45 protein-coding genes, 1 pseudogene and 2 riboswitches are annotated in these 57,671 nt (G+C 26.8%); of the genes and pseudogenes, 14 read left to right on the forward strand and 32 right to left on the reverse strand.

Annotated elements, in window-relative coordinates:
• The first annotated feature begins 892 nt into the window (after positions 1-892).
• The 6 genes from QP548_RS07370 (at position 893) to QP548_RS07390 (ending at position 6,203) form a co-directional block, all read left to right on the forward strand.
• Positions 893-1,582, forward strand: a complete 690-nt coding sequence (locus QP548_RS07370) for a glycosyltransferase family 2 protein (protein WP_061427311.1) — start codon at positions 893-895, stop codon at positions 1,580-1,582.
• A gap of 15 nt (positions 1,583-1,597) precedes the next feature.
• A complete protein-coding gene (locus tag QP548_RS17005) occupies positions 1,598-1,930 on the forward strand; it encodes a DUF2304 domain-containing protein (protein ID WP_081109937.1) in 333 nt (110 codons plus the stop codon).
• Positions 1,927-2,274, forward strand: coding sequence for an EamA family transporter (locus QP548_RS07375; RefSeq protein ID WP_011591352.1), 348 nt, complete (start codon positions 1,927-1,929; stop codon positions 2,272-2,274). The genes QP548_RS17005 and QP548_RS07375 overlap by 4 nt, the downstream gene beginning before the upstream one ends.
• Before the next feature lie 14 nt (positions 2,275-2,288).
• Positions 2,289-3,569, forward strand: a complete 1,281-nt coding sequence (locus QP548_RS07380) for an ArnT family glycosyltransferase (protein WP_061427307.1) — start codon at positions 2,289-2,291, stop codon at positions 3,567-3,569.
• A gap of 779 nt (positions 3,570-4,348) precedes the next feature.
• Positions 4,349-4,528: riboswitch (cobalamin riboswitch) on the reverse strand.
• A gap of 539 nt (positions 4,529-5,067) precedes the next feature.
• Positions 5,068-5,418, forward strand: a complete 351-nt coding sequence (locus tag QP548_RS07385; protein WP_061427305.1) for a hypothetical protein — start codon at positions 5,068-5,070, stop codon at positions 5,416-5,418.
• Between the two features lie 233 nt (positions 5,419-5,651).
• On the forward strand, positions 5,652-6,203 hold the full coding sequence (locus QP548_RS07390) for a hypothetical protein (protein WP_075808020.1): 552 nt from the start codon (positions 5,652-5,654) through the stop codon (positions 6,201-6,203).
• Between the two features lie 198 nt (positions 6,204-6,401).
• Here the strand turns inward: QP548_RS07390 and QP548_RS07395 are convergent, their stop codons facing one another.
• From QP548_RS07395 to QP548_RS07420, 6 genes are all read right to left on the reverse strand, one after another.
• The gene (locus QP548_RS07395) at positions 6,402-7,550 is read right to left on the reverse strand and encodes a hypothetical protein (RefSeq protein ID WP_061427300.1); all 1,149 of its coding nucleotides are present in this window, start codon (positions 7,548-7,550) and stop codon (positions 6,402-6,404) included.
• 34 nt (positions 7,551-7,584) lie between these two features.
• Positions 7,585-8,856, reverse strand: a complete 1,272-nt coding sequence (locus QP548_RS07400) for an ABC transporter permease subunit (RefSeq protein WP_061427296.1) — start codon at positions 8,854-8,856, stop codon at positions 7,585-7,587.
• A gap of 4 nt (positions 8,857-8,860) precedes the next feature.
• The gene (locus tag QP548_RS07405; protein ID WP_061427293.1) at positions 8,861-9,733 is read right to left on the reverse strand and encodes an ATP-binding cassette domain-containing protein; all 873 of its coding nucleotides are present in this window, start codon (positions 9,731-9,733) and stop codon (positions 8,861-8,863) included.
• Positions 9,727-10,509, reverse strand: a complete 783-nt coding sequence (locus QP548_RS07410; protein ID WP_061427291.1) for a hypothetical protein — start codon at positions 10,507-10,509, stop codon at positions 9,727-9,729. Before QP548_RS07410 ends, QP548_RS07405 begins: the two co-directional genes overlap by 7 nt.
• On the reverse strand, positions 10,484-11,086 hold the full coding sequence (locus QP548_RS07415; RefSeq protein ID WP_061427288.1) for an RNA polymerase sigma factor: 603 nt from the start codon (positions 11,084-11,086) through the stop codon (positions 10,484-10,486). Before QP548_RS07415 ends, QP548_RS07410 begins: the two co-directional genes overlap by 26 nt.
• 505 nt (positions 11,087-11,591) lie before the next feature.
• Positions 11,592-11,915, reverse strand: coding sequence for a hypothetical protein (locus QP548_RS07420; protein ID WP_061427284.1), 324 nt, complete (start codon positions 11,913-11,915; stop codon positions 11,592-11,594).
• Positions 11,916-12,220: 305 nt separating this feature from the next.
• Here QP548_RS07420 and QP548_RS07425 point away from each other — a divergent pair, with 305 nt between their 5' ends.
• The 3 genes from QP548_RS07425 (at position 12,221) to QP548_RS07435 (ending at position 13,513) form a co-directional block, all read left to right on the forward strand.
• Complete coding sequence (locus QP548_RS07425) at positions 12,221-12,520, forward strand: TIGR04104 family putative zinc finger protein (RefSeq protein WP_061427282.1); 300 nt, start codon at positions 12,221-12,223, stop codon at positions 12,518-12,520.
• A gap of 157 nt (positions 12,521-12,677) precedes the next feature.
• The gene (locus tag QP548_RS07430) at positions 12,678-13,277 is read left to right on the forward strand and encodes a YdcF family protein (protein WP_061427276.1); all 600 of its coding nucleotides are present in this window, start codon (positions 12,678-12,680) and stop codon (positions 13,275-13,277) included.
• 56 nt (positions 13,278-13,333) lie between these two features.
• Positions 13,334-13,513: a DUF6440 family protein gene (locus tag QP548_RS07435; protein WP_061427274.1), complete on the forward strand. Its 180-nt coding sequence runs from the start codon at positions 13,334-13,336 to the stop codon at positions 13,511-13,513.
• Positions 13,514-13,711: 198 nt separating this feature from the next.
• Here the strand turns inward: QP548_RS07435 and pulA are convergent, their stop codons facing one another.
• The 3 genes from pulA to QP548_RS07450 form a co-directional block, all read right to left on the reverse strand.
• A complete protein-coding gene (pulA, locus tag QP548_RS07440; RefSeq protein ID WP_061427273.1) occupies positions 13,712-21,631 on the reverse strand; it encodes a type I pullulanase in 7,920 nt (2,639 codons plus the stop codon).
• A 290-nt stretch (positions 21,632-21,921) separates the two neighbouring features.
• A complete protein-coding gene (locus QP548_RS07445) occupies positions 21,922-22,941 on the reverse strand; it encodes a radical SAM protein (protein WP_061427271.1) in 1,020 nt (339 codons plus the stop codon).
• A gap of 18 nt (positions 22,942-22,959) precedes the next feature.
• Positions 22,960-23,454 carry a hypothetical protein gene (locus QP548_RS07450; protein WP_061427269.1) on the reverse strand — a complete coding sequence of 165 codons (495 nt, stop codon included), beginning with the start codon at positions 23,452-23,454 and terminating at the stop codon, positions 22,960-22,962.
• 404 nt (positions 23,455-23,858) lie between these two features.
• On the opposite strand from QP548_RS07450, the gene QP548_RS07455 reads away from it, so the two are divergent.
• From QP548_RS07455 to QP548_RS07465, 3 genes are all read left to right on the forward strand, one after another.
• Positions 23,859-24,536: a hypothetical protein gene (locus QP548_RS07455; protein WP_061427267.1), complete on the forward strand. Its 678-nt coding sequence runs from the start codon at positions 23,859-23,861 to the stop codon at positions 24,534-24,536.
• A 25-nt stretch (positions 24,537-24,561) separates the two neighbouring features.
• Positions 24,562-24,864 (forward strand): hypothetical protein, encoded by a 303-nt coding sequence (locus QP548_RS07460; RefSeq protein WP_061427265.1) that lies wholly within the window; start codon positions 24,562-24,564, stop codon positions 24,862-24,864.
• 331 nt (positions 24,865-25,195) lie between these two features.
• Positions 25,196-25,495, forward strand: coding sequence for a hypothetical protein (locus QP548_RS07465; protein ID WP_061427263.1), 300 nt, complete (start codon positions 25,196-25,198; stop codon positions 25,493-25,495).
• A 252-nt stretch (positions 25,496-25,747) separates the two neighbouring features.
• On the opposite strand, the gene QP548_RS07470 is transcribed toward QP548_RS07465, so the two are convergent.
• From QP548_RS07470 to nagE, 9 genes and pseudogenes are all read right to left on the reverse strand, one after another.
• Positions 25,748-26,320, reverse strand: coding sequence for a hypothetical protein (locus QP548_RS07470; RefSeq protein WP_061427261.1), 573 nt, complete (start codon positions 26,318-26,320; stop codon positions 25,748-25,750).
• Position 26,321: 1 nt separating this feature from the next.
• The gene (locus QP548_RS07475) at positions 26,322-26,564 is read right to left on the reverse strand and encodes a hypothetical protein (protein WP_061427259.1); all 243 of its coding nucleotides are present in this window, start codon (positions 26,562-26,564) and stop codon (positions 26,322-26,324) included.
• A 462-nt stretch (positions 26,565-27,026) separates the two neighbouring features.
• Positions 27,027-28,460 carry an ABC transporter substrate-binding protein gene (locus tag QP548_RS07480; RefSeq protein WP_061427255.1) on the reverse strand — a complete coding sequence of 478 codons (1,434 nt, stop codon included), beginning with the start codon at positions 28,458-28,460 and terminating at the stop codon, positions 27,027-27,029.
• Positions 28,461-28,876: 416 nt separating this feature from the next.
• Positions 28,877-30,250, reverse strand: a pseudogene (locus QP548_RS07485) ([FeFe] hydrogenase, group A); the annotation flags it as partial.
• Positions 30,251-30,654: 404 nt separating this feature from the next.
• Positions 30,655-31,065: a DUF5412 family protein gene (locus QP548_RS07490; RefSeq protein ID WP_061427251.1), complete on the reverse strand. Its 411-nt coding sequence runs from the start codon at positions 31,063-31,065 to the stop codon at positions 30,655-30,657.
• Positions 31,066-32,083: 1,018 nt separating this feature from the next.
• Complete coding sequence (locus QP548_RS07495; RefSeq protein WP_061427247.1) at positions 32,084-38,554, reverse strand: NPCBM/NEW2 domain-containing protein; 6,471 nt, start codon at positions 38,552-38,554, stop codon at positions 32,084-32,086.
• A 199-nt stretch (positions 38,555-38,753) separates the two neighbouring features.
• Positions 38,754-38,838, reverse strand: a riboswitch (cyclic di-GMP riboswitch).
• 312 nt (positions 38,839-39,150) lie between these two features.
• Positions 39,151-39,540 (reverse strand): hypothetical protein, encoded by a 390-nt coding sequence (locus tag QP548_RS07500; RefSeq protein WP_061427245.1) that lies wholly within the window; start codon positions 39,538-39,540, stop codon positions 39,151-39,153.
• Positions 39,541-39,571: 31 nt separating this feature from the next.
• A complete protein-coding gene (locus tag QP548_RS07505) occupies positions 39,572-39,898 on the reverse strand; it encodes a DUF3784 domain-containing protein (protein ID WP_061427243.1) in 327 nt (108 codons plus the stop codon).
• Between the two features lie 276 nt (positions 39,899-40,174).
• The gene (nagE, locus tag QP548_RS07510; protein ID WP_061427241.1) at positions 40,175-41,626 is read right to left on the reverse strand and encodes an N-acetylglucosamine-specific PTS transporter subunit IIBC; all 1,452 of its coding nucleotides are present in this window, start codon (positions 41,624-41,626) and stop codon (positions 40,175-40,177) included.
• A gap of 651 nt (positions 41,627-42,277) precedes the next feature.
• Here nagE and QP548_RS07515 point away from each other — a divergent pair.
• A complete protein-coding gene (locus tag QP548_RS07515; protein ID WP_061427239.1) occupies positions 42,278-42,496 on the forward strand; it encodes a DUF4318 domain-containing protein in 219 nt (72 codons plus the stop codon).
• A gap of 173 nt (positions 42,497-42,669) precedes the next feature.
• Here QP548_RS07515 and QP548_RS07520 read toward each other — a convergent pair whose 3' ends face one another.
• The 9 genes from QP548_RS07520 to QP548_RS07560 all read right to left on the reverse strand — a co-directional run bounded on the left by QP548_RS07520 (position 42,670) and on the right by QP548_RS07560 (position 51,961).
• Positions 42,670-43,236 (reverse strand): manganese catalase family protein, encoded by a 567-nt coding sequence (locus QP548_RS07520; RefSeq protein WP_061427237.1) that lies wholly within the window; start codon positions 43,234-43,236, stop codon positions 42,670-42,672.
• Between the two features lie 12 nt (positions 43,237-43,248).
• The gene (locus QP548_RS07525) at positions 43,249-43,500 is read right to left on the reverse strand and encodes a spore coat protein CotJB (protein WP_061427235.1); all 252 of its coding nucleotides are present in this window, start codon (positions 43,498-43,500) and stop codon (positions 43,249-43,251) included.
• A gap of 12 nt (positions 43,501-43,512) precedes the next feature.
• A complete protein-coding gene (locus QP548_RS07530) occupies positions 43,513-43,671 on the reverse strand; it encodes a spore coat associated protein CotJA (RefSeq protein WP_075808072.1) in 159 nt (52 codons plus the stop codon).
• A gap of 389 nt (positions 43,672-44,060) precedes the next feature.
• Positions 44,061-44,408: a hypothetical protein gene (locus QP548_RS07535; RefSeq protein WP_061427233.1), complete on the reverse strand. Its 348-nt coding sequence runs from the start codon at positions 44,406-44,408 to the stop codon at positions 44,061-44,063.
• Between the two features lie 266 nt (positions 44,409-44,674).
• Positions 44,675-46,297, reverse strand: coding sequence for an EAL domain-containing protein (locus tag QP548_RS07540; RefSeq protein ID WP_061427231.1), 1,623 nt, complete (start codon positions 46,295-46,297; stop codon positions 44,675-44,677).
• A gap of 277 nt (positions 46,298-46,574) precedes the next feature.
• The gene (locus QP548_RS07545) at positions 46,575-49,562 is read right to left on the reverse strand and encodes an NPCBM/NEW2 domain-containing protein (RefSeq protein WP_061427229.1); all 2,988 of its coding nucleotides are present in this window, start codon (positions 49,560-49,562) and stop codon (positions 46,575-46,577) included.
• Positions 49,563-49,800: 238 nt separating this feature from the next.
• Complete coding sequence (locus tag QP548_RS07550; protein ID WP_075808073.1) at positions 49,801-50,637, reverse strand: carbon-nitrogen hydrolase family protein; 837 nt, start codon at positions 50,635-50,637, stop codon at positions 49,801-49,803.
• 78 nt (positions 50,638-50,715) lie between these two features.
• Positions 50,716-51,174 carry a GNAT family N-acetyltransferase gene (locus tag QP548_RS07555; RefSeq protein ID WP_061427226.1) on the reverse strand — a complete coding sequence of 153 codons (459 nt, stop codon included), beginning with the start codon at positions 51,172-51,174 and terminating at the stop codon, positions 50,716-50,718.
• Positions 51,175-51,352: 178 nt separating this feature from the next.
• The gene (locus tag QP548_RS07560; RefSeq protein ID WP_061427223.1) at positions 51,353-51,961 is read right to left on the reverse strand and encodes a phosphoglycerate mutase family protein; all 609 of its coding nucleotides are present in this window, start codon (positions 51,959-51,961) and stop codon (positions 51,353-51,355) included.
• 608 nt (positions 51,962-52,569) lie between these two features.
• On the opposite strand from QP548_RS07560, the gene QP548_RS07565 reads away from it, so the two are divergent.
• Positions 52,570-53,064, forward strand: coding sequence for a hypothetical protein (locus QP548_RS07565; protein WP_061427221.1), 495 nt, complete (start codon positions 52,570-52,572; stop codon positions 53,062-53,064).
• A gap of 58 nt (positions 53,065-53,122) precedes the next feature.
• Here the strand turns inward: QP548_RS07565 and QP548_RS07570 are convergent, their stop codons facing one another.
• The 5 genes from QP548_RS07570 to QP548_RS07590 form a co-directional block, all read right to left on the reverse strand.
• Positions 53,123-53,908, reverse strand: a complete 786-nt coding sequence (locus tag QP548_RS07570) for an HAD-IIB family hydrolase (RefSeq protein WP_061427219.1) — start codon at positions 53,906-53,908, stop codon at positions 53,123-53,125.
• A 133-nt stretch (positions 53,909-54,041) separates the two neighbouring features.
• Complete coding sequence (locus QP548_RS07575) at positions 54,042-55,298, reverse strand: sensor histidine kinase (RefSeq protein ID WP_003462180.1); 1,257 nt, start codon at positions 55,296-55,298, stop codon at positions 54,042-54,044.
• Entirely contained in the window at positions 55,291-55,971 is a 681-nt protein-coding gene (locus QP548_RS07580; RefSeq protein WP_061427217.1) for a response regulator transcription factor, read from the reverse strand. Before QP548_RS07580 ends, QP548_RS07575 begins: the two co-directional genes overlap by 8 nt.
• Positions 55,972-56,000: 29 nt before the next feature.
• Positions 56,001-56,549: a hypothetical protein gene (locus tag QP548_RS07585; protein WP_061427215.1), complete on the reverse strand. Its 549-nt coding sequence runs from the start codon at positions 56,547-56,549 to the stop codon at positions 56,001-56,003.
• A gap of 527 nt (positions 56,550-57,076) precedes the next feature.
• Positions 57,077-57,607, reverse strand: a complete 531-nt coding sequence (locus QP548_RS07590; protein ID WP_061427213.1) for a hypothetical protein — start codon at positions 57,605-57,607, stop codon at positions 57,077-57,079.
• Positions 57,608-57,671 lie beyond the last annotated feature (64 nt).

The raw sequence follows: 57,671 nt of genomic DNA on the forward strand, positions 1-57,671 counted from the left end.
ATTTATGCACTCTATTATCTAATTCGATTTCGGCAATTGAAATTGGTCATACCACCTTTCGAATAGCCATTTTATATATCTTTTTATTTTCTTAATTTATAAATAATCTATTTATTTACTAAATATTTTAAGATAAAAAATATTTAAAAATTTTCCTTTTTTATTTCTCTACTTTATTGTTCATTTGAACAAAGTATTATATTTTAAAATATTGCAACTTTTCGAAATACTATAGGGAATAAATTTATTAATTAATAATAAACATGAACTTTTCTTATAAATAAACTTAAAATAGAACTAAAAATATTTAATTTTTCATCTTTTTGCACAAGCTTGAAAATTTGATACTATCTATAAAGAAAATTATAATTAAATTGTTAATACTTAAAATAAAATATAGATTTAGGAGAGTGAGATATATGTTAGGTAACATAGTGATTTATCTTAATTATGTTATATTAGTAGCGATTATTGTGGGTGGTATAGCTTTAGTAGTTGCAAGCTCAAAAAAACATGAACATAAGTAAACATTTAAGTTTTGACGGAATCTCACATATAAAAATAATCTATGCATTTAAGTTTTGGCAGGAAAAAATCTCTAGTATAGCACTAGAGATTTTTTATTTTATATCACATTCAATTTCCATATTCTCTTCATATACATAATCCTTTTTACAATCTATGTTTAATACTAAATTTTATAGATATAAAAAACAAAATTTAACATATAATTTTATATAAATTAACCTTTTTTTATCAATTGTTACAATTTATTTAATACATATTTTAAAATTATTATAATTATATATATAACTTATTATATATTTTGCAAAATACTGTATATTATGTTAATATATATTAATATAGTAGTATAATTGAAAGGAGCTATTAAATGAAAATTTTAGTGATTATTCCTGCATATAATGAAGAAAAATCTATTTCTAAAGTTATTATGGATATCTATAATCAAAGAATAAAAGATTTAGATATCTTAGTAATAAATGATGCTTCTAGTGACAATACCAAATTTGAAGCTCAAAAATTGGGAGTTAATGTTGTAGACTTACCTATAAACTTAGGAATAGGAGGAGCAGTTCAAACAGGTTATATATATGCTTACAATAATAACTATGATATAGCCATTCAATTTGATGGAGATGGTCAACATATGGCAAAATATCTTAAGGATATGATAAAAGCCATAATCAATGAAAATTACGATATGATAGTAGGTTCTAGATTTATAAATAATAGTAATTATAAGCCTAGTATCTATAGAAAATTAGGAATAAACTTCTTTTCATCACTTGTTTCAATCTTAGGTAGAAAAAAAGTTTTTGATACTACATCAGGATATAGAGCTGTAAATAACTCCGTAATTAAGGAGTTTGTAGAATATTATCCTAAAGATTATCCAGAAGTAGAAACACTATCTTATATTATTAGAAAAGGTTTTAAAGTTAAAGAAATTCCTGTTGAAATGAACTATAGAGAATCTGGAAAATCTTCTATAACTCCACTAAAATCTATTTACTATATGCTAAAAGTAACTTTTGCAACTATAATTTCACCTGATAAATAAGAAAGGATCATTTTTATGTATTGGTATTGCGTTATAATAGCATTAATATTTTTAATTTTGACAATATTATTTATAAAAAAACGGTTATTAGACATAAGATACACTTTAGTTTGGTTTACTGCTGGAATAAGCATGCTTTTATTATCATTAAATAGTAGTATTTTAGATTATTTTTCAAAAATACTAAATATAATCTATCCACCATCATTGTTATTTTTAATTGGAATTTTATTTTGTTTTATATTAATTTTAAGTTTAATAGTTACAATAACATCCTTACAGATTAAACTCACTAGACTTACACAAGAAATTGCTTTACTAAAAAATGAAAAGGAGAACAAAGAATGATATATCCTTTACTTATATTAAATATTTTACTATTAGTATGTGGACAAACCTTATGGAAAATAGGGTTAAAAAATAAAACTTTAGCTTTTACATTTGATAGCATAATTAATTTAATATTTAACCCATATATTTTGTGTGGGGTACTGCTATACGGCGTAGCTACACTTATTTGGTTATATATACTTTCAAAATCAGATTTATCTTTAGTATATCCATTACAAAGTTTATGCTATGTTTTAGCTCTATTTGTTTCTATATTTATCTTGAATGAAAGTGTCCCTACCAATAGATGGATAGGTGTTGGTTTTATAATATTAGGTTCATTTTTTATTGGTATTAAGTAAGGGGGAGATTTACATTGTTTTATTTAAAAGAAGAAAGTAAGAAAACTAAATTGATATTATACACTATTATGTTCATATTTTTTATTATAGGAACTTATACTGTAATTAAATATGGAGATAATTATTTGTTAGGTAACTTTAATGAATGGAATAATGATGATGTAAAATATGTTAGAAGTGCATGGACCTTATTAGATAATGGTAAATTTACATATCATAACGTAAATGATGAAACAGTATTTATAATGCCTGGATTACCTTATACTATGGCATTCTTCATGAGTATATTTGGTAAATTTGGAGGTATAACTGCATTTAGAGTTTTTCAAGTAGTCCTTATGAGTTTAAGTTTTTCACTAATATTTTTTATTGGAAGATTTCTTTTTAATTCTAAAGTAGGTATTATAAGTTCAATATTAAGCATCCTATATCTACCTAATCTTTTCACACCAAATTTACTTCTAACAGAAGTTATATTTTATTTCTTAATATTACTATTGGTATATACCACATTAGTAGCAATAAAATCCCGGGAAATAAAACATTATATTATAGGCGGTATAGTATGGGGAATAGCAGCACTATTTAGACCTACAGTTGGGGCATATCCTATTGTAGTATTAATTTTATGGATATATAATAACTATAAATTTAAAGATATACTTAAGTTCACTATAATAGTGTCATCAGTATTTTGCTTAGTAATGAGCCCTTGGTGGATAAGAAATTATAAAGAATTCCATAGATTTATTCCTTTTACCTTGTCATCTGGAAATCCTATGATACAAGGTTCATATATAAATTATGATACTACTATAGATTTTCATCCTTGGGAGACAACTGACGATGTAATAAAACAAGAGGAATATTATAAGGATAATTTAGTATATAGATTTAAAAATTATATATTAAAGAAACCACTAACTTATGCAAAATGGTATTTAATAGATAAAACAGTTATTCTTTGGATAAGTCCATTCTACTGGAAACCAGTTTATAATATCCATATAGTTTTTGTTGCAATTTATCACTTACTATTATTAACTCTTGGATTTATAGGTATGTATTCAATACATAAAAAATCTAAAAATAACAAAGTTGATAAGACAGCAAGAATATTATTTGGGTTATTTATATACTACAGTGTAGTTCATATACCTTATATTACATTTAATAGGTATTCTTATCCTATGATATGGATCTTTGTTATATCTTCCGCATTTGTAATAAATAATATAATAACCCAAAAGCAAGAAAGATCAAAACAGATATTAAATACTAATAATCTAGAGTAGCTTTATAATTATCTTAATAAGTCTAAATTATATTTAAGGGGGATATTCTATGGCTTTATTCAGTATTTTTTCTATATTTTATTTAATCTTTATCTTAACTATTGGATTTTTAGGAATATATGCACTTATTTTATTGATAAAGGCTTTAAAAATTTATATTAAAAAGAATTCTTAATAATTTATATTAAAAAGGAATTATAAATTACCTTTTAAATGTTTTAAAGATAAAATAAAAAAGAGTTATATGATTTAAATTAAAAGTCTTTTTAAGTACAAGTTACTTTAACTTTTAATCTCTATATCATATAACTCTTAAACATTTTTAAGTTGTTTACTTTAGAGTATCCTACTCTCTTCACTAACCTCTTTGTTAGTGAGGCTTTTTATTTATATTAGCCTTTAAAACAACTTAATTAACTTTTGATTCCTCTTTGAACCTTGGTACTTCATAAAGCACCTTACTCACCATTGAGATTTTTACCTGTTTTGGATTTGCTTTCTGCTGTTATTTTTGAATAATCCTAGCTTAAATTACCCAAAAATAAAAGATAGATACTCACTTTGAATACCTATCTAGGAAAATCTCTACAAGTTAATTGATGAATCTCTATATTTTAATCATACTAATTCAAGCCACCTCATTGTAGCTTACCATTATCAACTTAAACCTAAATTTAAACAAACTAACTCATTGATAGTTAGAACTTTATTAATCTGGCTCTATCCCTCTTCAGTATGATAAAATTTCAATCACTTGCCTCTTTCCCCAGAAAGATAAACTGTTTTGCTTTGAATTAGGCAGGTCTCCTGGCTCATAACTATATCTTCTTAACACCTTCCCATGATTAATCACAGTGGCATATCGTTAAGTCGAAGTCATTTACAGTTGCTGGGGGCAGCTTTAGTTTTACACTAAATTCCCTATTAAGCATCACTGCGCCTATTTCAAAAGTAGATTTTAAATCTCTACTCAATTACATTATATAAATAAATTCTTTAATTATCAACACTTTTTCTTAATAGCAAAATTAATTAAACAAAAATTTACTAATTATAAATTATAATACAAATTTTTCATGTTATATTATTATTAAAACAGATAATATTGGAGGATTTTATGAAAGAAAGAATTAACTTTAAAATTCTTAACCAAGCTGCTTGACTAAGTTTAGTTTTAACATTTATAACTCCATATGAGTTAGATTCTTCTGGCTTTAAAACTTGGGGGTATCCAGTAAAATATTTCACGACATATGAATTTCCACAAGATAGTACCACGCTCCTCTCATCTACTTCAACTAGCATATTAGGATTAATATCAAACATCCTAATTATATATATTGTCATTAACATATTTATTCTTTTAAAAAAACGCTTTATAAAAGATAAAAGCTAACCCCCCATAAAAATATTTTTCTCAAAATCTTTATAAACAAATCTATTCTTTGTATTAAAAAACTTATAAAATAATATATTTTTATTAAAGGAGGAAATAATTATGTTAGAAATTAGTCCTTTAGAAGATGTTATGTCTTATTTTCATCTAATATTTTTTACTTATATTGTTCTACTTATTGTTATAGCTTTAAACTTTATTAAAGCTCTTTATATCAATAGAAAATTAAATCTTAATAAATCTAGTGGAAAATCCCTTCAATTAGCTGATTTAAGTATTAGTGTTTTTTGTGGTTTAGCAATGTTTACTGGCCATTTATTTCAAGGAGTACTAGCAGATAATAATGCTTTAGGATGGAATACTTGGAATAACAGACTTTTATTGATATCTATTATGAGCCTTATTATTTTCATACTAAATCTAATTGTAGTTTTTAAAAATAATAAAAAGTAAAATTAGTCTAAAACTCTTTTCTTATTAATATATTCTTTAATCCATATTTAGAAGTGAATATCAATTTAACATAGTAATTTATCTATGCTAACAAACACAGAGTATATAAGATAAAAAGCTATAGTATAGTCTAGCTTATTATTAGCTAAACTATACTATAGCTTCTATTTCCAATATTTGTAATTTATTAGAATTTAAGTTATAATTAATATGTAAACTTAAAAGGATTGGAGGTGCTTATTATTCTGTATTTATCTTTCTTTCTAATAATTGCAATAAGTATTTTCTTAGGTAGAGGGAAAAGCTTAGTAAAACAAAAATTATTTTTAACTTTATCCTCTTTCTTAATATTAATTGGAATAATTACTTCATTTCTAATAAAAAGTATATTTTTAACTAACTTAAGAATCCATAATGAACTTTATGATTATGTAAGTCTTGAGTTTATAAATTGGGCCCTTAATAAATTTAATTCTTACTTTAAATGGTCTTATTTATATGTCCTTATAGTCTTAGGAATTCTCTTATATAATCTATATACAGATCATAATATAAGGAATAGAGAAAACTTAAAACACTTTACTTATGTTTGTGTAACATCTATGGGAGTTATATTAACTGGCGCAATAATCTATTCCTTTAGCTCCATAAATAAAGTTTTTGATATACCATTATATTTAGGGGTAACAGCTTTTTCTCAAATATTTATACTTTATATTCCACTAGTTGCAATGAGACTTTATATAGGAAATCCAGAGGTTGAAAATACAGTATTTGAAGTATAAAAACATTATATTTTTCGTGCATCTAATAAGAATATATTATTTATATCTTTAGCTTAACAATTATCTAATTCTTTATTTATTAAGCATATTCATAAGTATTTATAAAATTTATATTTTTAAAACAAAAAAGTCTGTAACAATATATTCTTGCTACAGACTTTTTTGCTTTAATACTTCCTTATCTCTTTAATATTTATACTAATTTAAAACATCCCTATTCTTTTCATTTTTTAATAAGTTAATTATTAAAAGTATTGAAATTATAATAAATACTACATAAGCAATTATTGGAATATATTTAGGAGAATTTATTGTGGTCATATGATTTAGTCCTATATTATCTAAAAACATTATTAAAGCTCCTAAAATAGGCACCTGTATCCCTATTAATGCTACATAGTTTTTAACTTTACTACTTACAAATAATGATACGCTAGTTACCACCAAAGTTATTATATATATAACTAGAATAGTTAACATTATATATTGTCCAAAAGTTAAATCAAACCAAGAAACCATATAATTAAATTTAGAATTTATGCTACAATTCCAAAATTGCAATGTATTATTGGGAATATACATTAAAAATAGACCTATTAACTCCAAAGTACTTATGCCAAAGGCAGTTATCATGGCTGAAATAACTTTTTTACTTCCTATCTTTCTTCCAGTTTTTGATGAATACTGAAGAAGATTTACTTTATTTTTTTCATCCCTTAAAAATATTGGTGATATTATAAAAGCTAAGGTAACCACAACAAGTATTGAAAAATTAGTTATTAAGGAATCATAATTCGAAAAAGTAACGTAACTTAAAATAGATTTTGGTTGCTCACCTTTTTCAAGTTCTTCTAACCTTTTGTACCTATTGGTTTCACTACTATATAATTCATAGTGTCTATTTAAATAATCTTCATATGACGCTATTAAAGACTCTCTAGAGTCCATTTCCCAAAACAGATCTACCTTATACTTAAAATATATTTTTGAATTAAGCTCCTCAACCTTTTCATCAGTTTTTCCATTATTTAACCTTCCACTTAACTCTCTATATGATTTTATTCCAAGTTCTTGTGCATCTTTATCTCCCTTTAAATATTCATCTGCTTCTTTTTCTCTTAAAGCTGATTTTTCCTTAAAATCTTCAAACTCCTTTTCATCCATTGTTATTCCATAGTCTTTAAGCATTTCTACGCTTAAATTAAAATCTGGTGTTTCTGAACCATTTGGAAAAACTTCTATCCAAAAACTTATAAATATTTTCCATATTATGAAAACTATTAATCCAAGAATCAATAGACTCTTTAAATTGAAAAGTTTCTTTATTTCATTAATTATTATTCTCATGTTTTACCTCTTCACTTAAATTAATATTTTCCCCTTATAATATATCTACCTTCTTAAATTTTTTTATTAAAATTAAAGAAATTATAGTTACAATAACTCCATTACTTATTAATGTTCCTTCTATATAATATTTTGAAGTTAACAGTGCTCCAGCCTCTGCAAACCATTTTTGTGGATTTAAGGTTAAAATAAATATGTTAAAATATGACCATATAACTAATTTTGAACTCATACTAAATAATCCTGGCAGCATATATAATCCTCCAAAAAGTATAAAGAAGGCAAAAAAAGCTTTATAACTACTCTTTAGGAAAAGACATAAGGATAAACTTATTCCCCCTGAAATAAGTGATATTATTAAAACAACTCCTATGGAAAGAAGTAAGTTTTGTAAAACTGTAAGGTTATACCAAGATATATGAGGACCTAATTCCCAATTTAAAGCACTACTAATTGGAACATTCCAAATATTACCATAATCAAACACACTAAAATATACAATTAGAGTAATTCCTAAGATTATTATTGCAGCTAGTATTGAATAACTAAGTCCAACTATAGCCTTATCCTTAATAAGATTACGCCCTCTTTTTGTAGTAGAAACTAATCCTAGAGTTTTATTTTCTCTCTCATAATTTACTAAAAAACATACTCCTAATACTACAAGTATCATAATTTCAATTAAGCAAGCTCCAATTACTTTTTTATATAATAAATTTTGAGTTCTATAATTTACTCCAAAGAAGAATAAATTTTTATGTTCTCCATTACCTTTTAACTCTTTAAGTCTTACCCCTAAATCTTCATAATTTTTTTTAACTAAATTAGCAGCTTCTCCTTTAACTCCATAATCGTCTATTGTGTCTTCAGCCATTTCCTCATAATCTAAACTCTCTATTCTGTGTATAAACTCTGGAATTACATTTTTATATAAATTAATTGTACTTAACTGATTTATTAAATCCATATCCTCCTTTGAAAATACTTTTTCCCCATAAATCCACTTATCTAAATCCTTATCAGCTAAAAATCCATCCATAGATTCAAAGGTTTTATGAAGTTTTCTTTCTGTAAGCTCATTTAAATCCTTCATCTTCTCATCATACATATTTTCTAACTTTTTAAACATGTCCTCGTCTACTTTATATCCAACCTGACTTATTAGCTTATTAGTTTCATATAATCCCCCTTTTATGTAGGAATTATCATTAATTAAAATAAAATTGTATATTAAGAAAATACCTGTAAGAACTATTAACACTGGATTTCTAAAAAGTTTTTCCCATTCACCCTTTTTAATACTCATAAGATTACCCTTCCAACTCCTCATCTCTATATTGATAAAGAAATACATCCTCTATATTAGGATTAACCTTAATCCATTTTTCATCATTATTACCATGACTTATGAACCTAGCTTTCATTATTCCACCATCCTGCTTTTCTGATAATAAAATATATTTCTTCCTAAACTCTTTGCTCTCCTCAAAGGTTATTGAGGTTTCATAAACCATACCATCTAAAGTGCCACATATATTTTCTATGGAATCCTTATATAAAATCTTATGATCCTTAATCATAATTACCTCATTAGAAATAAACTCAATATCTGAAACTATATGAGTTGAGATTATTACTATTCTATCTCTTGATAAATCACTTAGTAAATTTCTAAACCTAACTCTTTCCTTAGGATCTAAACCTGCTGTTGGCTCATCTAAAATTAGTATCTTAGGATCATTTAATAAGGCTTGAGCTATTCCAACCCTTTGAATCATTCCTCCTGAAAAACCCTTCATCTTTTTATTCTCAACATTTTCTAAAGAAACAACTTTTAATACCTCTTTTACTTTTTCTACTGCATCCTCCTTTTTTATTCCCTTTAAAGCTGCTAAATATAGCAAAAACTTTCTTGGTGTATAATTTCTATAATATCCAAAGTCCTGAGGCAAATAACCTATAATATCCCTATACTCTCCGTCTAATGAAACTATATCTGTGCCCTTATAAAGTATTTCTCCACTAGTTGGAAAAATTAATGTGGTTAATAGTTTAATTAAAGTTGTCTTTCCAGCCCCATTAGGAGCTAAAAGTGCATATACCCCATTATTAAACTCTAAATTTATATCCTTAAGTGCACAAAAACTCCCATATTTTTTACTTACATTATTAACAACTAACATAAAATTTCTCTCCTTTTTTTATACCTATAATCTATTAATTCCTTCAAATTCTTCACATATAGAAATATACATACAATTGAAATTACTATGTGAACATATATTGGAACTTCCATTAAAAAATCTAAATAATACTCCTCATTTCCTAAGCTTAAAAGTAAGTTTCCTAAAATCCACCCTACTATAATAAATGCCTTTGAAAATACACTTTTAAACCTCATTAGTGCATATATAAAGACTGTTGAAAATAGAAATAAACCTGTAACTGACAATATTATTAGCCTTAAGGCATTTAAATCTTTATTTAATATACTCATAAAAACTATAATAACTGTGTTTATTAAAATGCTTCCAATGCTAAATATAAACATTCTTAAAGCTGAAAGTTGATACAAATTATATTTGCAAGTCATTTCTAACTGAAAGACACCCTTTGTTTTTGAGTTATAAAATGAAAATAAAATCACACTAAGATAAAGTATTGGTGAAGATATAAATATAAATTTATATAAACTTCCTACCTCTCTACTATTTAAACTGGTCATTGAAAAAAATAATACAAACATTCCAGATAGCAATATAATTACTAGTTCAGTTTTATCATGAAATATATTATTAAAGCCTAAATCTTTAAAGGCATTTCTTAAGTAAGGGAAAAATGTTAATTTAGGTTTAACCCCCTCATTAAGTATTTCATCTAATTCCCCTAAATTTAATTCTGGAACTTCTATTTCTAAATCCATATTCTCAATATTAAACTCCTCTTTTTCTCTGTTCATTCTTCTTCACCTCCAATATCTTCTTTATCTTTTTAATACTTGAATAATATTTAGTTTTAACTGTAGACTCTGACATATCAATTAGAGAAGCAATCTCTAAAAATGTCATTCCTCCAAATATCTTTAGTCTTAAAATTTGCTGAATGCTTGTATTTAAAGTATTAATAATCTCTAATATCTCCTTAGCATCCTCCTTAAGCTGAAATGATTCTTCCAAATCATTTTCATAGCCTACTAATCCTTCCTCAAATTCATCTACAACAGTAACATATTTATAGTATGTAGACCTGTAGTTATCGATTATCTTGTTACTGGCTATTTTATAAAGCCATGTCCTAAAGGAAGCTTTTTCATCGTCAAATCCCCCTAAGGATTTAAGCATAGAAATAAATATTTCTTGAGTTAAATCCTTAGATAACTCCTCATTAGATGTTTGTCTAAAAACATAAGCAAATATCTCCTTATAATAAAACTTAACAATCTCTCCAGCTGCTTTTTTATCATTATTCTTTTTTATAAGGGTTATTAATTTCTTTTCATTAATCCGTCTCACCCCACCATCTTCAGTAAAATTCATCCTAAACTTTAATAACCAAAAATTATATATAATTTTCTCTTGAATATCTTTACACTTATTTATTCGTAATAGATAAGGAAATAGTTTTACTTTTTTAGAAAAATTTTATAAAAAATTTTTCTAAATCATATATTAAAATATAACAAATAAAACTTACAAACATATTCCGAGAATTACTAGATTTTAAGTGAAAGTCCAAATTTTAATTTGGAAACTTGAACTTATCCAATGGAACTTTAGTTACATTGGAGTCATTTGAATAATTATTACTCCAAAGATATTACTAAAACTTCGAAACTTGCTACGCTTCGAACAGTCTCAGTTTTTTAACGTAATATCTTCTGCGTAATAATTTAAATTCTAAAGCTCATCTAGATATTCTCTTCATAATGTTTATAAGTTTTATAAAAAGTTATTTTGATACAAACCCATTATTCTAATAAATTTTAATTTATTATCTCTTTTAAGAGATTTTTATCCCTTAACTATAAATATAGTCAACTAATTAAAAAAACATCATAAATATTCCAAGTAAAACTGAAATTGTTACAAGTATATATGGAATATTTGTTTCCCCTGTTTTTTTAACTTTAATAATAATTGCAATTATTGATATAGCTCCAAATAACCAAGCTATAATTTGTTGCACTATATAATTTGTTGGTAAACCTGTTGCATTAAGGTACGCTATAAAAATTGACCATATAACTAAAAAATAAAATACTACATTTTTTAGTTTTCTGTTTTTCAAGAAAAAAAGCAAAGAAATTCCTAATATACTTACTACTAATATAAATACAAATAATATTAATAAATATCCAAGCGCCATACTTGTTTCCTCCTTTAATAATTTTTTTCTATACTTTTATAATATCCTGAATTTATTAAAACAATTATGAAGTTCATTTATAATCTATTCAAATATTAACCTATACTTTTAATTAATACCATAAATATTCACTTAAATTTCTTTAAATTTTATCAATTAATTAAAAAACAGTGTATAATGTATTTATAATATATGGTATATATTACATAAATATCATATAAAACTAAAGTTAAAGACAATAAAGTAATCAATAATGTCAAATTAAGATACTTTAATTAATATAAACTACTTAAGGAGATGCTCTTATGAAAGTTTGTCCTAATTGTAAAGAAAACTTTCCATATATGGATTTAATGCTTGCATTATGGGGATTTGCTGGTTGTGGGTATATCAAATGTAAAAATTGTAATACTCAATACAAGGTTACAAAAAATTCTAAAGTATTCATTGCCTTATTAGCTTTATTCCCTTATTTTATAGAAGGCTATCTATTTTCTTTTGATATTTTTTATTACATTATTTATCTAATTATTATTGTTCCCTTATCTCCATTTATGATTAGACTAAAAGAAAATAATGATAATGAGAAGTATATAAAACTTTAATTAAAACTAATTTCAATATATAAAATTTTATATATTGTAACAATAAGCTAATTTTTAAAATAATAAACTAATTATACTTTATAAACTAAACATATAATTTTTATATTAAATTACATAAGTTTTAAAATTAAGGCTATAAATTTAGAGAGGTTATGAAATGAGAATACTAGATGATATAACTAAATTTATTTTTGTTTGTGATGAACCAAAGCCTTGTGACTTAATCTTTATACCAGGTTCATCCAAATATGAGGTAAGCGAAAAGGCTAGTTTATTATATAAACAAAGATTAGCAAAATATGTACTTCCTTCAGGCAAGTTTTCTTGTAAACTAGAAAAATTCCCAAATGAAAAAATAATAAATAAAAAGTATGCTGGTAAATATGAATCTGATTGGGAATTCTGTAAGGAAGTTTTATTTAGAAATGATGTTCCATTAGAATCTATTTTAGTTGAAAATAAATCAACTAATACCTCTGAAAACGCCTTTTTCTCAAGGAAAGTTACAGATGATTTAAATATAGAAGTTAAAAGTGCTATATTATGTTGCCAAGCCTTTCATGCCAGAAGGGCTTTAATTAATTACTCTTTAGCATATCCTAATACACAATTTTATGTTGTTCCAGTAGAAACTCAAGGAATTTCTAAGGATAACTGGTATAAATCTGATTACGGCATAAATAGAGTTCTTGGTGAGCTAAGAAAATGTGGGTCTTATTTTGAAGAATATATAAAACATTTAAATAAAGATGTATAAAATTAATGCCTTATTTTTAAGCTTATTAATTTAAATATATTAAAAGGAGTTTTTATATGTTTTCTAAAAAAGAAAAGAGATTTGAAAATAAGTTTATAGAAAACTTAGGTTTTGGAACAATAATTGTCTTAGTAGATAAAAAAACTGGAGTAAATTATCTTTTAGCTCAAGGACCAGATGGTTGTGGTTTAACCCCTTTACTAGATTCTAAAGGAAATGTAGTTGTGGAAAAATAATGAGATTAATTCTTTAAATAATACTATATGAAAACCACTTAAAATTAATATTCACTTAAAATATAGAGTATAAAAAGAGATATCAAAATATATGATATCTCTTTTTCATTGATTTTACTATTTAATTAATGATATTTTTATTAATTTTCCTTTAAAGCGAAGAATTTAAGATTAATTCATAATGATTAGTTATCCTATCTATTTTCTTCTAATTACTTTTCTTTTGTAAAAAATCATTGCTATACCTATTCCAATAGCTATAACCCCTATTATTACAATAACTATTCTTCCGCCCACTGAGCCAGTATTAGGTAAGAAACCAAAGTGTTTAACCTTAACTTTACATGTAGCTTTAAAGCCACCATCCTTAGTTGTTACTGTTATTTCAGCTTCTCCTGATGACTTGGCCTCTATATTTCCATTCTCATCAACTGATACAACCTTTGGATTATTTGTTGTCCAAGTAACATCCTTGTTTGTTGCATCTTTTGGACTTATTTCAGCCTTTAAAGTGTATTTTTCACCTTTTTTAAGGTTTAAATCTTTCTTATTTAATTTGACGCCAGTTACCTTAATTTCTTCTGGAGGAGTGGCTTCTTTTTCATTTACCTTAACATTGATTTCCTTAGTTTTTGATGCACCTTCACTATCTGTTACTTTGTAAATTACTTTATAATCTCCAACCTTTTCTGTGTCCACATTATTTTCTATAACCTTAATATCCTTTGTTATATCTCCATCTTCCTTATCCGTAGCTGTTACACCATCCATTGGATCAAACTTATCCCCGACTGTTAATGTAACATCTTTAGCATTTATTTCTGGAGCATTATTTATAATTGAAGGTGATAAACTATCATTTTTACGAGCTAAGATGGCAGTTCCTCCTTCTTCTTTTGAAGGGGCTTTTACAGTTACCTTTCCATCTTTGCCTATTGAATATTCATTTCCACTATATAAGTCTTTAACCTTATCTCCTTCTTTGAAATTTGTTTTAAAACTTATATCTTTATCTTGATTTTTAGTGTTTAATACAACAAATAGGTTTTGTCCATTTGTAATATTTTTCTCTTCATTATTTTCACTTAGATTCATAGGCGTAATTTCTTTTCCATTATAGCTTCTTAATACTACTGAATATCCTTCTTCATTGTTTCCTGCAATAGTTTTTCTATTTCCCTTTGAAAATACCTTAGAGTATTCTTTTCTTATATTAAGAAGTTTTTCATAATGATCATGAACCTTTTTATACTTAGGATCATTTAATCTTTCAAAATCCATATCATATCTATTTTGATCTCCTTGTTCAAAGCCATTCCATCCTGACATTCCAAGTTCTTCTCCATAGTATATAACAGGGATACCCTTATCTGTTATTTGAAGAGAAGCAGCAAGCATTTGTTTGCCTAAGTCATCTCCCACAGTCTTTAGGAATCCATCTTCATCATGACTACTTAAGAATTGTCCCATTAAATTGGTATTGCTTATTTTACTTGCTCTATCATCTAAATAAGCTGAAGTTCCCTCAATATTTCCATTTACAAAATCTCTTGCTTTTCCTTTATAACCAAAGTCTAATAAAGCATCCATTTGACCATTTTGAAGTTGTCCTCCATCGTTATTTATATCAGCTCCAAAATATTCACCAATAGTTTTAAAGCTTGGGTTTATTTCTGTTAATTTATTTTTAAATGCCTTCCAAGTTGTATTATCAACATGCTTAACTGTATCAACTCTAAAATAATCAATAGTATTTCCTTTTTCAGTCTTTGACCTTTCAATCCATCCTGTTTGCCATTCTATTAATTTTTCTCTTACTTCTGGATCCTCTGTTTTAAAATCTGGAAGTCCTGCTGACTCTTGAGTTATAAAATCATTTCCTGGATTTTCTCTAAACATGCCTTTAAACTTAACTCTATCTTCCTCTGTTGGATAGTTATTAGCTCCACTATTATCCTCTTTATTTTTCATTCCATAGCCAGCATGATTTAAAACAACATCAACCATTATTTTTATTCCACTATCATGTGCTGTGTCTATTAATGTTTTTAAGTCATCCATTGTTCCTAAATGTGGATCTAATTTTTCAAAATCCTTAGCCCAGTAACCATGATATGAGTATTGAGTTTTTCCTTGAGAAAACATTTGATTAAAATCAGTATTCTCAACAATAGGAGTTATCCAAATTGTGTTTATTCCAAGTTCTTTTAAATATGGAATCTTATCTGTTAATCCTTTTAAATCTCCTCCATGATAAGTATATTGATTCTTCTTATCATAGTTGTTTCCATGAGGATCATCATTATTCTTATCTCCATTAAAGAATCTGTCTGTTACTGTAAAGTAAATTCTAGATTCATCAAAACCAAAATCTAAAGGTCCAACACCTACCTTTGATTTAACAGTTAAATTTCCTAATGCCTTATGATTTTCACCATTTTTATCAACTATTGTAACTGGTATTTCTTTTTCTCCAGCTACTACATTATCATTTATTCCAATGCTTTGACTTAATGAATTATCCTTTAATAAATTTAAATCCATTAATACCTTATTAGGGCCACCTACATTTGTAAGGTCCATATAAACTTCTTTTATATTTTCTTTTTTAGCATCACTTCCACTTAATTTAAGATTTACAAGGGCATTTTCATCATAGTTAACCTGATTATTTTTGAAAGTAACCTCTCCATTTATTTTTAATGGAGAATATTTTATTCTTTGTTTTTCAGTTTCAACTGTTTTACCATCCTTAGTAACTAAGAAACTATATTCATAAGTTCCAGGTTTTATATCCTTTAATGAATATGCAAAGAACTCATTTTGTGAATCATACTCCATGTCATAAGTCTTTGTATCCTTAAACAATATTCCTAGTGAAGTAACCTTAACTTGAACCTTGTCTATGGAAGATTGATTACTCTCTTCATATAAAGCTTCATCTCTATATTTAAAGTTAATATTTCCTTCTTGTATTTCAGCATTTTTTATAGCTGGAACTTGGAAGAACTCTCCCACTCCACTCTTAACAGTTACCTTTGTTACATTCATTGATGGATCTATTTGTATATATCTGTCTGATTCATATGGATCTTTTTCATCCCAACCAGTACCCTTTCTTAAAACAAATCCAACCTGAGTTACATCTGGTGCTATTTCAAACTTAGATATTGCTTTTCCATCTTTTATTTGAGTAAAGTTTTGTTGACCATCATTTACTCCTGTTTGCCAAGTCCAAATATTCCATCCATCATAGTTTTTATCATCTCTAATATAAGTGAATTCTATATACTTCTTAGTATATTTTTTAACTTCTATTTCCTTAGTAGCCTTAGCATTTCCAATCTTAGCTGTTATTTTAACCTTACCTTCACTAATTCCTTGAACCACTCCTAGAGTTGATACTTTAGCTATGCTTTCATCTGAAGAGGACCACTCTATATTTGCACCTGAGATTACTTGTCCAAATTGATCCTTAACAATTCCATTAAGTTGAATATCCTTCCCTGTATAAACTTGATTTGGACCATCTAATTCTAAAGAGCTTGGAACAAGATGAACAACCTCTACTTCTACGTCCTTAGTTAAACTTCCAGAGCTTAAAGTTATAATTGACTTTCCTTCTTTTAAAGCAGTTACTTTTCCATTATTTGAATCAACCTTTATTACTGAGTCATCTGAAACATTCCATTTTATTTCTGCATTAGGAATTATTCTTCCATTTTGGTCTTTAAGTACTGCCTTTAAGAAACTTGAAGCTCCTATATCTAGTTTTAGGCTTGAAGGAGTAACATCTATAGATGTTGGAGTTTGTGCTTCTCCCTCTACACTTTCATCATAAAGAACCTTAGCTGATAAAGGTGCAACCTTTACTGAATTTACCACCTTAAGAGATTCTAAGACACTTGTTCCGGCCTTGTGTTCATTTACTACCACATTCCAATCACCTTCATGTGGAAGAGAAATTTCCTTCTCAGCATTATTTCCATTATAAGCTACCACTATGTTCTTCCATGAATCTCCATTAGCAAAGTTTTTAAGTTGAAATACAACTATATTATCATTAGATTTAGTTACTACTAAATTACTTTCAATAGCAGCCTTTTTATCCATTCTAAAGGCTGGATGTGATTTTCTTAAAGCTATTAATCCTTGATAATAATCAAATACTCCACTAAACTTTTCTTTATTTTGCCAGTTTATTTGATTTATAGCATCTGGACTCTTATAGCTATTGTGATCTCCATATTTACTTCTTAAGAATTCATCTCCAGCTTGGAAGAATGGAATTCCTTGTGAAGTCATTGTAATAGCAGTTGTTAATATACTTCTTCTTACATATTCATTATCTAAAGGATTAGTCTCTGTTATTACACTATATGGTTTAGCTTTCTTTTCAACTGCCTCTTGAACTGAAGAATATTTATTAGCATCTTCTCCTGTTAAAGCTCCATCTCTCATTTCTAAGAAACCTGCTGCCTTTTCCTTGCCTGCTGACTTTATAATCTTATCCCAAAGATTTAAATTATCATGAGCAGTTACATAGTTTATTGTTTCACTTGGACTATCAGTAAAATCATCAACTGATCCTTTAACCCCAGTTACTATAGCTCCTTCTTTACCACTAGCTCCAGTAGCAAAGCCTTGTCCTGCTCCATCACTATCACCTTTTATAGCTCCTCTAAAATTATCATTAAATACGGCAAAACCCTTACCTTTTTGGCTTCCCTTTAAAGTTTGCTGTTCTTGTGGAAGTGCACTTCCTCCAGCTTGCCATGGTTCACCATATATTATTAAACTTGGATCAATTTCATTTCTTAACTCAGTTGTTAGTTCACTCATAGTTTTTGTATCTATTAATCCCATTAAATCGAATCTAAATCCATCAACGTCATATTCTTTAGCTAAATACTTAACAGAATCTTTTATATATTTTCTAACCATAGGTCTTTCTGTTGCAACTTCATTACCACATCCTGATCCATTAGTGTATTTACCTTCATCATTAGTTCTATAAAAATATCCTGGTACAACTGGATCAAAAGGTGAATTTTGCCCTATTCCATAAGTATGATTATAAACTACATCCATAACTACTCTTATTCCATTTTTATGAAGAGCTTGTACCATATCTTTAAATTCTCTTACTCTTGATTTTGGATCTTCAGCATTTGTTGAATATGATCCCTCTAAGGAATTATAATTTTGAGGATCATATCCCCAGTTAAATTGAGGTTTATTGCTTACTTCATTAACTGAAGCATAATCAAAAGATGGTAATAAATGAACTGTTGTTATCCCTAACTCTTTTAAATGATCTATTCCTGTTTTAACATCAGTTCCTAGAACCTTTGTTCCTTCTTCTGCTATACCTTCAAATTTACCTTTATTATTTATTCCTGAATCTTTAAATATTGAAAAATCTCTAACATGCATTTCGTATAAAATTGAATCTGTAGGATTTAACATAGGAGGTTTCTTTACACTTCCCCATTCTGATGGATTTGTAGATGAAAAATCAATTATGGCCCCTCTTTGGCCATTAGCTGAAACTGCCTTTGCATATGGATCTATAGCATAATTTGTTTTTCCATCTGAAAAGCTTACTTTGTACATATAGTACTTACCTTCTAAGTTTTCATCTACTTTTAGGCTCCAAACTCCTTTATCCTCCTTCTTCATAGAAATTTCTCTTCCACCAGTATTATCTGTTACTTTTCCATTTTCATCATAAGTTCCCTCATTATCATATAATATTAAGCTAACTTCCTTAGCTGTTGGTGCCCATAATTTAAATGTTGAAGAATCTTTTTTGTAAGTTACCCCTAAGTCATCTCCATTATAGAAATATTCTGGATCATCTAAGATCTTTCTCATAGTAACCTTAGTTGCTCTAAAGTTATTACTGCTAACTTCATAATCATGGCTTGGATCAATTTCTGGAGTACTAAAGAATCCTTTCTTTAAAGTTAATTTAACTTTATTATCAGATACTTTAATTGCACTTGTTTTAATTTCCTTATTATCAGTCTTATCAATTAATTTGAAAGAATCTAATTCTGAATCCTCTATATTCCCAGCAGAAGTAACTAAAAGGTCTATTTTACTATCCATTAAGGCAGATACTAATTTAGGTGAGGTATCTACATCCTTCTTATCATAATAAATATTTTCATCCCCTTGTATTAACCATACCTCTACATTATTTCCATTCTTAACTTCTATGGTTCTATCATGTCCAACATCTTTATCTTCCCAATTTCCTTTTCTAATAAGGAAGTTTAATTTATCAGATGGGAATTTATAGACCGCTCTTGTAAAGCCTTTTTCAGCTTCATCTTTTTTATTAAAATCGTAACCTTTTCCTTCTCCACCTGTTTGCCATAACCATAAATTCCAGTTATCATAATTACCATCAAATCTATAATAATTTATTGTATAGGTATACATTTGAGATAAAATAGTAATTTCTTTACTAGATGCGTATTTTCCATCAGTAGCTTTAATCTTTATTTTCTTACTTGAATCTACATCCTTAGAAACTTTTAAAGTATTTTCTTCAATTGATACTCCACTTACTGGTTCCTCTAAAGACCAATTAACATTAGTTTCTTTTTTATTGCCTTCAGTATCATAGATATATGCAACTAGCTTTGTATTGCTACCTGCCTCAACACTTGATTCTACTCCTATTTCTAAGCCTGGCATATTTAATACTGAATTTCCATTAGCCATGACCTTATTAGATGGGTCTGTAAATGAATTATCCCAATTATCCTTATTAGGTTTAAACTTATATTCATAAACTCCACCAGTTAAAGGTATTGTTACTTTAAATACCCCATCTTCTCCCTTTTTCATTTCAATTTGCTTACTTGTATCCCAAGATACCATAGATCCTATAAGATACAAGCTATCCCCATTAAACTTAGCACTAAAAGTTACTGTTCCATCCTCATTTACTACAGGACTTTTTACTGAATCTGGCTTGTTTTCACTTTCTCCTTGATTTCCACCATTATTATCTTCATCTGTATTTTCATCACCCTTTATTCCTAATGCTTCATTTATTTCTTTGGTGTTATTTATTGAATCATATATTTTATTATTTTTTAAATCTGCTACAAAGATAACATTTCTGTCCTCTGATACATTTAAAGTAACATTTCCTTGAGATGGTATTCCTCCATTATCCCAAGAATGATTTGCAAGACCTTTATACTCATAAGTTCCTTTTTTCATTACCTTAGAATATAAAACCCTATTTTCATCAAGATTATGCATTTCAAAATTTTTGTTATTTACATCCCAATCTCCATTTCCTTCTCTAACTGTTCCTATTAATGAAACTGTATTAGAAAGACTTGGATTATTTATTGAATCCTTAACATAATTATCTAAATAATTGCTTAGAATAGTTATGTTTTTAGTACCCTTTGGAATTACTACCTTAGCATTTTCTGCTACTTCACCATTATTCCACTCTCCATTATATGAAACTTTGTATTCTAAACTTATATCTTTTCCTTGTGCACTCTCTTTTATAGGGAAAGTCTTTTTATACATACCTCCACCTATATAATCAAGTTTCTCGGTATCGTTACCAGGATTCCAATCAGAAGCCCCATCAATTATATCCTTTATATTACCTGCTAAAATAGCCTTAGTTTTAAATTGATCAGGATTATTTATTGAATCATATACCTTTTTATTTTTATAATCCAATCTAAATATTACCTCTGAATCTTTTGATAAATTCAAAGCTATGTTTTGACCATTATTACCATAGCTCTCATCCCAAGTTCCATTCATGGCAACTTTATAATTATAATTTCCTGCCTTTAACTTTAAAGCACCTTCATATAAACCATTTTTATACTTTTTCAGCACTCCATTCATATTTCTTGGATCCCAATCGGAACCGTTACCATTAACTTGTAAAAAATCTCCCACAACTACAGCAAAAGCTTCACTCTCATTCTTAACTAAAGTCTTTTCATTTACTTTAGTATTATTATTTTCTACTTCAGCCATTACTGGCATATGAGGTAAAAAGCTAAACAAGAATGTAAATAAAACTAGCATAGAAATAGACTTAATCTTTTTACTGCTATTCACTTTATAAACCCCTTTCTTATTTAAATTTTAATAATATATTTTAATATTAACACTTTAATCATAACGTTTTCAATATTTTTAGAAATTTTGTAACATCATACAAAAACATAATTTATCTAGGTTAATTTTAATGAAAATATAAAAAGGGATACTAATAATAAGCATCACCTTTTAATTGCTCTACTATATTTTTAATATCACAAAGTTCAATCCTCTTATTGTAAGTTATTTTAAACTTTAAATAACCTACCATTTTAAATAATATCTAATTATGTCTCTAAAACTTAACTCTATAAAAATTTTATATTATTTCTACAATATTTGTTTATTATATAAATAATATAGTCATCTCTATCAAATAATCTATTGCTATTTTGATCTCCACAGACTTTAACTATTTCCTTAATAGGAACTTCTAAGCTACTCTTCTGTCCTAAAGATCTATTATTTATATAGTTATCTAAAACCTTTTTAACCCCATCTCTTTTTATATTTCCTAAATACCACCACGGAGCTATTGAAGTATAGTTTGGATAAACATCAAACTGAGAAGTTATATAAAAAACTGGAAAGTCTGTAACAAGATTTTTGGTTGAAGAGTCATTAATAAGTTCACCATATAAATCTTTTTCCCTCTTTCCTAAACGGTGATGAAATTCTTTAGGTATATTTACTAAATCATCTAAGGTTATTCTTATATCATATAGCTTTTCATTTTCACCATCGCAACTTCCTTGATGAATAAAAAGTTCAAACTCCTCTCCAAACACCTTACATCTTTCTTCTAAATTCATCTCTTTGCTTAAATCTATTAATTTTTCTATTTCACTAATATTATCTTTATTAACAAATATTTGCCACCTTGGAGCAATTTTATTCTCTAGTAGTATTCTAGTGGCATTTATAAGCTCATTAAATGCTCCCTTTCTTCCAACATAATAATCTGTTTTTTCCTCAAGACCAAAGAAAGTTAATTGGCATCTTCTAACCCCAATATTATATGCCCACTTAACGTATTCTTCATCTCTATTTATTCTCCAAAAGCTTAATAACTCAAATCTTTTAGGTTTAGTATTCTTGCTTAGTTCATTATCTATTTCCCAAAGCTTTTTATAATCTGCATTAAAATCTGGCTCTCTAAACCAACTATAAACTTCTAAAGAATTAGCATAATCTTTAAAAGAATTGGCTACATATTTTAAATCCTCTATGGACATATTTCCATTCTTAAAATGTCCTATCCAGCAATGTTTGCATCTATTAGGACATCCTGACATATCTAAGGCAATTGTAATATTCTTAAATAGCATCTCTATCCCCCTTAAATCTTATCTTTTATTTTTCAATGAATTTATTTGTTTTTTTAGTTCGTTTATCATATCATTATGAGTATTAATATCTGTATATATTTGTTTCCTCACATATCTAGGAAACATTTCATTTACATCATCTACATACGCATCCCCATCATTAGGAATTCTAAAATTTGTTATGCTTAATTCTCCTTTTACTCTATTTGCCTTAAGAAGTACTGGAAGGGAGGATCCACTACCTGAACTATTTTCCTTTAAAACCCAAAGGTATATCTCATCTTTACTTGTTCCTAAAATCTTAAAAGCACTATATATTTCTCCCTCATTTACTGTAATTTTATTTGCGGTCTTATTGTCTATATATTCTCTAATCACTTCACTATCAGCCTCAGTAATTTTTAAGTTATCCTCATTATTTTTACTGCATCCTATAAAAGATAAACTGCATATAAAAAACATAACTATTATACCTATATTCTTTAATACTTTGCTTGAACTCTTATTTCTCATTTTGCTTCCCTCCTAAATCATAAATCTAATTAGTATTATTGTAATTATAATATCTTATTATAAAATAATAATTACAGTTTAATTACTAAAATTTAAAATAACACCATATTAACCAAATACTATTAACTAATTTTAAATTACTATAAAGAAATTATTATATTCAATAAACTAAATACTTCACTTAACTAAAAAATTTATATTCTTTAAAAAAATAAATATAAACTTTGCATAATAACTATACAAATTTTAAATGTATAGTTTTATTAAAAATGTAATAAAAACACAATAAAGCAAAAATTCAATTGCAAATTATTCTTTCATATTAAAATTTTAGAAATATTATATACATATTATTCTAAATTTATGTTATATTAGTTAATGGACATAAATGTAAGGAGGACAAAATGGATAAATTCACATCGTTTTTAAAGAAAAGAAAAGCTTTTGTTATAGTAGCTTTAATTGGTATTATTGCTGGATTTAGTTTGTATAATAATCCAACTCCAGAAGAGATTGATAAATTAAAAGTTGAAAAATCAACAATATTAGCTAAAGTAGATAGTTCTCAAGAAGAGCTCTCTAACTTAAACAAAGACATAGGTAATTTACAAGATGAAATTAATAAACTTAACAATGAAAAGCAAAAACAAGAAGAACTCTTAAAAGATACAACAGATAAAATAGAGAAAAAGAAAATAGAAGAAGCTGAAGAAAATGCTGAAGCTGAGAAAAAGAAAGAAGAAGAAGAAGCTGAAAAACAAAGACAAGCTAAAATTGAAAAACAGGAAAAGGCTAATATAGTATCTCAAAAAGAATCTGAAAGTAATAAACAAAGTTCTCAAAATAATTCTAATGAAAACTCTGATAGCAATAATATTAATAATTCAAACTCACCTCATAGTTCTAATAGCAATAGCCACCAATCTTCTAAACCAGTTGGTGACATGGTGTACATAACTGCAACTGGTAAGAAATATCATCGTATAAATAACTGTGGTAAAACTAATCCAGCTAGAACAAGTTATATTTCATTATCAGAAGCTCAATCTATGGGATATTCCCCTTGTTCAAAATGTTATTAATATAAATATGAAAGGATTCTGATTTATGAAAAACAAACTTAAAAAAATATTAAAATCTTCATTAAAATTGTTTTTAGGAATATTGATATTTTTTATATCCTTTTCAATTGGTTCTATACCCAAATTTGATTCAGATATAAATAATTATCATAGTGAATTAGTTACTACAATTAACAATTCAAAAGAAGATTTAACTCACAAAGAAGAGGAATTATCTAAAGCTAAGGCTGAAAAGGACGATTTAGAAAAACAATTAAGTAATCTAAATGACTCATTAAATAAAACTAAGGAGTCTATTAAACAATTAGAAAATAGCAATAATAATTAATTTTTTATAATCTTAATTATTTTTAACTTTATACATTTCATAAGAACCAGTTGTTACTGCTTAATAACTGGTTCTTTATTTTTTCCTTTAATTAACTTTCTATGATTTAAAATCCCTAAAATACTTCTAATTTTCAAAAAAGTTCTATATTAACTCCTTATAATATAAACTCTTTTATCTTAAATAATGTATAATTTATATTGTTAAGAAGTATATTCTTACTTATATTTAAAGAAAAATCGAGGTGATTATTATGAAGGTAAGAATTATAAGGCCTTCTTAAAATACTAATATAAAATTAACTAAGTTTTTAATAAAGGAGGAACTTAAGATGAAAGCTTTAATGAGTTTTATTCCAATGATTTTTTCATTGGCAATTGCAACTTTTATTTTTATACCTATAAATAAAAGTTTAAAATTATCAGATAAAATATCAAAAATTATTCCTACAACACCTAAATTTAAACCACTATTTTTTGTGGTATGTATGTTTTTACTTTTACTTATAATAGGGTTGCTTGGTTTATATGTAATACCAATGAATGACTTAACTTATTACATATTAACTGGAATAATAGCGGGCATTGGTATTAGCATAACAGTTGAAATTTCACCAAAACATCATAAATAACATAAGCCTATTAAATAGATAAAGAGGTTGTCTAAAACTTTAAAATAAAACATGTAATTTAATACTTAAGTGCTTAAATTAAGCAATGATTTATTAGTTTTTTAGTTTTGGACAACCTCTTTTATATTTAATTTATCACTCTTCCTACTCTTATAAACCTTTTCATTATATCAGTTTTTTTATATTCTATGTCTATTATAAATAATGTTTCTAAAACTATATTTTTCATTTATAAGTATTTTTAAATACTATCTACTTAGATTCTTTCTTACAATTTTCAAATAATTTTTTTGCTATTTCTTTATTATATTCATTTTTATTTTTAAAAATAATTATTGAATTCCTTTTATTATACTTAATTTTAATATACTGTTTCTTTTCAACTATATCACTTATATCTTTATAATAAATTCTCTTTTCTATATTATCTGTTTTAAGGCCTATAAACTCTGGGTTATTAATTTCAAGCAAATAGCCTGCAAAAGGCTTTCCCACTCCAAAACAACTCATAGTATCTATTAAATATCTATCTATTATTACGGACCTAAATATAATATTTAAATTATAAAAAATAACAAAAATACTAACAACATAATATAAAATTACCCAATAAAATTTTATATTATATATTCCAAATTTTTCTATATATAAACTCTTAAAAGTATTACTGAAATCTATAGTAATATAGATAGAAGAACAAATAAGTATAAAAATTACTAATAGTTTCGTTCCATCAAAAAGATCTTTATTAAGATTAAGTTTAATGCCTTTTTTAGGTCTAATTTTACCATGAATAAACTTTTTACTATATTCTAATTTATACATATTAATTTTTCCCCTTTTTAACTATATGTTTTTTAAATTCCTCAAAATTTTCAAGTTTATTTATTGGCAACATAATTAAAAATTTATTTTTATCAATTATTATTAAATGGTCATCTAAAAGCTTTATAGTAGCTCCTTTTTTATTTACTTTTAAAACTTTATTTTTAGATTCCATTATAAATTCTTTTTCATTAATAGCTATGTTAAAGTCACCTATTAAATATGAATAAGCTTTTACATACATATAATGGTTTACCAAATAATTTACTAACTTAATTCCTATAAAAAAAAAGTACAAATAAAAAATAAAATAAAGAGCTTATAAATAAAATCATATACAAAAATTTAATAGAAAATATCTCCTTATTAGTTATAGCTAATACTAAATAAGAGGTTAAAATTAATATTAGTGGCATTTCAAAATATCTTTCTATCTTTTTCTCATACCTTTCCCCTCTATTTTCAACCATTAATTTTCCAAATTGCTTTTTTAGAAATTTGCACTTTTTTAAATCCTTTCTATCTATACTTATTTTATATTCCACCTAAAACACCTCCTTAAAAATACCTATTATACATAATTATCTCATAAATAATCTAAAGTATGATTTAAATTTATCTAAACAAATTGTTTCTATATATTACCTTTTATATTTTAAATATAAAAAAGGGTAAGTTTTCACTTACCCTCTATTTATTAATAATACTAATTATTTTTTGATTTCCACTCATTTAATTGTTTTTGTATTTCAGCTTTAACTTCATTTATACCTGAATCATTTAATTTTTTGTTTAAATCATTTAATCCAACTTCAGGATCTATAGAGCCAGTATATAATGCTTTTTCAAATTCTTGTAACACATTGTTTATAGAAGAAATTTGATTTGAAACATTTTCAGTATTAAATTTAAATCCTAATATTGGAGAAACCTTAGCTGAATTATTGAACTTTTCAAAAGCATCCCACTTATCTACAGGATCATTTTCTAAAACATAAGTGCCAAATAAATTTCCATATGCCCAGCTAACAGCGTCATATTTCTTATTATCAAATTTCTTTATTTGTTTGTCATTAATTTTTTCATAATGTTTTCCCTCTATTCCAAACATCAATAAGTTTCTTAAAGTTGGATCAGTATTTACTAAAGTTAATAACTCCATTGCTTTTTTAGGATGTTTAGAATTAGATGAAATAGCAGTCATTGCACCAGTTGTTGAGTTATTAGTTACATATGGAGGTATTATTGATGAAGTTACTACTTCTCTACCTAAAGATTGTCCCCATCCATTTTCAGCATATGGTTGTCCATCTGCTTTCCATACAAATCTTTTCACTTCTGGTTTCATATTATTTACAGCAGCATCCTGATTTATGTATCCAGCTTCATAATATTCTCTTAATTTTAATAACATATCTTTCATTTCTTTTGATTCAAATTTATTTGTTACAGTTAAACTTTTATCATTATAGAATATACCTAAAGGATTTACTATATCATCGAATTCCAATGGAATGGAATCACCTTGGGTATAAAATGGAATAAAATCTGGCTCTTTTTCTTTTACTAATTTTAACCAAGGTTCTAAATCGTTTACTGAATGTATATCTTCATAAGGAATCTTATACTTTTCAACAAGTTCTTTATCAAATACCCACATTGGAGCTAATGCTATTTCTTTTTGATTTGGAACAGCATATATTTTGCCATCTATCTCTGCACCCTTCCATAACTCTTTGTTTATTTCTTTTTTTAGTGGTGCTCCTTCTGTATCTAATAAATCATTTAACTCTAAAAAGGCTCCTTTTCTAGCATATTCTAAATATGGGAATGCCCAAGAACATGTAAATGCTAGGTCATAAGGCTCACCTGAATTACTAATAACCCCCATCTTCTTAGTATAGTCACCAAAAGGTATATGTTTTATATCTACTGTAGCATTTATTTTATCTTTTATATATTTATTTACTTCCTCTTCTACAAGTTCATTGTCAGCTGGCTCATCGCCTATAACATACCAAGTCAAATTAACAGTTTCTTTACTTTCCTTTTCTTTGCTATTTCCACAGCCTGTAAGTATTAAAGATGAACATACAATACCACTTAAAATTAATGATAATACTTTTTTTCTTTTTATCATATTGTCCCCCTCCTAATAATATCTTATCCGCTTTCGAAAACGTTTTATATAAGAATTTTACTATTTAAACTATTTAATATCAATAATTTAAGTCTAATATTTTAATACATGAAGAACACTTTATATAATTTGTTAATAAATTATATAATTTGTACATACATTTAAAGAAATATTTCCATTTTACTTATCCTATAAAATCACTTACATTTATCCTTTAAAATTCTTTTCTCCTGTTTTGAAACTATTGTTTTAATAAAATAAATTTACTATATTTATCATTTCAAATCTAAAAAATTGCTTCCTTTAAAATAGATTTCAACAATTTTTTATCTTATCTACTTTAAAGGAAGTAATTCACATAGACTTATATTTTGCTTTAAAATTTTACAATTATCTTTTAATTATTATCTGGTATCTTCTCCTCCTAAATCTTTACTTCTATCAAAATAAGTTGTATGTAACATTTTCTCAGCAAGATTGCTTAAAGGTTTTCCATAAAACTCCTCATATAACTTTTTAATTTCTTCATTTTCATAACTAACTCTTAATTTCATGCTTGAGTCTCTTTTATATAATCCATCTATACGCTTTTCTCTAAGTTTATCACCATCAAATTTTTTATCTTTAGGTTGACCCCCTCCACCTATGCATCCACCTGGACAAGTCATAACCTCAATAAAATGATATTTCTTATCTTCATTTTTCATCTTTGAAATAAACTTTGAAGCATTTTCAGTTCCATAAATAACAGCTATGTTTATTTCTAAGTCATTTATTTTGAAACTAGCTTCACGAACACCTTCCATACCTCTTACAGACTCTAAATCATAAAAGTCTTTAGGCGGATCTTCTCTTGTGATATATTTGTATGCTGTTCTTAAAGCAGCCTCCATAACTCCACCTGTATTAGCAAATATAACACCAGCCCCTGAGGCTTCTCCCATTAATTTATCAAAATTACTATCCTCTAAAGAATTAAAATCAATTCCTTTTTCTTTAGCCCAAATAGCTACTTCCCTAGTTGTTATAACATAGTCCATATCACGCATATCTTCTATGCCATAATATCTACCTGATGTATTCATCTCTTCTCTTTTGATTTCAAACTTTTTAGCTGTACATGGCGTTAAGGCTACATTTACAATCTTAGAAGGATCAATTCCCATCTTCTTTGCAAAATAAGTCTTTATCGTAGGCCCTTGCATACCTATAGGACTCTTTGAAGTTGAAATATGCTCTAAGATTTCTGGATGAAAGGTTTCAGCATATTTTATCCATGCAGGGCAGCAACTAGTAAATTGAGGTAGCGGTTTATTATTTTTAGTTATACGCTCTACTAATTCACTGGCTTCCTCAACTATTGTCATATCAGCAGCAAAATTAGTATCAAGAACATAATCAAAACCTAACTTACGAAGTAATGCTATCATTTTACCTTGGACAAAACTTCCATCATTCATATTAAATTCTTCACCTAAGGATACTCTAACAGCTGGCGACGCAGAAACTATGACTATTTTATCTTTATCACTTATTGCATCTTGTACTTTTTTATAATCAAAAACCTCTGTAATACTAGATGTAGGACATACATTTGCACATTGACCACAATTAATACAAACAGCAGTATCATTAGTTTTTTCCAAAGAATAATGACCATTTACTCCTATATAATTTGTGCATATATCTTTGCATAAACCACATTTTATACATTTCTCTTCATCTCTGCAAATAGATGGATTATCCTTCTCAATGGCTACACGTATATTAGTAGATAAATGTTTACTCATTGATTCTCCCCCTTAACCTTTTGTTTTCTTATTCCATATAATGTTAACCTCTAATACATATTTTTTCAATTAATGCATTTAAATACTATTATTTATTTTCTATGTATTTATTGACTTTTTATTTAAAATACAAACTTTGTTTTAATATACTTTTAATTCTCTATACCTTTTATCTATAAATTTATAGATTCCTAGTTTCTATTTATTATAGCTATGTTACCTAATACAATAACTTTATTAAGATTTAAGCACCTACTTATACTAAAAAAATCTACTATTAAAACTTTATTATTTAAAATACTTTTCAATAAAAAATTAGAGTAAGCCCTAATATATTGCCTTCAAATTACTTAATCACAAGTCTAATAATTTACTACAATATACTTTAAAGCCTACTCTCCACTTTATTCATCTCTAAAATCATATTTACCATTTGGCAAGTCTATATTATGATTATTTATGGAAATAGTATCATTATCAATCCAACTCATATTTGCCTCATTTATATGATAATCCCTATATATTTCTTTTTTATTTTGCCCTTCCTTCAAATAACATATAACTGACCAATCTACTGTAGCCCCTCCATTAATAAGATATGCCTCAATCTTATACTTTCCATCACTAGATACTGTTTCTCCTAAAAGCTCTTCACTTACTTTAGACTCTTTAAAACTATCATTAAACTCCCTTATTGATGATGATATTTTAAAGGCAGCTACTCCCAAAAATATTAAAATAATAACAATATAAACTCCCAATCTTCTCTTAAATTTCTTGTACTTTAAATATTTATTAGTCCTTCTTTTCTCCATAGTATTTCTCCTAACATATAAAAATATAAATCTTAGATTAATTTTATATAATTTATCACACAAAATCTACCAACATCTAACAATTAAATTATTGATTTATTGTTAGATATTAATTCCTTTTTAATATATAAGGCAAAAAAATTACGTTTATTAAATAATATGTCTAAAAAGAAAAATTTATTTTAAGATTTTTTTATATCACTATAAATATTAATTAAATTTTATATAATTAATAATAACTTATATTAAACAATGAAATTTTTATAGAATTAGTGGAATTATTAATGAATATTTAATTTTTTATTTTAATAAAAGTTAAGCCTAATAAGTATATAAAATTTAACTAAACTCATTTATTAATATTAATTATAAATTATGTTTCATAAATTCATATTTTATCAGCTATTTGTTAATACATTTACTTACTTTTATGCCAATTTTGTCAATTTTTTGACCACTTACGCAAAATGTATTGATAAACTTATTATTATTTTTTAATATAAGATTACAATTTAAGTTAAATGAAAATTCTAAAGTAAGGAGGAAAGATTAGAATGCTTATATATTATTGTATTTCTTTAATGATACTTTTAACTATGCTTATGACTGGAATTGTTAATCCAATTTGCTCATTTTTTAATAGAGATACTGAAATTAGATTTAATGGAATTCTATATACAAATTTAAATGAAGAAAATTATAAAAAGATATTATTTTCAATTTTTTTAAATTTCATTATTCTAATATTATGTCTATTTATAGTATGTTTTAAATTTAACCCTTTCTTCCCTATATTCTTAGCTATATTGTGCATAATATTTTTACAACATCATATATTAAAGCCGCTAAAATAAAAGCTATTTATAAAATCTTATTTAAATGAATCATAACGTAAAAATTTCAATACAATTTTAAATGTTTTACTTTATATAAAATTAAGAAGGGATTCGTATTTAAAGTACGAATCCCTTCTCTTTTACCTAAATTTAAAAATTCATTTTAAATCCATTGTTTCTTATTATCTACGTACTAAGGTTGAAAGCGTAGCTACATATTTCCCATCTAAATCTTCATATACTGCTGATATGCCACTAACTCCCTCTTTAAAAAGCTTAGTATCTATTTCTAACTTTCCATCATTTAGAGATTCTTGAACATCAACATTTGATACTTCAATATTTGATCCACCTGTATTTCTTCTTATATTTATTTCTTTAGGTGATAATCTTACTCCCTCTTTTCCTACAAAGGATTCATTTATAACATATTTTCCTTCAACTTCCTCTGGTGATCTTATAACTATATATTGTTCTTTTATACTTACATTATTAAGCTTCTTTAAATCTTTTATTTTAGATATGTCTTTTATTTCATTGCAGTCAAGATTTAAGTCTTCTATATTTACAGCATATTGTAATCCTTCCAAGTTTGCTATTCCATATCCAACTGCTGATAAGCTTGTTAATTTATTCATATCTTCTCTTGTTATTACATCACTTGATATATTTAATTGATCTTTTATAGCCCTTTTTAATTCATTATCTGGTATATTAACTTCCTCTGTTAAATCAATAGCTGCCTCTAAATTATCCATAGCCTTTCTAAGCTCTATAATAGTAGAATCTATTACTTCTTGTTCTGGATTAGGAGTTTCTAGTACTTTATTAGCCTTTTCTAGAGCAACTTGTAATTTATTAAAGCTTTCCTCTGTATATAGACTTCCATCTAATCCTCTTGCTTCCTCAACTATTTTTTCTAAAGCAGTAAAATCCTTAGAGTCTGCATATAATAATTTAGCATCTGCCCAGTCTGCATGATCTCCTCCATTTCCATTGCCACCATCTTTAGCTACTAATTTAAGTTCACTTACTCCAACTATTGGAACTAAAACATGCTTTTTTGGAGTATTTGAATTCATAATACCGCTATCAAATACTTTTTTTCCATCAGCATAAATTTCAAAGTTTAATGATGACACTTTAGAATTTCTCATCTCTCTATCTACACCAACATATGCTTCAAAAAACTTATAGTTTTCTTCTGATAAATCATATACTATTGTTGAAGTTGCATGGGTTCCAAGACCTTTAGTATATTGTACTTCTTGTCCGTCTTCACCAAGTAAAGTTATAGTATTATCTTCAACGCTTAGGTCTTTTTTTACACTTCTCCAACCTGAATTAGCTGATTTCCAGTTCTTATCACTTATATAATCATGAGCATTAACAACTGATACTTTTCTATCTAATGTAGTTTTATTTCCATGAGAGTCAGTAACTTCATATGATACTATATAGTTACCTCCTCTTTTTGTATTTACATTATTATTTATAACTTTTATATTCTTTGTTATATCTCCATCTTCTGGATCATTAGCAACTATTCCTTGTAATGGATCAAATGTATCTCCTATATTTAAAGCTACCTCTTCACCAGTTAATATTGGTTTATCGCTTGTATTATAAACTTTAGCATCAGCCCAGTCTGCATGATCTCCTCCATTTCCATTGCCACCATCTTTAGCAAGCAACTTAAGTTCACTTACTCCTATTATTGGGACTAAAACATGTTTTTTTGGAGTATTTACATTCATAACACCACTATCAAATACTTTTTTTCCATCTGCATAAACTTCAAAACTTAATGATGATGCATCAGAATTTTTCATTTCTCTGTCCACACCAACATAAGCTTCAAACATTCCATAATCTTTGTCTGATAAATCATAAACTATCTCTGAATTTGCATGAGTTCCAAGCCCCTTATCATATTCTACATCTTGTCCATCTTCACCAAGTAAAGTTATTCTATTACCTTCAACGCTTAAGTCTTTTTTTACATCTCTCCATCCAGATGTTGCTGATTTCCATTCTTTATCACTTAGACTTTCGGCTGTAGTTATTGTATATATTTTTCTTTCCTTAGTAACTATGTTTCCATCCTTATCTGTAACTTCATATACTACAGTGTATATTCCACCTCTATTTGCTTCAAAATCACTTGATTTTACTTTTATGCTTGATGTTAAATCACCATCTTCCACATCATTAGCAATAACACCATCTAATAAATCAAATTCATCCTTAACATTAATTACTGCATCTTCAGTTGTTATTGTAGGCTTTACATTATTAGTTGATAACTTTGGATTTACTATTATACCGTGGTCTGATGTATTTCCATTTCCACTATCACTAACTTGTATCTCTAATTTGTTAATTCCTTTAACTGGAATATTTATTTCTACCATATTATCGTTATATTTTAAAACCTTAGTTGTTTCTAAAGTCTTTCCATCTGCTATAACCTTAAAAGAAATACTTGAATTATTATTAGCTCCTATTGTTTGATCAATACCTAATAAAGCTTCAAATCTATCATAATCTTTTTCTGATAAATCATATACCACTTTTCCATTAGCATGAATTCCTATACCCTTCTCAAAGGTTTTAATTTCTCCATTTACTCTACCTTTTATATTTGTATTTCTTCTTGGAGTTCCCCATTGAGTTTCTACTGATTCCCACTCTTCATCTGATAAGTAATCATATGAGCTTACAACTTCTACATTCATAATTTTTTCTACTTTAACATCATTATCCATTAAAGTATATTTAACTTGATACTTACCTTTTTCAGCTGTGTTTACATTACTTTCTATATTTATATTAGAGCTTATATCTTCTCCCTTATAAGTTGTTCCCTTCACATAATCAGCAGGGTTAAAATCACTTCTTAGATTAACAATCATACTCTCTTGTTGTATATCCAAATTTGGAGAAAAAGCTTTAATATTTACAGCCTTACCAGTTGATAAATCCTTAGCATAAGGTACTACATCATAACTTGCATTTTCACTTAAATCAATATCTTTGATTACAAAATTATTGTTTATGGTATATCCTATAACCTTACCATCTTTTAATATCTCATATCCTAATAAATCATCTCTATTTTCTGAATCTATTTCAAATGATAGAGTATTTGTTCTTTCTTCTTCATTTATTTTAGATTTAACCTGTACTTTAAGATTCTCATTAAATCCATTGCCTTTATAGTCATAAGCAGCACCATATAAGTATTCTATTTTCTTATCTGGTTTTGGTAAATGAGCTACTACCTCTCTCATTTCTTCTGTTACTTCTATATAATTCCATCCCTCAAAGAAATCTAACAAATTAACATTTAAAGCTAATGAATATGCCACTGCTAATCTTTGTTGGTCAGAACCCCTTACAGATTTTATTTGTTCAGTATTATTTCTAACATAAGTAGACATTTTTGCATAGGCATCATATCCATAGGCTATATTTATTTGAGATAACACACCTAATCTTTCAAAATAATGCATTGCAAAGTCTTCACCTTTGAATCTCTTCATCATTTCATTCCAATTGGCTCTATCTCCACCTAACCCTTTGATTCTTCTATACTCTTGAGCATAAAGGTTATTTGTTACTTCTCCATCTACAACATATTTAGTATTGAATATATGACCAAACTCATGATTATAAGCCCAATTATCATTATTCTTATGAGTTATTGGTAAAACTATTTGCTTAAAGAAACCTTCATCTCTTTCAACAGGATTGCTTCCTAAATATCCTGTATATCCATGGTCTGCATATCCTAAAGGTACACCTAAAAATACTCTTGCTATAAATTTATTAGGGAAATAACTATGTTTTTCTTCTGTTGCATCTTTCTCAAATCCTTGGAAACGTTGGAACATGTCATACATCTCTTCCCATTCCCTCATTGTATCCTCTACTGTTAAGTCATCTTTTTCCATAATATCAAAAGCCTTAACTGCCCCCTTGGCAGTTGTAGTTATTATACAGTTTTCGGATACTAACTCTATTACGTTATAAACTTTTCCTTCAGGATTACCATTTGCAAAAGCTTCATCACTATATTCAACTTTTTCTGCATAAGCCTTTACTTCTTTTGCAAATTCTCTTGGATCTGTTTCACCATATATATAAGTAGGAAATTTTGTTCCCCCCTCTAATCTTATTTTAGGTGCAAAAGCTTGATCCTTTTGATTTGCATTATTTACTATATATACCGCACTTGGATTTATATTTTCTGGAACTTTAATTAAATTTCTGCCAGGTTTTAATGTTATCCATCTTCTCCAGTCCCCTTGTCCCTTACTAACTTGTCCAAGACATAATTGAGGCATTACACCATTTCTATCTGCTTCAACATACACCTCAAATTCTTCACCAGCAGTTACATATAAACCAGTTGATTGGAATGATGCATAGGCATTACCATTTATACTTCTCATATATGTTTCTTCTGTATATCTACCTCTTTGCTCTGCTGTATATATTTTAGAATCTTTAAACTTATCAGGATTTTTTATTAAATCCTTAGCTAAAGCTAAGTCATCTTCATATAAAGATTTAAGTGGATGATTGTTTACCTCTTCCTCTAAATTAGCTATTGCTTCAGCAGAATTGAACTCATCATTTAACTCAGTGTACAATCCATCTTTAAATAGCTTCTCCATTTTATCTGCAACGGCATCTTGAATGTATAATCCAAACTCACTAGCACAAGCCCAATCTTCATAACCTTTTTTGAATACAAACTTAATTCTCTTAAATTCTGTTGGATTAAATTTTATCTCTACAGAATTTTGAGTTATATTAGCATTACCACTAGTTACCTTTTGATAATTATCTCCCTTAGTTGTTCTTGATGCATAAATATCAAAAGCTTCAGCAAATCCTCTATTTGAACCACGAGGTGCTGTATATACTATTCTATCTAATGTAGTTAATTCTTCTAATTCTATTTCAACTTCATTTGTAAAGTTTTCTGTATTTTGCTTTCCTGAATGCCATTTTGTATTGAAATCTCCATCTATAGCTTTATCTATAGATTCTGATGAATATTGTCCACCATTGTTTTTTATTGATTTTATTTTGCTCTTATCTAACTTATAAATGGCATCATAAGCTGAAAGTAATTCATTATCTGGATTTAAGAAATCAGATACTTTAGCATCAGTATATTGAACCTCTTTATTTTCAATAATTAACTTAGCATTCTCTAACTCTTCTTTATAATCATTATAAAAAGGATGCTCCTTAGCTTCTGATTCTAACTTTTCTATTTTTTCTAAAGTATTAAATTCTTCAGATACTTGACTCATAGTGTTATCTGTGAATAATCTACTCATTTTATCTCTTAACTGATCTTCTTTATAGAAAGTAAATTCTGATGCTAAGGCCCAGTTTTCATATCCTTTTTTAAATACAAATTTAACTCTTCTTGCCTCTGTTGGATTAAACTTAATTTCTACTGAACCTTTTGTTACTTCACTGTTTCCTGATGTAACTTTTTCAAAGGTGTCTCCAGAAGTTGTCTTTGATGTGTATATATCAAAGGCCTCAGCAAAACCTCTCATATTTAAGTTTGTGTAAACTACTCTATCTAAAGTCTCTAATTTATCCAAAGTAATTATTACTTCATTGGTAAAATCTGAACTATTTTGCTTGTTAGAATGCCATTTTGTATTAACGTCTCCATCAATAGCTCTATCTATTGTATTTTCTGCATAATTTCCTCCATTAGTTGTTATTGATGATGTATTTATCTTAAATAATTGGTTATATTTTTTTAAAGATTCATCATTAAAATCTTTAAACTTACTTACTATGGCATCTTTATATACTACATTATTTCCTTGTAAAACTAATTTAGCATTTTCTATTATTTCTTTAAAATTCTCATAAAATGGATGATCTTTAATCTCAATTTCAAAAGCATCTAATTTTTCTATAGTGTCAAACTCTGGATTCACCTTATTTTTTCCTTCATCTATGAATATGGAGTTCACCTTATCCATGATTTTATCTTCCTTATAAAACCAAAACTCTGAAGCACTTGCCCAATCTCTATCAGCTGATTTAAATACGAATTTAAGTTTTTTAGCTTGTACTGTATCAAACTTAAACTCCATAAGACTTCCTGTTGACTTACTTGCTCCCTGAGAAACAAGTTTAAAGTCGTCATCATTTCCAGTTGTTGAAGCATATATATCAAACTCTGTTGGATATCCCTTTCCTCTTGCTCCATCTTGTCTTGTTGCATATGCTATTCTATCTATTGATTCTAACTCATTAAATTCTACTACAACTTCATTTGTGAAATCAGAACTATTTTGTCTTCCTGTTTCCCAGTGAGTAGCCAAGTCACCATCTATAGCTTTGTCTATAGAACTTGTTGAATATTGTCCCCCATTATTTGTTATTGAAACTATTTCATTTCTTTGTACTTTGTATTTTTGATTGTATCCCTCAAAATTTTCGTAACTATTTAAATTGAATTGATTTATAGATGCTTGATTTATTACGCTTTTTTCTATAGAAGTTATTTTTTCCTTTATAACCTCACTAGCATAAACATTTAAGACTGGACTTGCATTTGACATTACCATTGATGCAATAAGAATTGTAGATATTTTTTTCTTCATACCATTTCCCCCTTATATTTTGTAAAACTAAGAGTTTTCTATCCATCCTATAACCTATAATAGAGTGTTATTTTTTCAAATAAAAAACTATCCTTTATTTTAAATTAAAGGATAGTTGCCATAAAAATAGCATCAAAATAAACATATACTTAGATATATATTTATAAATTAACTCTATTAAAACAAAGAATATTTATTCTTTGGCAACTGGCTAGCATAGTTATATAACCTTAGCCCCTTTAGCTTTGCGTCTCTAAATTTCTCTAGATTTGCCAATATATTATTTTTAGTATTTATATAATACAAAAATTTAATCTTCTATTCAATATAAGATATTACAAATTTTTATATAATATTATGGAAAAAGACTTATTTTTTACAATTTATTCATCTTTTTATAAGATTACTTTATAGATAAAATTAAATTCTAAAAAAACATTAATTTATTGATATTACATTATAAATAATAAAAGCTAGTAAGAACTTTTCCTTGCTCTTACTAGCTTTTAATTTATTCCTTTATAAATTATATTATTAATTTGTAAATTTAAATAAACACACGTATTTTTATAGTTTTATGTTAATTTAAATCTATATTACTTTAAATCTTCTACTACCTTAGCCATAGTTAAAGCTAAATTATCACCTTTTGAATTATCTCTAAAAAGATTAAATTCCTTATTAGAAGTTACTATTTTTACTTCTTCATTGTTATCTTTAGTAGTTACTGAAAATTCTTTTAAATCTTCAAATGGTATCTGATCAACCTCTCTTGTTTCTTCAGCATAACCTAAGGATGCATGTCCTACATGCTCTAAATAAAGAGAATCCTTAGTTACAATTAGATTTACTTTATATGCCACATCTCCACCAGCTCTAGTTACTAAATTTGATATAAAATTTATAGCTGCATCCTTATTACTCACTTGTTTCATAACTGTAATCTTCATTAGAATATCTTCTTCTTTTAGATTTAATTTAAACATAAAAACACCCCATCTTCATATTTATTTATAATTAATTTTTACCACATTTAAAGAATTGATCATATAAAGCTTTTATTAATCCCAAAACAATAATAATTCCTTGGGCTATCATTATAGCATTATAATATTTCTTATCTATAAATATACTAATAAGAGCAATTATTATTACACTTAATCCAATTATTAAAAAATCCATTCCAACAATTCTAGATACTTTCTCTTTATCATACTTCTTTTCATCAAAGCCATTAAGAATATCTCCTGCATTAAAGTGTTTAATTATTGCCCCTAAAAAGGTTAATATTCCTCCCCCTAAAAAAGCAAGTACTAGAATTCCTGTTAAATCTGCTTGTTTCATAAACTCTCCCCAATCTATATTCTAATAATTATATTAACTTATTTTACAATATATACAAATTAATTAAAATCTCTAGATTTATTCAAATCATTTAAATTATATACAATTGGGGTTTATTATAAAAAAAATTCCAGTAGAAATATCTAACTACTCCACTGGAATCCTTTTTTAATATAAGAGATATTTTATTAGTTTTTTTATTTAAAAGTCTTAATCTAAATATTAAACTTTTTATATAAAAGACTTTATATTAAAACTTTAAAACTCTATTAATTATTATACGTAATTCTTAGACTTACAAAGCTTCTTAAACTCGTCAGCTACGAATTGTACTTGTGTTCCAACTATAACTTGAACACTTGTTTTTCCAGGTCTTATAACTCCTGAAACACCAGATGATTTTATCTTTTTCTCATTAACTAGTGTGCTGTCTTTTACTTCTAATCTTAATCTAGTTATACAGTTATCAATTGAAGTAATATTAGAAGGTCCACCTAGTCCTTCTAAGATGATTTTTGCAACTTCAGTGTAGTTATTATTTGCTAAAACTGCATTTGAATCATCATCCTCATCATCTTCTCTACCTGGAGTCTTTAAGTCAAATTTCTTTATCATAACTACGAATACTAAGTAGTATATAACTCCAAATACTAAACCTATACCTAATAAGTATAATGGGTTTAATGCCATTGGTGATGCAAAACTTAATATCCAGTCTACTAAACCAGCACTAAAGTTAAATCCTGCTCTTACTGGTAAAGCAGCAACAACTGCCATAGATATTCCTGTTAATAAAGCATGAGCTACATATAAAGCTGGTGCTAAGAACATGAATGCAAATTCTAATGGCTCTGTTACTCCTGTAACGAATGATGATAAGGCAGCAGCTAATAATATACCAGCAGCAGCTTTCTTTTTATTAGTTTTTGCGCAACGATACATTGCAAAAGCAGCAGCAGGTAAACCAAACATCATTACTGGGAAGAAACCTGACATATACATACCAGTTTGTCCTAAAGTACCTGTTCCAGCCCAGAAGTTTCCTATATCATTTATACCAGCAACATCAAACCAGAATACTGAGTTTAAAGCATGGTGTAAACCAAGAGGTATTAATAATCTATTGAAGAATCCATAAATACCAGCTCCTATTGGTCCCATAGCTATTATTGATTCACCAAATGAAACTAATGCATTATAGATTACAGGGTATACAAAGTATAGAACTAAAGATGCTACTATTGAAGCAAGTGCTGTTACTATAGCAACACATCTTCTTCCACTAAAGAATCCTAAGAAATCTGGTAATTTAGTATTTTTAAATCTATTATAACAACCAGCTCCTATTAAACCTGCTACGATACCTATAAATTGGTTTTGTATCTTTCCAAAGGCTGGGTTAACAGCTTCAACATCTACTCCTTGTATCATTGCAACAACGGCACTAGATAATAATGTAGTTATCATAAGCCATGATACTAAACCTGCTAAACCTGCTGCTCCATCATTATCATCTGACATACCAACAGCTACCCCAATAGCAAATAAGATTGCCATGTTATCTATAATAGCTCCACCAGATTTTAATAAGAATGCTGATACTACACTATTAGCACCCCATCCACTTGGGTCTATCCAATATCCAATTCCCATTAATATCCCTGCTACTGGAAGTGCAGCAACTGGTAGCATTAAAGATTTACCTAATTTCTGAAAATATTTCATCATATTAATATTCCCCCTATAAATTCCACTAACTGTTAAATTGATTCTTTAAGAACCCCTTTTTCTAAAAGAATCAAACTAATTTTTCATAGTAAATTAACAGATTATAAATTAGAATATATTTATTTATAATTGCTTTAAAACGTTTTCTTAAACTATAAAATTTATTATTGATTTTATAGTTTACATAAGATAAATTTTCCCCTTTATAACACCCCCTAAAATAATCTAGTAAAAAGTAAACTTAATAAACTTATTAAATCTATATAACTAGTCCCCTTATAACTAATTAATATATTATTTAATTGTTTATTAATTGTACACTTCTATTAAAAATGTATTATAAACTTTTAATATGTTAATTATCTTGTGTAACAAGATCAGTAAAATAAAATCATTGCCTTAAATTTAATAGTTAAATAAAAATCACCATTCATCTAACGGCTATACTCTAATTTAAAATACACCTTCAACATTTATATACATATTTTTACTTTTATTACAACATTATTATAACATGTTAAATTATTTTATATTATGTATTTTAAGTAAATATTTCATTAAAATTCTTTATAAGTAACACTATCTTGATATAATAAATGTAAATATATACTATCTAAGCATATAATTTTATAAAAAGGAGTGATTTTAATAATGAAACTTTTTAGAAAAACCTTTGTTGTTGAGCTAAAGGATTCATTACAGTACCCTTCAGCTAATACCATATGCGATACGATTTTAAAGCAAGAAAGTAATGTTGAATTTATAAGTAAAGAAAAACCTGTAATCTTTAAATTAGACAATGTGATCTATGAAGTAAAGATTACAATGGCTCGTGGTGGTTATGAATTAGCTTGTAAAGAAATTAAATAGCTTTGTATTATGATTTTTAAAAGTACCAATAGATAGAACTATTCTATTTTTAATCTCTCCTATATAAAAAATATAATTAAAGAACCCAATATATTGCTTGTTATTCAAGTTATAAAAAAATATAAATAAAGGGCTATATCAAAATAAATTTTGATATAGCCCTTTTGTTCTACTTATTTTTTACATTTCATTTTGTCTTGAACATCCATTAATGCTTCACCAAATCTTTGGAAGTGAACAATTTCTCTTTCTCTTAAGAAGCGTAAGATTTCCTTTATATCTTGGTCATCAGTTAAGTTTATAAGCCATTCGTAAGTTGCTCTAGCCTTTTGCTCTGCTGCCATATCTTCATGCAAATCGGCTATAACATCACCCTTTGCTTGAATATAAGTTGCTGTCCATGGATTTCCTTGAGCGTCTGAATAATATAATGCCTTTCCATGATCTGTATAATGACCAGCTAATCCTGCTTTCTTTAAATCTTCAAGGGAAGCATTATCCATTAATTGATAAATCATAGTTGCTATCATTTCTACGTGAGCCATTTCTTCTGTTCCTATGTCAGTTAATAATCCTTTTGCTTTATTAGTTGGCATTGTATATCTTTGATTTAAATATCTAAGTGCTGCACTTAACTCTCCATCAGGCCCACCATATTGAGATATTAAAAACTTTGCCATTCTAAGATCATTACACTTTAAGTTTATTGGATATTCTAAAGTTTTTACATAATACCACATAATTAAATCCTCCTAACATCTAATTTCCCAAGGCCAAGGTTGTTCAATCCATGCAATTGGATTTTCCACATAAGCCTGCCCAAAATTCCTTATAGGTCCATATTCACATTCGAATCTTTCTATTAATTCACTTAATTTTGAAGATATTTCTTTATAGTCCTCAGTAGCTTTTCTGTTTTCTGGGAAATTATCAAGATAAAGATTTAATTCCACTGCATAAAATTGTAACTTTTGTATATCATCTAATAATTCTAGTGCTTTCATAATTTCACCTCATTAACATTCTTTCTTTTCTTTATATGGTCTGTATAAGTCTTTAAAGATTGTTCCCTTCCAGAAACCTTTACAGATTGAATATAAATTTTCATATTTTTGAGGCAATATATATGCACGTGCATACTCTAATCTAAATTTGTCATCAGTACAATCATACATATTATTTATCCTTCCTTTACATATATGGTAATTTCGTTATAGTAATATACTATGCCTATATATATAAGGATGTTACATATTTGCTTTTATCACTCTTTTAAACTTAAATTTACTTCCAAAATAAAAGACCTACTTAATAATTCATTAGAGTTTCTTTGTTCATAGAAACTCTTTGAAAAATTAAGTTGGTCTTAATATATATTTTAGCTTTCACTTAAGCTAATTTTAAAATTTATAGCATCAATCTTACTATTCTTTTTATTGTAAACTTTTATTTCCATCTTTTAAATTTATTTCTTTGTAGTATCTAGCTTACTATGCTGCTTATTGTAAAATCTAGCAAACCTCTTATCTGCCTTTAACAGATGGAATCTAGATTTCTATACTGTTTATTGTAAACCATATTTACCCTTGAAGTTTTGTAGAGCAAAATTATAACTTTTCTTATCATCATCAGTAAAATCTCTTAGATTCATAAAATTTTCTATATCTGAGCAAATATCAAACCCACACTCTTCACTCATCATATATTTTAGGAAATCTTTATATCTTTCATTGATTACTTCTTTTCCAAACCTTTTAAATATCTCATAATAAAATTTTTCAAATCCCTCTATGGTTAAAGGATTAATCACCATGATTTTATCTTTAATCTTTAAATCTAATAAAATAAATTCAAATCCAATTAGACTTTTAAAAGCATCCTTAGCATCCTCTCTTACTCTTCCAATCTTCACCCTTTTTACCTCCTAAAATAAGACTAATTACTTACTTCTATTTTTCTTACTTATTTCCTTTAAATATTTACTCAGTTTATCATTTACAATTTTATGTAATTCTATTCATAATTCCACTGTAAAAGGTATAAAGTTTTGACAATTGTTCATAAGTAGATAATTTAAATCTAGAAAGCAAAATTATCTTTTACTTATAGTTAAAAGTCTAAAATTAGTTTAGATTTAAAAAATATCTAAAAATCAAAATTTTAAGCTATATGTAAGTTTTAAAATAATGAATTTAAGCTACCTAAATTTTTAATATCTAATGGTTTTGAGAAATAATATCCTTGAATATAAATCTTTTCATAAAGAAAAGTTTTTATTATATCAACTTGATATTTTTCCTCTACTCCCTCAATAATAATAGATTTATTTGATAATCTACAAATATCTAATATAAAGTCAATTACTTTAACACTTATTTCTGAATCATTAAGCTCATCAACAAAAAACTTATCTAATTTAATTATATTAGAATCAATCTTCTTTAATAAATCCAAATTAGAATACTCTACGCCAAAGTCATCAATTGCAATGAGAATTCCATTCTCCTGTAAAATTCTTATATTTTCTTGTATTTTATTTATTTCATCCGCTCCAAACTTTTCTACAATCTCTAGGCAAATACTATTTTCTCCTATATTGCTATTTCGTACTATTTCTATTACTTTATTCAAAAATTTCAAATCTTCTATTTCATTAAAAGATACATTTATGGAAATATAAAAATCATTCCTACAAATAAAATCATAACACTTTATAATATTATAATCTTGAATCACCTTTTTAAGTATCCATAATGTAACATCCTGAATCATATTAGCATCTTCTATATCTTTCATAAAATAATAAGGCGTTAATACTTGTCCATCTTTCATTAATCTTAATAAAGCTTCAAAACCTCTTACTCTTTTATATTTAAAATCTATTATTGGCTGATAACACAAGGTATAATTACCTCTTTTTAAATCATTAATAATTCTGTTCTTTTTAACTCTTTCAATTACCTTCTTCTCCAATTTTTCAATTGAAATCAGCAATATAATAAAACCAACTATAATAATTATATGTCTATTACTAATATCATTAAAAAAATTATTAATATAATATAAATCATTATATCTACTAGGGTTAAGATCCATAGTTTTAAGCGCTTCATTAATTTCATTTATTAATTCTTTGTTATTCTTTTTGGCTATAATATATCTAGGTCCAGATGAAAACTGAAAAATTTCTTTAACATTTTTCCCTTTATTTTTTATGTCACTATCTGAATTATCCACAATAAAATCTACTCTATTTTCGGCTAATAAAGTTTTTACTGCTTTGTAAGATGACCCATTAACCAGTTCAACATTTATATTCCTACTTTTTAAATAATTTAAAATCCACTCATTATCTAATTCATCTTCTATATATCCCATTTTCATACCATTTAAAGCTTGTAAATCACCATATTGTATGTTCTTATTTGTATATATACTATATTGTTTTTTATTTATGTAATTGCTTGAAAATTCATAAAGTTTTTCTCTTTCTGGAGTTTTATTTATTCCAACTACTAAATCTATTTCTCCATTTTCAAGCTCTTTGAGTAATTCTGAAAGTTTGTAATTTACGTATTCAACCTTAAAATTCAATCTTTTAGCGATTGATTTAGTTAAATCATTATAGTATCCACAAACCTTTGCATTATCATTAATATAAAAGTAAGGATAATTATCATAGAATCCTATTTTTAATACTCTTTCTCTTTCTTCTTGTTTAAAAATTAATATATGATAAAAAATCACTAACAAAAGAAAAACTAGGATACTTCCTAGCATAAATCTCTTCCTTCTTTTCATAAGTTAACACTCCAATATCTATATTCAAAATATAACAATTCTTTTAACAAATTATATCATATTTCACAATTTATTTTTAAAAAAATATTTAATGGAAATAAAATTTCCATTATAATATAAAAATGAATCTATTAATTCTAAAATTTTATTTTAATTTAAATAATATATAATTTAAAACAAAAAAATGGAACTAATATACTTTTAACATATTAGTTCCATATACATAGTCTTTAAAATTTATTCTATTTCTTAAACTTTTATTTATTCTATTTATATATTACTGATTGTTTGTCTTACTAATATCCTCAAAGAAATTAAGCATTCTTCCTGTAAAGAAAACATCATTAGGATATCCATAGGTGTTAACAGCTTGAAGTTTAACGAATTTAGCTTCTGTTGGTTGATTTAAATCTAATACCTTAAGGTCATAATTATTTTTTAAATTTCTTATTTCACCTGATTTTTCCCACTGAGTTCCATCCATACTTGTATAAATATCTACATTTTTTAATATTCCATTAGTACCGCTTGGTTTATATTCTATAGAAGTAATATATCTTGGTTTATCAAACTCTACTGAATAATACTTATCTTTCTCTCCTGCCCATGTATTATGCCATCCTGTGTTTATATTTCCATCTATCATATTTAAGGCAGCAGCATCCCCATTATTTTGTTGAGATGAATACTTATAAAGTGATACATTTTTTAATTGAATATACTTTCTTGTATCAGGTTGATTATCCTCTGTAAAACTATATTCTACTGGTTCACTTTGCATTTTTGTTCCTGAAGAAAGATATCTTACAAGAACTTTTTTATTTCCAAGAATTCTAGTATTTTCTACATCGTACTTATTCCATGTGTTACCACCATCTTCACTATACTCTAAATTACCATTAAACCCTCTAAATTGGTTTTCAAGATCATTAGCATATAAATCTTTAGGTGCTTCATATTGAGTTATATCAATTGTATAAATTTCTGAAGTTCCTACAAGTGAAATTTGAATATCTTGATCCTTATTTAATTTTTCAAGTTCTTCTTTACTTAAAGTTACTTCCTTTGCATCAGTTTCTTTTTTAGTTTTCCATCCATCTAAGCTGTATTCCCACCTTATTGATGAATTTGAATACACATCGTTAATTTTAATTTTTCCAGCATTTTCTCCATCAAATGAAAATGTTGCAAGTTCTATTTTATTCTGTCCTAAAAGATAATTTGCCATGGTCTTACATGCATTAGGTTGAATAGTATCACTTTCTGTAGCCTCTGTAGCTCTCTTAAGTGTTTTTGTTTTTAGCATATCAAAAATAACTTTATCTGAATCATCAGTTACATTATTTTCTATAAGTTTCATAACATCTACAAACGGTAATGGGAAGAATGCAAGTCCATCTGCCACCTTTTCAGAAAGTTTTAAATAATCACTACTTGTTTTATTACCTGCAAGTTTATATGCATTAATAAGTCCTACAAGAGAGTCAAGATTATAATTTTGAACTTCAAGAGCTTTATTATAAATATCTATCTGTTTTTCTGAATCATTTTTATATACATCTGCAAGATAATTATAATATGCAGCTTTTATTAAATTATCATAATCATCAAGAGCCTTCTGAGCTAAAAGTATATAACTTACTGAATAATATGAATCCCAATCCTTAGAACCCCATCCTAAAGGTAATCTCTCACCTTTCTCAGATTGTACCCATCCTGAAATATCATTCTTTATGCTCCATATTCCCTTTCCTTGAGAATTTTGACTATAAGTTAAAGTAGCAGCATGACCAGGTTGTCCTAAAACAGCTGCTGGCATTCCAAAGACTTGAGAAAGATTTGCATAAGTTTTTGCAAGTCCCCCACATACTGATCCTTCTTCAAATACCATCCATAATTTATGAATGCCTTTTGTTCCATATCCAGTTAAAGATTCTATATTGTATTTATTATTCCATTCATCAAATTTTGATTGATCATAATATTTATCTCTATTATAATCAAATCCTGATGTGTAATTTATATATGTGTAAGCATCTAAATAATTACCACCTTGAGCCTTTTTATCTAAGGCATGATTTACTAGCCAATTTATTTCTTCATCATCAATTTTGTTATCTGTTACCCATCTCATAAGCTCAACTGGTAAATTTTTAAACAATTCAGTATTTCCACCTTGAGCCATTAATCCATTGTTATAAAGGTCTTTATATATTTCATACCTTGTACATGGATCTGAAACCTGAGCATTCCCTGTCCAAAGTCTTATATCTTTTGCATGGCTAAGAGACGTAGAAATAGCCATTTTTAAATATAAATCCCCATTAGCAGTATCATTAAAATCACTCTTATGCTTTTCATAAATATCTGCTAATGCCTTCATTGAATTACTGTAACTTCCACCTTCAGTCTCTCCTCCAGTAACATAAAGTTTAAGAGCATTTTCATCATTTATGAGCCAACTAATTGTATCTTCATATTTTTTACCTAACTTTGCAACAGATTGAAGTGTATTAAATCCAGCTCTATTTACAAATGTTCTTTGTAATAATAATTTTTCATATTCTCCAGTAATAGGTGAGTTAATTTCATATTTACTTTTTATAAGTTCATCATATTGTTCAACTTTTTTTATTCCAGCTAAATATTCGCTACTAATATCGTAATCTGATTTCATAATTCTTGGTGAACCATAAACAGCATGGTCATTACCATTAGCTCCATTATCATTTGCATTAAGCTTTAAATATTTAAATCCTTTAATATCTACATCAATAAATGCTGCATTTTTATTTCCTTTAAGAACATCTGTTACAGCTAATTCTTTCCACTCCTTTCCATCATTAGAAGCAGAAACAGTAACCTTTATTCCATTTCCTTTATCCCATTGAGCTCTATCAATTCCTACGTATGTGGTGAATCTTGAATAGGTCTGAGAATAATTAGAAACATCATAAACAAGATTTGAAGTTGCATGTGCTCCTATTCCCTTATCAAATTGAAGAGATTCACCATCTACATTTAAAATTATTTTACCTCCATCAATATTTTGATCAATTTTTATACTTCCCCATGCTGTATTAGACATACTCTTTATATATTCTAAATCTGATAAAAATATATAATTTTCATTGTTTTGCTCTTGTGTTACACTTATAACGTTTTCGGCAGTGTTTTCATTTGCTAATACCGTCACATTTTGAAAAAATAAAGAGGATAAAAAACATACTGTTAAAATACTACAAACAATCTTTTTTCTTTTCATGCTATTCACTCCTATTATATTAATTTATTCTAATTAAATTATATGCACTCAATTAAAAAAAGTTAATATTTTAGGTATAACTGGTCAATTTTTATGTAAAACTGGGATTAAATTTAAAATATTAAGTTTCAATAAAAAAATCTTTATATAAAAAATCTTTTCTTGTTTTAAATTGTCTAATTATAGTACTTAAAATATTGATACTAATATATTTTTAAATAATATTATTTCATGAATCTTAATCATACCAAGAATTATATAATTTTATATTAAAATCAGGAATTGGATTAAAGCGGTTTCCTTCATAAATCATTCTTAAATTATCATTTAAATCTATATCTGCTAAAAACATCCCTGATTTTATTGAGAGTCTTTCATTACAGTAATAATGAACAGGTATCTCATTTGGAATATATGGTCCAATTATACAACTTCCTCCAAAATACTTTATATTATTTTGAATACCACACACATTTGAATTTGCTAAATAAATACCATTGCTTTGAACATGATATTGAAGTGCTCTGTTCAAATAATTCTTTGATTCTTTTAAACTATTCCACATAATAGAAACTGCTGATATATTAATATATAAATTCACACCACTATAAGCATAGTACCTAATTAACTCTGGAAAACTTATGGTATCATAACAAATACCAATTCCAATTTTCCCAAAGTTTGTTTCTAAAATTAATGGCTTTAAACCTTTTGAGAAAACCTTATGTTCATCGCCACAAATATGTATTTTGCTATATACTTTAACAGATTTATTAGGACTTGTAATAATAGCTGAATTAAATACCTTACTATTACAAAAAGAAGGTGAACCAAAACAAATATAAATATTACTTTTAACTGAAATTTCTAAAAATAATTTTATTATTTCATCCAACTTTTTTTCACTTAAATTCACCATACCATCAATATAATATTCATATCCAACCAAGCAAAGCTCTGGAAATATGATTAAATCCACCTTATTACTAATAGCATCATATATACACTTTTTCATTGCTTTAACATTTTTATCTATATATTTTTTAGATTCAAAATTTACTACAGCTACTCTCATTTACTTCTTCCCCCTAAACACATAACATATATTAATCATTAATATAGCAAGTATATATTTATTAAGTTATAATTAAACTTATTTAATGGATATAATATAAATCTGACAAGGATTCCATTGATCCAAAAGTGTAGAAAAGCATTCAAACTCTTTAAATCCAATCTTTTTATAAAATGTATTTGTTCTATCGTAAACATCATAACAGCCTTCTTTTACCGTTTTAACTTGCATATATAAGTATCCATGTTCCTTTGCATATTCATAACAAGCTTTAAATAAATTAGTACCAATCTTATACCTATGAAACTCTTTTAATACTCCCATTACATAAATCTCTAAAGTATACGGACTTGTTTCTTTTAGTGCAATAAAGCCTCTTACTTGTCTATTTTCTATATCAGCCCAAAAAGGCATCTCCTTACTACAACTAATATATTCAGCTGTACTCTCTGGCAACCCAAACCAATCTGGAAGTTCACATAGTATTTCTCGTGCTATTTTTTCTTTTCTATCTCTATCCTCAATTTTAAATATCATAGTTGTTCCCCTTCATAATCATTAAATTTATATTTAACAGTTTTAAGCAAACCTTTTAGTGTATAAAAAAATTTATTATAAATTTTATTAAATATATTACATTTCAAAGCTTTATATATTGAAACTCTACTTAAAATTCGCTATGATATATTTGAATTTTTTGCTTTAAAAACTAATCTTATTTTATATAAGACATATCACTCATTCTTTTGATAAATCTTTTTCCATCCGCTGTTTCTTCCATGAAAGTAACTCCACCAGCTAGTCCAAAAAGTTCACTTTTATTTAGAGTTTCAACTTCCAGTCCTAACCACATTGTATTAAATACACTTAGTAAATCTCCATGAGAAACTATAATTATATTTTCATGTTCACTTGCCATTAGCTTATTAAAAAATGGTAATAATCTATTCCACTCATCTCTTCTACTTTCTGCATCTGAAAACATTTTATCATCAATAGACTTTTCTTGTTTTTCAATGTTTTCCTTAAGCCACTTTACTGATTTCCCAACACATTTTCCTAGATTTCTCTCTCTTAATTCCCTAGCTAAAATGGGTTCAACTCCTAAATATTTACCTATAATTTTTGCTGTATTCTTAGCTCTCAATAAATCTGAAGAATACATAACATACTTTTTATTTCCTAATTCCTTTGATAAATTCCTTCCCATATTATTTGCATGTTTTATTCCTAGCTCTGATAAATCCCAATCAGTCCAAGAGCCAATCATTCCATTAGTATGGTGAATAGACTGAGTGTGTTGAATAGTTATTATATTTTTCATTTATTATTCCCTCCATGTTTAATTTCACTTAACAAATCCTTCTTTAAAGTTATTTCAATTAAAGTTCATAACTAATTTTATTTTTATTATCTATGTAAAATATCATGATTTATTTCTTAAGAATCTTATAATTTATATTTAAATACTGAAATTTTTAATTTCTTTTAATATGTTTAACTTACTATCTTTTTAATCATATCAAAAGAACCTATTGGAAACAATTAACACAAAGTAAAACTTACCTAATTATATATCTTTAGCAAATTTTACATATAGTTTAATTTTCTAAGGTTGCTTTATGATAGAATTTTATTATATTTATAATTTTGGTATACTTGGTGATTAATTGCTTAGAAAGATGATTTCATTAAACTTTTAATAAGATCTTTTAAGTTTTCAAAGTTTATTCCAAGATATATTAAAAAAACACTTTTAGCTATGATTATTTAGATAATATAGTTTAAAAAATTTAATATAGCTCTAAGAAATATAATTAAATGCTCAACATTAGTTTTAAATACAATCTTATTTTGAAATAAATCTTTTTAAATTTTTAATATAGACATGCATAATAATTTAGAAAAATACATACTTATTGGAGGTGAACTATGAAGTTTCAAAAAATTTTTTTGGTAATTTATGCTCTACTTTTAGCTTTTCTCATATTTTCACCAATTAAATTAATGGGAAGATCATCTATTGAAAGAGGTGATATAAAGCTAAAGGTATATTATCAAGCGGTTACTGGAGCAACTCACTACCTTAAAGAAGATTCAAAAAAGTTAAAAAAACTTTTAAAATATACTTATCCTGAAGCAAATACTTCTCTTATAAAACTTGTAGGCAATACACCCTATGACCTCGTTTCTGATCCAGCTGAAATTGGTTCCCTTACTGTTTATGGGAAAGTAACAGATATAACTTATGAATTCTCTGGTGATGGGGCAGTTCCTGTCTTTGAAGTATCCTATTGGGATGTGCCTTTTAAAAGACTATTTTTAATACAGTACCACTGGTTTTTCATAGGAATTTTTGTACTATTCCCTGTTTTCATAATAAATGCTGTAATAGTACTTAAATCTTATAAAATAAAAAAAAGGTAAGAAAAGTTTATCTATTTTTCTTACCTTTTTTAAACATCCTGTTATTGAGTATTCATCCCTATTTTATTATATGGTCAACAATTTCATGAACATAGTCTACATGATTATTGGCATATGCCTTTACGCCTTCTTCTGCCCTATTAAAGGTATAGCTATTATCTGTTATTTCAAACATGGATATATCATTAAAAGAATCACCAACTGTGTATATATCATTAAGATTTTTGTTTTCTAGTTTTAAAACTTCCTTTAGGCCCTCTCCTTTTGATGAGCCTTTTGAGGATATGTCCACAAAGAACTGGTTTCTGAAGATGGAAAGCTCATCACTAAAGATTTCTATTAATCTTTTCTTTATTTCTTCTCCTCTTTCTACAGAGGCATCTGAGGTGCATATACTTAAGATTACCGCTCCACTTTTTAAATCTAATATCTCTTCTTTTTTTACTAAATCAAAGTCAATTTCTTCAGAGAAATAAAGATTTTTCATATCTACACTTTTATTTTCTATTAGTTTCATTCCACTTCCATCATCAAAATAAATCATTATTTTATCTTGATCTGCAAACTCTTCTACAATCTTTTTAACTGCCTCAAAATCAACAAGGTTATTTTTTATTACATTTTTATTTTTATCAAGTATTACAGCTCCATTACAAAGAACCAAATAATCAAACTCTAAGTCATACTTTTTAATTACTCCCTCCATAGTTAAAAGTGTTCTACCTGTAGATATAATAAATTTATGACCTTTCTTACGTAAAGCTTTAATTCCTTCAATATCTCTCTTATTAATTTTTTTATCTACTAATAATGTTCCATCAAAATCACTTGCTAATAACTTCATATTCTCTCCTTAAATTTCATTATATAATATATGCTAATCTTATTATTAATTTTTACAATCACAACCATGGTGTAGCTATCCCCTATAAAAACACCATTTTCATTCTATTAAATCCAATTTAGAACTATATTTGCTACTTAATATTTTGTGGTAAGTAAACAGTTATTCTTGTTCCTATTCCTTTTCTACTTAAAACACTAAAGTACCCTTTGTGGTTATCAATTATCCACTTTGCTATAGAAAGCCCAAGCCCTGTTCCACCATTTTTTCTAACTCTTGCTGTATCAGCCCTAAAAAAACGTTCAAATATATGAGGCACATCATTCTCATCCATGCCAATTCCATTGTCCTGAATTGAGAAATAAGCTTCTCCTTTAGAATTCTTACCTACTTTAAGTGTTATTGTTTCTCCTTCTTCTGTATATTTAGTTGCATTTTCAACTAGTATTCTAGCTGTTTGTTTAAGCAAAGCCATATCACCCTGAACAGTTATATGTTCTGATTCAATGTAGTTATATACATGATTTTTATCTATCATCTTAGACTCTTCAAAAACTTCATCTATCATATCATTTAAAGAAAATTCCTTTATTGTAAGCTGAGTCTTTCCATTAATACCTCTAGCTAAAAATAATAGCTGCTCAACTAGATTTTTCATATTTTCAGATTCACTCTTTATTGCTATAATAGACTCTTCTAATACGCTCTCATCATTTTTTCCCCATCGATCTAGCATATTAGCATATCCTTGAATTACAGAAATAGGAGTTCTAAGTTCATGAGATGCATCTGATACAAACCTTGCTTGTTGCCTATAAGAATCCCTCATCCTGTCTAAAAGCTTGTTTATTGCATCCTCTAAGCCTTTAAGCTCGCTATCACCTATATGTATTCTCTCATCAGATGTTACAGGACTTATTTTGGAAATAGCATCTTCAAGACTTTGAAATTTTTCCTCATCAAAGTCCATATTACTAAGCCTACTTGCTGTTTCTGCTATTTCATTAAGTGGTTTTAAGGTCTTTCTAATTTTAGCTGTACCAAATATTATTTCTTCTAATAAAAATACTCCTTCTACTATTCCTAAAATTATAACTATTTTTCTAACATAATATAAAAAAGCACCTGCTTCTTTAACCATGGTCTTTCCATTACTCCAAACAACTGTATAGGTTGAATTTTCTATAGGAAAAAAGTTAAATGACCTTTGTGCATTTTTTACTAATTCTCCATAGAAATCTTTTTCAGCTTGAATACACCAAAGAATAATTAAAATAATTATTAAACATATGTCAATTGCTAAAAATCTAAAAAATAAATCTCTAACAGAAATAGCATTAATCTTTATTGCAATAGAGGTAACATTTTTAGGTTTATTCTTCTTACTCATCTTTTATTACGTATCCTACACCACGTACTGTACTTATTATTTTAACCTTAAAAACATCGTCAATCTTTGTTCTTAAATATCTTACGTAAACATCTATTACATTTGTTTCTCCAACATAGTTATAACCACATACTTTTTCTATAAGCACATCTCTAGTTAATACTATATTTTTGTTTTCCATTAATATTTGCAACAAAGTAAATTCTCTATTAGTTAATTCTATTTCTGTATCACCATACATTACTTTATGTCTCATCTTGTCTAAGGTTAATAACCCACATCTTATTACATCTTCATCTTTTTTCACTGTAAATACCCTCTTTTTAAGAGCTGTTCTTATTCTTGCAAGCAATTCCTCTATAGCAAAAGGCTTTGTTATATAATCATCAGCTCCAGCATCCAGCCCTGAAACCTTATCCATTACAGCATCTCTTGCCGTAAGCATTATAATAGGAACTTCTGAGACTCTTCTGATTCTTCTTAATACTTCAAGACCATTAATTTCTGGAAGCATAACATCTAGAATAATTAAGTCAGCTTCTCCTCTCTCTGCAATTTCAAGACCTGTTCTCCCATTATCTGCTTTTATTACTTTATATCCTTCATGAATTAATTCTAATTCTATGAATCTTGCTATTTTTTCTTCATCTTCAACAATCAAAATCTTAACCATTCATTAACCCCCTTAAGTAAGAATTCTTTTTAGTGCATATGGTTAGTAAACTTACCTTTTACATCTTTCACTACTTTTGATGCTTCATTAAATACTTTGTTTATTTTATCTACATCAATCTTTTTGGAAGATACTAAAAATTCTATATTAAAGAATAGTCCAATTATCATTAAAGGTATAACTATCCAAAATGCAAAAAACAAAAGTACAATTAGTACAGTAAAAGGAATTTTTAAAATCACTCTACTATTTCTTATTATTTCAATAAATATATTATTGCAAGTATCTATAGCTTTGCATATAGCTTCAAAAACTCCTTCAAAACCATTTTTATTTTCAAAATTATTTTCATTTGTATCTTCTTTAAGATTAACTTCTTCTCCATTTTCATTGTAACTTTCTTTGGATTCATTGGTATAAAATATACTAATGGACGGCTTTTTCACCTTTCCATGTGCTTCTAAATATAGCATAGCCTCTAGCATATCCCAGTTGCTCTTTTCCAAAGCATCTTTAGCTTCTTCATAGCTTATATTAGCTTTATTCTTTAACTTATCTACAAGTTTAAGCTTTTCCATAAATAATCCTCCATATTTACTGAAGCTCACTACTCCTACATTAGTATTAAAATTTTTAAACTCCCACTTTAATTCTCTTTATAATAATTAAATTATACCATCCCCCTAATATTTCCACACCACAAAAATAAAGGAGCTATATCAAAATAACTTGTTAATAAAACTTTATAAATAATATAAAGAAAATATCTGAATGACCTTTAGAATTTAAGCTATTACGTAGAATAATTTGCGTTAATAAGCTAAGCATCGTATTAATAGGAATACAATGTCACTTATGTTCCATTGCATAAGTTCAAATTGCCAAATTAAAATTTGGATTTTCACTTAAGTTCTGAGCTTTAGCAAATTATTCGAAGTAATTGCTATAATTAATGACTACAATGTAACTAAAGTTCCATTTAATAAGTTAAAGAATCTAAATTAAAATTTAGACTTTCACTTAAAATTCAGTAATTCTCGGAATATATTTATAAAGTTTTATATAAGAGTTTTGATGTAGCTCCTTTAATAGTACTATCTAAAAACTATTTTTCATATCCTTCTTTAAAATCTTTTTTAATATGCTCTGCTGACTTTGATACTTCTTCAAAAATATTGTTTACTCCATCATAATTAAAGTCAGGTCCTGAAATTGAATATTTATATCCACAGAATAATCCTACGATTAATAAAACTATAGTTGGTACTGATAAAAATATTAAGAAGAGAATTGATATTGTTAAAGATATTCTTATTGGTTTTTCCTTATCTTTTCTAATCTCAAAGAAATTCTTATTTGATTTCTTTATGAATTTTCCTATAAACCTAAACATTCTTCCAACAATTTCTCCAATGCCACCAAATTTCTCATCCTGCTTTTTCTTATCTTCTTTTTCTTCCTTCACCTCAACTATAGTGAGTGCTGTAACTTCATTATTTTCTACTTTTCCTCTTCTCTCTAAGTAAACAATAGCATCTAAAAGATCCCAATTACATTTTTCTAGCACCTCTTGTGCCTCTTCCTCATTTATATTAGCCTTTCTAATTAAAATATTAATCATTTCATTTCTTTCCATTTATATTACCTCCACGAATTAATTTCCTTATTCATCTTGGTTATATAATACTTTTAGAAAATTA

This window comes from Clostridium sp. UMB9555A, assembly GCF_030222355.1.
In the GTDB taxonomy this organism is placed as follows: Bacteria; Bacillota; Clostridia; order Clostridiales; family Clostridiaceae; genus Sarcina; species Sarcina perfringens.

What these genes read in the sequence shown, in the direction of transcription:
- QP548_RS07370 (WP_061427311.1), top strand. Translation starts at nt 893, where the DNA reads ATGAAAATTTTAGTGATTATTCCTGCATATAATGAAGAAAAATCTATT.
- QP548_RS17005 (WP_081109937.1), top strand. Translation starts at nt 1,598, where the DNA reads ATGTATTGGTATTGCGTTATAATAGCATTAATATTTTTAATTTTGACA.
- QP548_RS07375 (WP_011591352.1), top strand. Translation starts at nt 1,927, where the DNA reads ATGATATATCCTTTACTTATATTAAATATTTTACTATTAGTATGTGGA.
- QP548_RS07385 (WP_061427305.1), top strand. Translation starts at nt 5,068, where the DNA reads ATGTTAGAAATTAGTCCTTTAGAAGATGTTATGTCTTATTTTCATCTA.
- QP548_RS07395 (WP_061427300.1), bottom strand. Translation starts at nt 7,550, where the DNA reads ATGAGAATAATAATTAATGAAATAAAGAAACTTTTCAATTTAAAGAGT.
- QP548_RS07400 (WP_061427296.1), bottom strand. Translation starts at nt 8,856, where the DNA reads ATGAGTATTAAAAAGGGTGAATGGGAAAAACTTTTTAGAAATCCAGTG.
- QP548_RS07405 (WP_061427293.1), bottom strand. Translation starts at nt 9,733, where the DNA reads ATGTTAGTTGTTAATAATGTAAGTAAAAAATATGGGAGTTTTTGTGCA.
- QP548_RS07410 (WP_061427291.1), bottom strand. Translation starts at nt 10,509, where the DNA reads ATGAACAGAGAAAAAGAGGAGTTTAATATTGAGAATATGGATTTAGAA.
- QP548_RS07415 (WP_061427288.1), bottom strand. Translation starts at nt 11,086, where the DNA reads ATGAATTTTACTGAAGATGGTGGGGTGAGACGGATTAATGAAAAGAAA.
- QP548_RS07420 (WP_061427284.1), bottom strand. Translation starts at nt 11,915, where the DNA reads ATGGCGCTTGGATATTTATTAATATTATTTGTATTTATATTAGTAGTA.
- QP548_RS07425 (WP_061427282.1), top strand. Translation starts at nt 12,221, where the DNA reads ATGAAAGTTTGTCCTAATTGTAAAGAAAACTTTCCATATATGGATTTA.
- QP548_RS07430 (WP_061427276.1), top strand. Translation starts at nt 12,678, where the DNA reads ATGAGAATACTAGATGATATAACTAAATTTATTTTTGTTTGTGATGAA.
- QP548_RS07435 (WP_061427274.1), top strand. Translation starts at nt 13,334, where the DNA reads ATGTTTTCTAAAAAAGAAAAGAGATTTGAAAATAAGTTTATAGAAAAC.
- QP548_RS07445 (WP_061427271.1), bottom strand. Translation starts at nt 22,941, where the DNA reads ATGCTATTTAAGAATATTACAATTGCCTTAGATATGTCAGGATGTCCT.
- QP548_RS07450 (WP_061427269.1), bottom strand. Translation starts at nt 23,454, where the DNA reads ATGAGAAATAAGAGTTCAAGCAAAGTATTAAAGAATATAGGTATAATA.
- QP548_RS07455 (WP_061427267.1), top strand. Translation starts at nt 23,859, where the DNA reads ATGGATAAATTCACATCGTTTTTAAAGAAAAGAAAAGCTTTTGTTATA.
- QP548_RS07460 (WP_061427265.1), top strand. Translation starts at nt 24,562, where the DNA reads ATGAAAAACAAACTTAAAAAAATATTAAAATCTTCATTAAAATTGTTT.
- QP548_RS07465 (WP_061427263.1), top strand. Translation starts at nt 25,196, where the DNA reads ATGAAAGCTTTAATGAGTTTTATTCCAATGATTTTTTCATTGGCAATT.
- QP548_RS07470 (WP_061427261.1), bottom strand. Translation starts at nt 26,320, where the DNA reads ATGTATAAATTAGAATATAGTAAAAAGTTTATTCATGGTAAAATTAGA.
- QP548_RS07475 (WP_061427259.1), bottom strand. Translation starts at nt 26,564, where the DNA reads ATGTATGTAAAAGCTTATTCATATTTAATAGGTGACTTTAACATAGCT.
- QP548_RS07480 (WP_061427255.1), bottom strand. Translation starts at nt 28,460, where the DNA reads ATGATAAAAAGAAAAAAAGTATTATCATTAATTTTAAGTGGTATTGTA.
- QP548_RS07490 (WP_061427251.1), bottom strand. Translation starts at nt 31,065, where the DNA reads ATGGAGAAAAGAAGGACTAATAAATATTTAAAGTACAAGAAATTTAAG.
- QP548_RS07495 (WP_061427247.1), bottom strand. Translation starts at nt 38,554, where the DNA reads ATGAAGAAAAAAATATCTACAATTCTTATTGCATCAATGGTAATGTCA.
- QP548_RS07500 (WP_061427245.1), bottom strand. Translation starts at nt 39,540, where the DNA reads ATGTTTAAATTAAATCTAAAAGAAGAAGATATTCTAATGAAGATTACA.
- QP548_RS07505 (WP_061427243.1), bottom strand. Translation starts at nt 39,898, where the DNA reads ATGAAACAAGCAGATTTAACAGGAATTCTAGTACTTGCTTTTTTAGGG.
- nagE (WP_061427241.1), bottom strand. Translation starts at nt 41,626, where the DNA reads ATGATGAAATATTTTCAGAAATTAGGTAAATCTTTAATGCTACCAGTT.
- QP548_RS07515 (WP_061427239.1), top strand. Translation starts at nt 42,278, where the DNA reads ATGAAACTTTTTAGAAAAACCTTTGTTGTTGAGCTAAAGGATTCATTA.
- QP548_RS07520 (WP_061427237.1), bottom strand. Translation starts at nt 43,236, where the DNA reads ATGTGGTATTATGTAAAAACTTTAGAATATCCAATAAACTTAAAGTGT.
- QP548_RS07525 (WP_061427235.1), bottom strand. Translation starts at nt 43,500, where the DNA reads ATGAAAGCACTAGAATTATTAGATGATATACAAAAGTTACAATTTTAT.
- QP548_RS07530 (WP_075808072.1), bottom strand. Translation starts at nt 43,671, where the DNA reads ATGTATGATTGTACTGATGACAAATTTAGATTAGAGTATGCACGTGCA.
- QP548_RS07540 (WP_061427231.1), bottom strand. Translation starts at nt 46,297, where the DNA reads ATGAAAAGAAGGAAGAGATTTATGCTAGGAAGTATCCTAGTTTTTCTT.
- QP548_RS07545 (WP_061427229.1), bottom strand. Translation starts at nt 49,562, where the DNA reads ATGAAAAGAAAAAAGATTGTTTGTAGTATTTTAACAGTATGTTTTTTA.
- QP548_RS07550 (WP_075808073.1), bottom strand. Translation starts at nt 50,637, where the DNA reads ATGAGAGTAGCTGTAGTAAATTTTGAATCTAAAAAATATATAGATAAA.
- QP548_RS07555 (WP_061427226.1), bottom strand. Translation starts at nt 51,174, where the DNA reads ATGATATTTAAAATTGAGGATAGAGATAGAAAAGAAAAAATAGCACGA.
- QP548_RS07560 (WP_061427223.1), bottom strand. Translation starts at nt 51,961, where the DNA reads ATGAAAAATATAATAACTATTCAACACACTCAGTCTATTCACCATACT.
- QP548_RS07565 (WP_061427221.1), top strand. Translation starts at nt 52,570, where the DNA reads ATGAAGTTTCAAAAAATTTTTTTGGTAATTTATGCTCTACTTTTAGCT.
- QP548_RS07570 (WP_061427219.1), bottom strand. Translation starts at nt 53,908, where the DNA reads ATGAAGTTATTAGCAAGTGATTTTGATGGAACATTATTAGTAGATAAA.
- QP548_RS07575 (WP_003462180.1), bottom strand. Translation starts at nt 55,298, where the DNA reads ATGAGTAAGAAGAATAAACCTAAAAATGTTACCTCTATTGCAATAAAG.
- QP548_RS07580 (WP_061427217.1), bottom strand. Translation starts at nt 55,971, where the DNA reads ATGGTTAAGATTTTGATTGTTGAAGATGAAGAAAAAATAGCAAGATTC.
- QP548_RS07585 (WP_061427215.1), bottom strand. Translation starts at nt 56,549, where the DNA reads ATGGAAAAGCTTAAACTTGTAGATAAGTTAAAGAATAAAGCTAATATA.
- QP548_RS07590 (WP_061427213.1), bottom strand. Translation starts at nt 57,607, where the DNA reads ATGGAAAGAAATGAAATGATTAATATTTTAATTAGAAAGGCTAATATA.